At 67.7% G+C, this 51,623-nt stretch carries 45 protein-coding genes, 1 tRNA gene and 2 pseudogenes; 10 read left to right on the top strand and 38 right to left on the bottom strand.

Annotated elements, in window-relative coordinates:
• The 7 genes from U9978_RS03705 to U9978_RS03675 all read right to left on the bottom strand — a co-directional run.
• The coding region (locus U9978_RS03705; protein WP_322759594.1) for a DNRLRE domain-containing protein at nucleotides 1-2,384 on the bottom strand (2,384 nt) is incomplete at its 3' end.
• 544 nt (nucleotides 2,385-2,928) lie between these two features.
• The gene (nucS, locus tag U9978_RS03700) at nucleotides 2,929-3,591 is read right to left on the bottom strand and encodes an endonuclease NucS (protein WP_322759593.1); all 663 of its coding nucleotides are present in this window, start codon (nucleotides 3,589-3,591) and stop codon (nucleotides 2,929-2,931) included.
• A 70-nt stretch (nucleotides 3,592-3,661) separates the two neighbouring features.
• On the bottom strand, nucleotides 3,662-4,186 hold the full coding sequence (locus U9978_RS03695) for a DUF6328 family protein (protein WP_322759592.1): 525 nt from the start codon (nucleotides 4,184-4,186) through the stop codon (nucleotides 3,662-3,664).
• 56 nt (nucleotides 4,187-4,242) lie between these two features.
• Nucleotides 4,243-4,821, bottom strand: coding sequence for an HD domain-containing protein (locus tag U9978_RS03690; RefSeq protein WP_322759591.1), 579 nt, complete (start codon nucleotides 4,819-4,821; stop codon nucleotides 4,243-4,245).
• A gap of 101 nt (nucleotides 4,822-4,922) precedes the next feature.
• On the bottom strand, nucleotides 4,923-6,938 hold the full coding sequence (locus tag U9978_RS03685; RefSeq protein WP_322759590.1) for a protein meaA: 2,016 nt from the start codon (nucleotides 6,936-6,938) through the stop codon (nucleotides 4,923-4,925).
• A gap of 55 nt (nucleotides 6,939-6,993) precedes the next feature.
• Complete coding sequence (locus U9978_RS03680; RefSeq protein ID WP_322759589.1) at nucleotides 6,994-7,617, bottom strand: hypothetical protein; 624 nt, start codon at nucleotides 7,615-7,617, stop codon at nucleotides 6,994-6,996.
• Nucleotides 7,618-7,776: 159 nt separating this feature from the next.
• Complete coding sequence (locus tag U9978_RS03675) at nucleotides 7,777-8,121, bottom strand: STAS domain-containing protein (RefSeq protein ID WP_322759588.1); 345 nt, start codon at nucleotides 8,119-8,121, stop codon at nucleotides 7,777-7,779.
• A 492-nt stretch (nucleotides 8,122-8,613) separates the two neighbouring features.
• Between U9978_RS03675 and U9978_RS03670 the strand changes: the two genes are divergently transcribed.
• Nucleotides 8,614-8,997 carry a hypothetical protein gene (locus U9978_RS03670; RefSeq protein WP_322759587.1) on the top strand — a complete coding sequence of 128 codons (384 nt, stop codon included), beginning with the start codon at nucleotides 8,614-8,616 and terminating at the stop codon, nucleotides 8,995-8,997.
• A gap of 61 nt (nucleotides 8,998-9,058) precedes the next feature.
• Here U9978_RS03670 and murA read toward each other — a convergent pair whose 3' ends face one another.
• A complete protein-coding gene (gene murA, locus U9978_RS03665; protein ID WP_322759586.1) occupies nucleotides 9,059-10,345 on the bottom strand; it encodes a UDP-N-acetylglucosamine 1-carboxyvinyltransferase in 1,287 nt (428 codons plus the stop codon).
• 104 nt (nucleotides 10,346-10,449) lie between these two features.
• Between murA and U9978_RS03660 the strand changes: the two genes are divergently transcribed.
• Nucleotides 10,450-11,022, top strand: a complete 573-nt coding sequence (locus U9978_RS03660; protein WP_322759585.1) for a cob(I)yrinic acid a,c-diamide adenosyltransferase — start codon at nucleotides 10,450-10,452, stop codon at nucleotides 11,020-11,022.
• Nucleotides 11,023-11,084: 62 nt separating this feature from the next.
• On the opposite strand, the gene U9978_RS03655 is transcribed toward U9978_RS03660, so the two are convergent.
• From U9978_RS03655 to U9978_RS03545, 23 genes are all read right to left on the bottom strand, one after another.
• Nucleotides 11,085-11,351 carry a F0F1 ATP synthase subunit epsilon gene (locus U9978_RS03655; RefSeq protein ID WP_322759584.1) on the bottom strand — a complete coding sequence of 89 codons (267 nt, stop codon included), beginning with the start codon at nucleotides 11,349-11,351 and terminating at the stop codon, nucleotides 11,085-11,087.
• A gap of 83 nt (nucleotides 11,352-11,434) precedes the next feature.
• Nucleotides 11,435-12,874, bottom strand: a complete 1,440-nt coding sequence (atpD, locus tag U9978_RS03650) for a F0F1 ATP synthase subunit beta (RefSeq protein WP_322759583.1) — start codon at nucleotides 12,872-12,874, stop codon at nucleotides 11,435-11,437.
• A 165-nt stretch (nucleotides 12,875-13,039) separates the two neighbouring features.
• The gene (locus U9978_RS03645; RefSeq protein ID WP_322759582.1) at nucleotides 13,040-13,936 is read right to left on the bottom strand and encodes a F0F1 ATP synthase subunit gamma; all 897 of its coding nucleotides are present in this window, start codon (nucleotides 13,934-13,936) and stop codon (nucleotides 13,040-13,042) included.
• A 4-nt stretch (nucleotides 13,937-13,940) separates the two neighbouring features.
• On the bottom strand, nucleotides 13,941-15,593 hold the full coding sequence (gene atpA / locus U9978_RS03640; RefSeq protein ID WP_322759581.1) for a F0F1 ATP synthase subunit alpha: 1,653 nt from the start codon (nucleotides 15,591-15,593) through the stop codon (nucleotides 13,941-13,943).
• Nucleotides 15,594-15,667: 74 nt separating this feature from the next.
• Entirely contained in the window at nucleotides 15,668-16,513 is an 846-nt protein-coding gene (locus U9978_RS03635) for a F0F1 ATP synthase subunit delta (RefSeq protein WP_322759580.1), read from the bottom strand.
• A 3-nt stretch (nucleotides 16,514-16,516) separates the two neighbouring features.
• The gene (locus U9978_RS03630) at nucleotides 16,517-17,101 is read right to left on the bottom strand and encodes a F0F1 ATP synthase subunit B (RefSeq protein ID WP_322759579.1); all 585 of its coding nucleotides are present in this window, start codon (nucleotides 17,099-17,101) and stop codon (nucleotides 16,517-16,519) included.
• Nucleotides 17,102-17,116: 15 nt separating this feature from the next.
• Entirely contained in the window at nucleotides 17,117-17,362 is a 246-nt protein-coding gene (locus U9978_RS03625; RefSeq protein WP_013875004.1) for an ATP synthase subunit C, read from the bottom strand.
• Between the two features lie 78 nt (nucleotides 17,363-17,440).
• Nucleotides 17,441-18,346, bottom strand: coding sequence for a F0F1 ATP synthase subunit A (gene atpB / locus U9978_RS03620; RefSeq protein ID WP_322759578.1), 906 nt, complete (start codon nucleotides 18,344-18,346; stop codon nucleotides 17,441-17,443).
• A gap of 393 nt (nucleotides 18,347-18,739) precedes the next feature.
• Nucleotides 18,740-19,072, bottom strand: coding sequence for a hypothetical protein (locus tag U9978_RS03615; protein ID WP_322759577.1), 333 nt, complete (start codon nucleotides 19,070-19,072; stop codon nucleotides 18,740-18,742).
• Nucleotides 19,069-19,509 carry a hypothetical protein gene (locus U9978_RS03610; RefSeq protein WP_322759576.1) on the bottom strand — a complete coding sequence of 147 codons (441 nt, stop codon included), beginning with the start codon at nucleotides 19,507-19,509 and terminating at the stop codon, nucleotides 19,069-19,071. Before U9978_RS03610 ends, U9978_RS03615 begins: the two co-directional genes overlap by 4 nt.
• Entirely contained in the window at nucleotides 19,506-20,615 is a 1,110-nt protein-coding gene (locus U9978_RS03605; protein WP_322759575.1) for an MraY family glycosyltransferase, read from the bottom strand. The genes U9978_RS03610 and U9978_RS03605 overlap by 4 nt, the downstream gene beginning before the upstream one ends.
• A 37-nt stretch (nucleotides 20,616-20,652) precedes the next feature.
• On the bottom strand, nucleotides 20,653-21,909 hold the full coding sequence (gene glyA / locus U9978_RS03600; protein WP_322759574.1) for a serine hydroxymethyltransferase: 1,257 nt from the start codon (nucleotides 21,907-21,909) through the stop codon (nucleotides 20,653-20,655).
• A gap of 174 nt (nucleotides 21,910-22,083) precedes the next feature.
• Entirely contained in the window at nucleotides 22,084-22,740 is a 657-nt protein-coding gene (locus U9978_RS03595; protein WP_322759573.1) for an L-threonylcarbamoyladenylate synthase, read from the bottom strand.
• 48 nt (nucleotides 22,741-22,788) lie between these two features.
• Nucleotides 22,789-23,844 carry a peptide chain release factor N(5)-glutamine methyltransferase gene (gene prmC / locus U9978_RS03590; RefSeq protein WP_416210836.1) on the bottom strand — a complete coding sequence of 352 codons (1,056 nt, stop codon included), beginning with the start codon at nucleotides 23,842-23,844 and terminating at the stop codon, nucleotides 22,789-22,791.
• Nucleotides 23,845-23,885: 41 nt separating this feature from the next.
• The gene (gene prfA, locus U9978_RS03585; protein ID WP_322759571.1) at nucleotides 23,886-24,956 is read right to left on the bottom strand and encodes a peptide chain release factor 1; all 1,071 of its coding nucleotides are present in this window, start codon (nucleotides 24,954-24,956) and stop codon (nucleotides 23,886-23,888) included.
• Nucleotides 24,957-25,170: 214 nt separating this feature from the next.
• The gene (gene rpmE / locus U9978_RS03580; RefSeq protein WP_322759570.1) at nucleotides 25,171-25,410 is read right to left on the bottom strand and encodes a 50S ribosomal protein L31; all 240 of its coding nucleotides are present in this window, start codon (nucleotides 25,408-25,410) and stop codon (nucleotides 25,171-25,173) included.
• Nucleotides 25,411-25,723: 313 nt separating this feature from the next.
• Nucleotides 25,724-28,033 (bottom strand): transcription termination factor Rho, encoded by a 2,310-nt coding sequence (gene rho, locus U9978_RS03575; protein ID WP_322759569.1) that lies wholly within the window; start codon nucleotides 28,031-28,033, stop codon nucleotides 25,724-25,726.
• 499 nt (nucleotides 28,034-28,532) lie between these two features.
• A complete protein-coding gene (locus U9978_RS03570) occupies nucleotides 28,533-29,600 on the bottom strand; it encodes a homoserine kinase (RefSeq protein ID WP_322759568.1) in 1,068 nt (355 codons plus the stop codon).
• Complete coding sequence (thrC, locus tag U9978_RS03565; RefSeq protein ID WP_322759567.1) at nucleotides 29,597-30,760, bottom strand: threonine synthase; 1,164 nt, start codon at nucleotides 30,758-30,760, stop codon at nucleotides 29,597-29,599. Before thrC ends, U9978_RS03570 begins: the two co-directional genes overlap by 4 nt.
• A complete protein-coding gene (locus U9978_RS03560) occupies nucleotides 30,757-32,040 on the bottom strand; it encodes a homoserine dehydrogenase (protein ID WP_322759566.1) in 1,284 nt (427 codons plus the stop codon). Before U9978_RS03560 ends, thrC begins: the two co-directional genes overlap by 4 nt.
• A complete protein-coding gene (gene lysA, locus U9978_RS03555) occupies nucleotides 32,037-33,425 on the bottom strand; it encodes a diaminopimelate decarboxylase (RefSeq protein ID WP_416210835.1) in 1,389 nt (462 codons plus the stop codon). Before lysA ends, U9978_RS03560 begins: the two co-directional genes overlap by 4 nt.
• 44 nt (nucleotides 33,426-33,469) lie before the next feature.
• Nucleotides 33,470-34,546 carry a DALR anticodon-binding domain-containing protein gene (locus tag U9978_RS03550; protein ID WP_322759564.1) on the bottom strand — a complete coding sequence of 359 codons (1,077 nt, stop codon included), beginning with the start codon at nucleotides 34,544-34,546 and terminating at the stop codon, nucleotides 33,470-33,472.
• 92 nt (nucleotides 34,547-34,638) lie between these two features.
• Nucleotides 34,639-35,028 carry a response regulator transcription factor gene (locus tag U9978_RS03545; protein ID WP_322759563.1) on the bottom strand — a complete coding sequence of 130 codons (390 nt, stop codon included), beginning with the start codon at nucleotides 35,026-35,028 and terminating at the stop codon, nucleotides 34,639-34,641.
• A 73-nt stretch (nucleotides 35,029-35,101) separates the two neighbouring features.
• Between U9978_RS03545 and U9978_RS03540 the strand changes: the two genes are divergently transcribed.
• Nucleotides 35,102-35,173, top strand: a tRNA-Arg gene (locus U9978_RS03540).
• Between the two features lie 208 nt (nucleotides 35,174-35,381).
• On the opposite strand, the gene U9978_RS03535 is transcribed toward U9978_RS03540, so the two are convergent.
• Nucleotides 35,382-35,990 carry a Panacea domain-containing protein gene (locus tag U9978_RS03535; protein WP_322759562.1) on the bottom strand — a complete coding sequence of 203 codons (609 nt, stop codon included), beginning with the start codon at nucleotides 35,988-35,990 and terminating at the stop codon, nucleotides 35,382-35,384.
• A 368-nt stretch (nucleotides 35,991-36,358) separates the two neighbouring features.
• Between U9978_RS03535 and U9978_RS03530 the strand changes: the two genes are divergently transcribed.
• The 4 genes and pseudogenes from U9978_RS03530 to U9978_RS23965 form a co-directional block, all read left to right on the top strand.
• Nucleotides 36,359-36,946 (top strand): helix-turn-helix domain-containing protein, encoded by a 588-nt coding sequence (locus U9978_RS03530; protein ID WP_322759561.1) that lies wholly within the window; start codon nucleotides 36,359-36,361, stop codon nucleotides 36,944-36,946.
• An 851-nt stretch (nucleotides 36,947-37,797) separates the two neighbouring features.
• Nucleotides 37,798-38,151: pseudogene (locus U9978_RS03525) on the top strand (tetratricopeptide repeat protein); the annotation flags it as partial.
• A 13-nt stretch (nucleotides 38,152-38,164) separates the two neighbouring features.
• The gene (locus U9978_RS03520) at nucleotides 38,165-38,641 is read left to right on the top strand and encodes an NUDIX domain-containing protein (RefSeq protein WP_322759559.1); all 477 of its coding nucleotides are present in this window, start codon (nucleotides 38,165-38,167) and stop codon (nucleotides 38,639-38,641) included.
• 267 nt (nucleotides 38,642-38,908) lie between these two features.
• Nucleotides 38,909-39,013: pseudogene (locus U9978_RS23965) on the top strand (hypothetical protein); the annotation flags it as partial.
• Nucleotides 39,014-39,263: 250 nt separating this feature from the next.
• On the opposite strand, the gene fxlM reads toward U9978_RS23965, so the two are convergent.
• Together fxlM and U9978_RS03505 are read right to left on the bottom strand one after the other, a co-directional pair.
• Nucleotides 39,264-40,490 (bottom strand): methyltransferase, FxLD system, encoded by a 1,227-nt coding sequence (gene fxlM / locus U9978_RS03510; RefSeq protein ID WP_322759557.1) that lies wholly within the window; start codon nucleotides 40,488-40,490, stop codon nucleotides 39,264-39,266.
• Between the two features lie 17 nt (nucleotides 40,491-40,507).
• Nucleotides 40,508-40,876, bottom strand: a complete 369-nt coding sequence (locus U9978_RS03505) for a GNAT family N-acetyltransferase (protein ID WP_322759556.1) — start codon at nucleotides 40,874-40,876, stop codon at nucleotides 40,508-40,510.
• Between U9978_RS03505 and U9978_RS03500 the strand changes: the two genes are divergently transcribed.
• Nucleotides 40,764-41,519 (top strand): hypothetical protein, encoded by a 756-nt coding sequence (locus tag U9978_RS03500; RefSeq protein WP_322759605.1) that lies wholly within the window; start codon nucleotides 40,764-40,766, stop codon nucleotides 41,517-41,519. The two genes, U9978_RS03505 and U9978_RS03500, sit on opposite strands and share 113 nt — an antisense overlap.
• Nucleotides 41,516-42,040 (top strand): NUDIX hydrolase, encoded by a 525-nt coding sequence (locus U9978_RS03495; RefSeq protein ID WP_322759555.1) that lies wholly within the window; start codon nucleotides 41,516-41,518, stop codon nucleotides 42,038-42,040. The genes U9978_RS03500 and U9978_RS03495 overlap by 4 nt, the downstream gene beginning before the upstream one ends.
• A gap of 239 nt (nucleotides 42,041-42,279) precedes the next feature.
• Here U9978_RS03495 and U9978_RS03490 read toward each other — a convergent pair whose 3' ends face one another.
• Nucleotides 42,280-43,242 carry a CAP domain-containing protein gene (locus U9978_RS03490; protein WP_322759554.1) on the bottom strand — a complete coding sequence of 321 codons (963 nt, stop codon included), beginning with the start codon at nucleotides 43,240-43,242 and terminating at the stop codon, nucleotides 42,280-42,282.
• A 135-nt stretch (nucleotides 43,243-43,377) separates the two neighbouring features.
• On the opposite strand from U9978_RS03490, the gene U9978_RS03485 reads away from it, so the two are divergent.
• Entirely contained in the window at nucleotides 43,378-44,241 is an 864-nt protein-coding gene (locus U9978_RS03485) for a class I SAM-dependent methyltransferase (protein WP_322759553.1), read from the top strand.
• 3 nt (nucleotides 44,242-44,244) lie between these two features.
• On the opposite strand, the gene U9978_RS03480 is transcribed toward U9978_RS03485, so the two are convergent.
• From U9978_RS03480 to U9978_RS03470, 3 genes are all read right to left on the bottom strand, one after another.
• Complete coding sequence (locus U9978_RS03480) at nucleotides 44,245-46,896, bottom strand: LamG-like jellyroll fold domain-containing protein (protein ID WP_322759552.1); 2,652 nt, start codon at nucleotides 46,894-46,896, stop codon at nucleotides 44,245-44,247.
• 249 nt (nucleotides 46,897-47,145) lie between these two features.
• Entirely contained in the window at nucleotides 47,146-50,514 is a 3,369-nt protein-coding gene (locus U9978_RS03475; RefSeq protein WP_322759604.1) for a UvrD-helicase domain-containing protein, read from the bottom strand.
• Between the two features lie 155 nt (nucleotides 50,515-50,669).
• Nucleotides 50,670-51,224, bottom strand: coding sequence for a DUF4143 domain-containing protein (locus tag U9978_RS03470; RefSeq protein ID WP_322759551.1), 555 nt, complete (start codon nucleotides 51,222-51,224; stop codon nucleotides 50,670-50,672).
• Between the last annotated feature and the right edge of the window lie 399 nt (nucleotides 51,225-51,623).

Raw genomic sequence — 51,623 nt, 5'->3', positions numbered from 1 at the left:
ACCCCCGCCACCACCGCATCCGTCGTCGCCGTCGTGTAGTTACTCACCACCGGGGTCACGCTCGCCACCGCCGGCGCATACGGATCCCCACCCAGATGTGCCCCGGGATCCGAGGTGGGAACCCGCGTGAAAATACGCAGCGGTGTCGTCGCCGCACTGGGCAGCTGAAAATCACCCACCCAACCCCGCCAGTAATACGTCTGATTCCACGCCAGGACACCCTTCGGCGGACTCCACGTGTTCACACTGATCCACCCCGACGACCAGCAGCTCTCCGAATTCGCATCCGACCCGGTACACAACTGGAAGCTGTAATTCACCCCCGGCCCCGGATAGTTATCCGGATCGTAACCCGTCAACGTCAACGTCGGCGTCAGACTCGACACGCTCGAACCGTTGATCGGAGTAGCCCCGGTCACCACCGGTGGCACATTCGGGACCGTAATCGTTATCGGCCAGGGGACAACTCCCTGCTCAGAGAACCAGGAAACCCCCCACTCGATCATGTCCCAGCGAAACACATAGCTGCCCGGCGCAAGAGGGTTCACCGTCGCCAACAAGTCGGTCGTCTGACCCGGATTCACCGTCGTCGGAAACTGCGTCGCATACCCCTGATGCACCAGCTCGGTCGTGTTCGCCGCGTCATACACGTGATACGACAGCATGTAGCTGCTGTTCGCCGGCCACGGATCCCGACCCCGGTTCGTCAACCGGATCCGGATCTTGCCCTGTTGCGTGTTCGTCAGCGGAAAGCCCGGCTCCCAGACCAGCCCACCCGGCGGCGCCGCGTACTCCACATCGTACGGCGTCCAGCTGACCTGCAACACCGGATCAATATCCGCGCCGCTCTGCGTGGTCGCGAACTTCCGCCATCCCCGGTTATCCCCGTTATCCACCGACCGGATCGTGAAACCCTCGTTCGACCGAATCCCCCGCGACCAGTCCTGCACCCATTCCGTCAACGCCGGACTGTTCCAGTTCGCCCAGTTCGCCGGACACGCCGAACCATCCCGATAGGCGAAACTACTCCGCGCCAGCTCCGGACCATACGCCGCACCCGGCCAGTCCTTCATCGTCATACCATTCCATGCCTGGGTCACCCCATATACAGCGACCGGCACCGACGTGTCACACGCCTGCCACGAATAAAAATTCCACACCGACAGCTGCACCCCGACCACGTTCACATTCTGCAACTCACCCACCCCGGTGAAATGCACATAACTGGCGTTCGGATGCACCCCGGCGTCATATGTACCGGCACGCATCTCCACATCCGACCCATGGGTCGCCGAGTAGTTCTGCGCCACATACGTGTCATCGGTCTCCGGGTTCAACCAGGTCACCGACGGATCCACCCGCACCGGGAACTGCCGCGCCGGATCCGACAACCACCCCTTGTCCAGATCAACCTGAAGCGCCTGCCCACCGCCATCCACCGTCACCAGGGAATAGCCGACGCCCTCCGAATACGCGCCGTCTCCCACATGCGGGTCGACCGCGGAATCCTCCATCCACCCCGCCGGAATCACCGCCCGCAGCACACCCGAACTGTCCGTCAGATGCACACCCCGCGTCTGCGAATCAACCACCGCGGTCAACCCCTGCAACGCCAACGGAAAAACCCACCGCGTCGGCGCGTCCACCGACCGCAACACCAACGTCTCCTTCAACCCCGACTTCGTCGCGGTCAACTCCACATCCGAAAACGGCCGCACACCCGCATACCACGCCGTGCTCCCCGCCACAACCGCCTTCGCCCCGGCGGCTCCGGTCAACCCGAACGACACCGAGGCCCCCGCCGCCACGTCAATCTTCCCGAGCTGAGCGTCACTGGCCGTGTCCGCAACCTCGGTGTTCCGCGCCGCAACCTTCACCCGATGCCGCCCGCCCGACACCGGCACCAGATCTGTGTCAACATCGGCCCAAGAACCGTCCCCACCCCGCACCCGCTGCTGCTGCGCGGAGAACTCCGACGTGAAACTCCCATCCGGATTCTGAAAAACCTTCGCGTTCTCCGTCCGGCGGGCGGTCACCTCCACCCGGCCCGGCACCGGACCCGGCTCCCGCACCGCCGGCATCGACGTCGCCGGACCGATGATCGCCGCCGCGCTGGACGGCGTCGGCTTCGGAAACTCCACCGGACGATCCACCGTCGTCGGCACCGCACCGGCCACCGCCGGCACCGCCGCACCCACCGCCACCGCCGACGGCGCCCGCCCCGACTGGGACTGCCCCGTGGACACCTGCGCCGCACGGCCCGCCGCACTCCCGGACGAGCTCTGCGGCAACGCCGCATTCCGGAACGGATTCACCAACGGCGCCGGCCCGCCCGCACCGCCCCCGGCCATCCGCAGCACCGTCAGCGCAGTCACCACCAACACGGGCACCAACCCGAACGAGATGACCGCCAACCCCCGCCGTGACGCCCGCCGGAACACCCGACGAGAAGCACGCAGGAACCGAGCAGCAGAAAGCCGGCCACGCATGAAGACACTCCAGAAGTCCGCAAGACAAGGACCCGCATCCACGCCCGGAACGCACGCGAACACGACAACACAAAACGAAAAGCCAGCAGACCCGCGCAGCAGCCAACCAGACCGCACCGGACAACAGCGCAGCCCGAAAGAAAGGCACGGTGACCTACACGTTCAGATGAACGCGCAGCAAAGAACAACACGAACAGAACACCGACGACAGATCACCGCGGGCACATCGAGGTACCCGCCGGTGAGATCAGAAGACGAACAGGCCGCTACCCGGACACGAGATCAGCACCTAATTGCCCGGTACAGGTGGATTCACGTTGCGCAGCATTGCACACGAAACGTCGCAGAGTCGAGCCATTCGGCATCCACCGCAACTATAGTTCATCTGTTGTCACTGATGAGTGACGCAACCAGGGCGCAAGCTGGCGAACCTGAACGGTCAGAACAGGGTCGGGATCGCGGGCGCCAGTCCGCGCAGGAAGTCGTAGTCGACCGTGACGCAGCCCAGACCGCGGTCCGCGGCAAGCAACCGCGCCTGCGGCGTGATCGACTGCGCGACCAGGATCCCACGCACCGGATGCGGCAGGAACGGGTCCGCCTCCAACCGGGCCAGATAACGGGTCAGCTGCTCGACCCCGTCGATCTCGCCCTTGCGCTTCACCTCGACGGCGACACTCCCACCGTCGGTGTCGCGACAGAGCAGATCAACCGGTCCGATGCCGGTCTCGTACTCCCGGCGGACGAGCGTCAGGCCGTCGCGGATGGCATCCGGCCGCTTGGCGAGCAGCACCTGCAGATGCGCCTCCACGCCGTCCTTCTGCAGGCCCGGGTCCACACCGAGATCGTGCGACGAGTCATGCATGATCTCTTCGAGGGTGATGACGAGCTGTTCGTCCGCGCGGTTCGTCACCCGCCAGACGCCGTCCGCCTCAGCGATCACGCACGGCGGACTCATCCAGTTCAGCGGCTTGTAGGCCCGCCCGTCCGCATGGATGGACACCGACCCGTCGGCCTTCACCAGCAGCAGTCGGACCGCGCTGGGCAGATGAGCCGTCAGCCGGCCCACGTAGTCGACACTGCACCTGGCAATCACAAGACGCACAGCCCCGGACGCTACCGTGCCGCGACTTCGCTACCTACACCCGCTGGTCTGTGTGCACCCGCTCGCCTTCCTACACCCGTTCGCCATCAGCCGATCCGGCGACTCCGCCCATCTCGTGGTCGGGACCCCGACCCGACCCGCCGCCGTCGCGTCGATCCGGTCGGGTGAGCCGGGGCAGAACCCACCACAACACGACAAAGAACGCCACGCTCGCCGAGCTGATGAGTGCGGTCGCCAGCACCCCCATGACCACGTCGACGATGAGCAGGACGGCACCGTTGATTCCCACTCCCAGCATGACCAGCCCGGCCAGCGCCATGGTGTTGGCAGCGGTGACCAGCTGGGCGCGCGCGCCCCGGCGGAACACCATCCGGTGGTAGGCCACCGGGCCGATCAGCAGCGCGGACGCGGCGGCGACCGTCAACAGCGTGATCAGGTAGAGCGCCCGCTGGAAGTCGGTCACCTGGGTCCAGCGCTGGGTGAACGGAAGAGTGAGCAGAAAGGCGAAGAGGATCTGCACCCCGGCCTGCGCCACCCGGATCTCCTGGAGCAGTTCGTTCCAGTTTCGGTTGAGGCGCTCGGCAGGCACATCCACGGAAGGGCCACGCAGAGTGTCGCGGTGACCGCCCGTCTCCACGTACTGCCGCGTCTCTAACCCGTCCGCATCCGGTCCACGACAAGGTCATCGAGTAGCCGGACGCGATCGGAATAACGCCGTGCGTAGCGGTTCGCCTGCTCCAACGGCAGCCTGGCCAGCCGAGCCGGGTCGCTGTTGTCGGCCATGTCCGCCCGTTTCACCACAACCGACAGGGGATTGCCGGCTACCCGGGCGAGGTACTGCTCCACCGACTCTCCATCACGGTGGCTCAGTGCGTCGATCGCCGCGACGACATCGGACGGATAACCGAGGGAGGTCAGCTTCGCCAGGCTGACATCGGTGTCCTCGACGACATCGTGCAGCACCGCGACCATCCGGGCCTGGTCGGGGTCGACCCCGGCCCGCTGCGCGGCGTCACCGACCGCTTCCATCACCCGTAGCGGATGGCCGATGTAGTCGTCGCCGGCCTTGTCGAGCTGGCCGGTATGCGCGCGGGTGGCCAGTGCGACAGCATCCCGAAGCGATACGGGCTGCTCGGCCGGACCAGTGTCGTTCTGCGACCCGGTGTCATCTCGGGCCCGCCCGGCGCCCGGTGCCCCCGAGGCTCCCCCACCGGTGGGCGTGTCAGCCATCACCCTTCGGACGCTACGCGGCCCTCGGCCGCCCCGCACCACCACGCTCGCACCCCAGGCGATCAGCTCAAACGATCAGCTCAAACGATCAGCTCAAGCGATCAGCTCAAGCCGTTCGCGGCCCGGACGACGGCCACGATTCCGCCCATGATCTCCGTGAGACCGTAGTCCTTCGGTGTGTAGACCGCCGCCACCCCCAGCGCCTTCAGTCGTTCTGCGTCCACCGCCGGGATGATGCCGCCGACGATGACAGGCACATCACCGACACCGGCCGCCCGCATCCCGTCGAGGACCTGCGGTACCAGCTCCATGTGCGAACCCGAGAGCACCGACAGCCCCACGACGTGCACGTCCTCCTCCACCGCGGCGGCGACGATCTGCGCCGGGGTCAGCCGGATGCCCTGGTACACGACCTCGAATCCGGCGTCGCGGGCGCGCACGGCAATCTGTTCGGCGCCGTTGGAATGCCCGTCCAGGCCGGGCTTGCCGACGAGGAACTTCAGCCGGCGCCCCAGCTCCCGCCCGGTTTCAACGACCCTGTCCCGGACGCCGGCGAGCTCAGCGCCACCAGCATGCACCGAAGCGCCGGACACCCCGGTCGGCGCCCGGTATTCACCGAAGGTGTCCCGCAGGACCCCGGCCCACTCCCCCGTGGTCACCCCGACACGGGCACAGGCCAACGTCGCGGCCATCAGGTTCGTGTCGGTCTTGGCCGCGTCCCGCAGATCCCGCAGGGCCTCGTCCACGGCACGCGCGTCGCGGCCGGCCCGCCAGGCGTCGAGATCGACACGGGCGGCGGCCTCCACCGCCGGGTCGACGGTCTGGATCGCCGTGCTCAGGTCAGCCAGCAGCGGGTTCGGCTCGGTGGCGGTGAAGGTGTTCACGCCGACCACCACGTCCTCGCCGGACTCGATGCGCATCCGACGGTTCGCCTGCGAGCCGACGAGCTGGGACTTCATATAACCGCTTTCGACCGCGGCGACCGCACCGCCCATCGCCTGTACCCGGTCGATCTCGCCCTGAGCCGCTTCGACCAGTTCGGCCACCCGCCGCTCGACGACAACCGAGCCTTCGAAGATGTCGGGGTACTCCAGCAGGTCGGTCTCGTAGGCGAGAATCTGCTGGATGCGCAGGGACCACTGCTGGTCCCAGGGCCGGGGCAGGCCGAGTGCCTCGTTCCAGGCCGGCAGCTGCAGTGCCCGACAGCGGGCATCCTTCGACAGCGTCACCCCAAGGGCCTCCAGCACGATCCGGATGACGTTGTTCTCCGGTTGCGCCTCGGTCAGGCCGAGGGAGTTGACCTGGACGCCGTAGCGGAACCGCCGGTGCCGGGGATCGGTGACCCCGTACCGGGTCCGCAGCAGAGTGCCCCACAAGGCCACAAACGCTCGCATCTTGCACATTTCCTCGACGAAGCGAACGCCGGCGTTGACGAAGAACGACATCCGCGCGCACACCTCGCCGACGCGTTCGGTCGGCACCTGCCCCGAGGCGACCACCGCATCGAGCACGGCGATGGCCGTGCACATCGAGTAGGCGATCTCCTGGACGGGTGTGGCACCGGCCTCCTGCAGGTGGTAGCTGCAGATGTTGATCGGGTTCCACGTCGGGATCTCGGTCACCGTGTAGGCGACCACATCCGTGATCAGCCGCAGCGACGGCACCGGCGGGAACACGTACGTCCCCCGGGAGAGGTACTCCTTGATGATGTCGTTCTGAGTCGTGCCGGCCAGCGTCGCCGTGTCCGCACCCTGTTCCTCGGCGACAACCTGATACAGCGCGAGCAGCCACATGGCCGTCGCATTGATCGTCATCGAGGTGTTCATCCGGCCCAGCGGGATGTCGTGGAACAGCGCGCGCATGTCGCCGATATGCGCGATCGGCACGCCGACCTTGCCGACCTCACCACGGGCGAGCTCGTGGTCGGGGTCATAGCCGGTCTGGGTCGGCAGGTCGAACGCGACCGAGAGCCCGGTCTGCCCCTTGGCCAGATTCCGCCGGTACAGTGCGTTGGTTTCCACCGGGTTGGAATGACCCGCATAGGTCCGGATGATCCACGGCCGGTCCCGCTGAGGACGAACCTGCTCCGGCTGGTCCCGCCTCGCCGCGTCGACCATCGCCACACCCTCCCGAGGGGTCATCTGATGGCCAGGAGCCTACCGACAGGTAACGTCACACGCCCGAACAGAGACCCGGACGCCCCTGCCACACGGTGAACAGGACAGCCGGCAGCCGGTCGCAGGCACCCGGCCCCGACACGAGCTGCGTCCAGGGGCCGTTTGCGATCCGCTGCCACACGTGCGGGTTGGGCGGGGCCGGGGTCACGCCGGCCACCTGCGCGAGACCGACAGCCCAGTACTCGTCCACGGTGCTGTCGCGACCTTCCACAGCACCGTAGAAGAGCTTTCCCTGCGGGATGACGACGTCCGCCGTGGTCATGGTGCCCGCGCCGCTTTCCCGCAAGGCGTACGCGAGGCTCGCGCTGAAGGCACGGCGATCGGACTCCCGCACCCGCATCTGGTGTGCCGTCCCCGGATGGCGGTTGTTCTCCCACGTGGACGGGTCCAGCGCCGGTTGCAGCTCGGCCGACGGTGGCGCGGCGGTCGTCGGCGCTGCCGCCGGGGTGGTTGCGGCGCCCGGCGCGGTTACCAGACCGATGACCACACCCACCACGATCGCCAGTGCGAACGCGCCCGCGATGAGCACGGTGCGCCGCTGGTCACCGGACTGGTCGCCACCTCGTCGGTAAGCCGGACCGTCCGTTGGACTCAACCGCTGCGCATCAACGTCGAGCATGTCCCTCCCCGGCCGGCACCATCATCCCACGACCGATCGCAACGTCGTGGAGCCGGGGGACCACAAGCGACCGGCGGGCCGTCAGCGCACAGCGCGAGCCTGTGACCTGCCGGTCAGCCGCATCCGGGATCTATCGGTCGGCCGCATCGGGTAACCGCATCAGGCGTGGCCGACATGCAGCAGGTCCGCATCGTCGGACCGCAGGATGCGCCCGAGGCGGTTGGCCGCCAGCAGCTTCCCCAGCGCCGCGGGAACCTCGACCAGGACCATCGACCGCCCGGACCGCCGAGCCCGCCGAGCCCCACCGAGCAGGACACCGAGGCCCGCATGGTCGACCAGCTCCAAGCCGAGCACATTGACCCGTAGCTGCCCGGTGCCGCCGTCGATGGCGGCATGCAGCCGCATGCGCATATCACCGACAGTGCGTACATCGACCCGACCAGTCAGCCGTACCGTCTGGATCTCCATACATCCGTCGTCAAGAAGCATTACGTTCTCACCCATCAGGCCTCCCGTCCCCCCTGATTCAGGCCCTGACCGATCGGGTCTACCCGGCGATCAGAGGTTGTCGGACACGGCCGGATCCCACTCCGGACGCAAGGTTCCCCTGGGGCCTCCCGCCGCGCGAAAAAACCATGATCACGCAACTTCGGCCAACTGGTTGTCCAGACCTCCGTTCCTACCGCTGCCACATCGGGAACCACAGGTACAGCGGCTCGCCCACAGCGTCAGTGTCCATAGTCGTCAGTGTCCATAGTCGCAGAGTGGCGACGCAGACGCGTCGGGCGCAGGGTCGGTCCGCCCGGGCATGACGACCGGGCCGGGAACACGGGCGGAAGCAATCTCGACGGCACGGCGATCGAGAACTGCGACGAGCCGGAACTGCGACGATCGAGAACTGCGACGCGAGCCACGCATGAACGCCTGCGCGGAACCGGCCGCGCTGAGACGATGAAGGCCGACCGGCCCGCCGGCTCGGACAGCAGGGAGGTGACGGTGCCACTGAACAGCCTGCACTACACGATCGGTCCGGCCATTGCCGTCGCCGCCACCGCCGTACTCGTGGCGGTGTGCCGGTGGGTGTTCGCACCGAACCGGACGCGTGGTAACCATAGTACTGCCACCAGTCATGGCGACTTCGGAATGCTGGTGCCGGTGGCGACGCTCCGCACGTCAACCGAAGCCGCCCGGCTACGCCAGCTTCTCGGTCAGCATGGGATACGGTCGACGTCAGGCGCGGCGCCACCTGGCCCGATTCAGGTGAACGCCGACGGGAATACCCGCCGCCACCACTTCTCCGGCTGGCACGTCATGGTGTTCCCCGAAGACTCCATGCGGGCGCGTGCCGTGGTCGCAGGCACGGAGCGGGACTGGGCCTGACGCTGCCCCGGGAACGCCGTACATAGCGTGGGCCAGCGCCGCATGGTGTCATGCGCGCCGGTCAGCCTGTGCGCCGTGCCGTGGCCGTAGCAGGCTCCCGATGGATGTCCGCGCCCAGCGCCCGCAACTGCTCGACGAAGCCACCGTAGCCGCGGTCGATGTGGTGGACCTCAGTGACGCCTGTGATCCCGTCAGCCACCAGGCCAGCCAGCACCAGTCCGGCCCCGGCCCGAACGTCCGAGGCCACGACGTGGGTGCCGACCAGACGGTCGGCAGGGCGCACGATGACGTGGTGGCCATCGGTGCGTAGCTCCGCGCCGAGCTTCAGCAGCTCCCGACAGAAAACGAACCGGCTTTCGAAAACATTCTCGGTGATGAGGGACACCCCTTCGCTGACTGCTTCCAGAGCGATCGTCTGCGGCAGCAGATCGGTCGGAAAACCCGGATACGGCAGGGTGACCACGTCGATCGACCGCGGCGGCCGGTCTGCGACGACGCGGAAGCCCTCGGGCCCGACATCCACTACGGCACCAGCCGTGGTCAGCTTGTCGAGCACGATGTCGAGATGATCGGCACGCCCGCCCCGGACCAGCACGTCCCCGCCGGTCATCAGCGCGCCGATGGCGAAGGTACCGGCCACGATCCGGTCCGCGACCGTGCAGTGCGTGGCGGGCCGCAATTCGTCGACGCCGTCGATCACCAACGTGGAGGTGCCCGCGCCGTCAAGCTCCGCGCCCATCGCCGTCAGCATCGCGCAGAGGTCGGCGATCTCGGGCTCGCGGGCGGCATTATCGATCACGGTCGTACCCTTGGCGAGCACACCAGCCATCATCAGGTTCTCGGTGGCGCCCACGCTCGGGAAGTCCAGCCAGATGGACGCTCCCTGCAGGCGGCCGGCCGACCGGGCCACAAGGATGCCCGCCTCGACATCCACCATGGCTCCGAGCTTGGTCAGACCGCTGACATGCATGTCCAGAGCGCGGCTGCCGATCGCGTCCCCGCCGGGCAGGGCCACCCGAGCTTCGCCGCAGCGGGCGACCAGCGGGCCCAGCACGACGACGGACGCCCGGATCCGGCGGACCACATCGCTGTCGGCCGCCGCACCGGGCCGTACCGGCACGTCGATCGACAACGAGCCGCCCGGGAGATCCCGCTCGACGGTCACTCCGAGCGCTCGCAGCACATCGGCCATGACCGCGACATCAAGAATGTCGGGCACAGCACGAAGAGTCGTCCGACCATGGGCCAACAGGCTCGCGGCCATCAGCTTGAGCACGGAGTTCTTCGCCCCCGGGACATCGACCTCGCCGACAAGCCGAGACCCGCCCCTGACCACGAAGCGTTCCACGGGACTCGATGCTATGGCCTGGGCACCCGGCCGTCAGCGTGGGCCGGCCGATGCGTCGAGTCGGGCCGCGCGCGATGGGGCGAGCGCGGCATAGTGTGACCGCCATGGCCATCCACCTGACCCGGATCTACACCCGCACCGGGGACGACGGGACCACCGCGCTCGGCGACATGTCCCGGGTCCACAAGACCGACCCGCGCCTGGCGGCATATGCGGACGTGGACGAGGCCAATGCCGCCATCGGCATGGCGCTGGCCCTCGGCGGTCTCGCCGAGGACATCCGGGCGCTGCTCGCCCGGGTGCAGAATGACCTGTTCGACGTCGGCGCGGATCTGTGCACGCCCATCGTGGAAGACCCGGGCTTCCCGCCGCTGCGGGTCACCGCCGCCTATGTGGAACGGCTTGAGGAAGCCTGCGACCGGTTCAACGAGAACCTCCCGAAGCTGGCCTCGTTCATCCTGCCCGGAGGCACCGCCGGTGCCGCGCTGCTACACGTTGCGCGGACGGTCACCCGCCGCGCGGAACGGTCCGTCTGGGCGCTGCGCGAAGCCGACCCGGACCGCACCGGCGCGCTTCCCGCCCGCTACCTCAACCGGCTCTCCGACCTGCTGTTCATCCTCTCCCGGGTCGCCAATCCCGGCGGGGACGTGCTGTGGGAGCCGGGCGCCAACAGCTGACGACGGCCCGGCCGGGTTGCGGCGCGAAGATGATTTTTCGCGCCGCTCACGCCATCAGGGGATTACGCGGTTCCGGCCAGGACCGCATGTTCGGCCAGGATGCTGACCCCCTGCCGGGTCACCGACAGGAATCCACCATCGACCTCGACGGTCAGGGTACGGTCGCCTGTCGTGACCCGCACCTGACCGCCGGCGACAAGGACCCCGAGCAGCGGCACATGCCCGGTCAAGACACCGATCTCACCTTCCGTGGTCCGTGCGACGACCATGTCGGCGTCCCCCGACCACACTTCCTTCTCCGGCGAGACGATCGCCACCTGCATCGGCATCGCGCTGCCGTCCTTCCTGCTGTCGTCGACCCTGGACCGCACCGATCCCGAATGCCCTGCAGTTGGTGAATGCGCCAGCCTGGCTACAGTTCCTTCGCCTTCTTCTCCGCGTCCTCGATCCCACCGCACATGAAGAAAGCCTGTTCCGGGAGATGATCGTAGTCGCCTTCGGTCAGCTTCTTGAAGGACTTGATCGTCTCTTCGAGCGGGACGAACTTACCGGGGATTCCGGTGAACTGCTCGGCCACGAAGAACGGCTGCGACAGGAACCGCTGAATGCGCCGCGCCCGGTTGACCAGGATCTTGTCCTCTTCGGACAACTCGTCGATACCGAGAATGGCGATGATGTCCTGAAGGTCCTTGTAACGCTGCAGGATGCGCTGCACCTCACGCGCCACATCGTAGTGATCCTGCCCCAGATAGCGGGCGTCGAGGATGCGCGACGTCGAGTCGAGCGGGTCGACCGCCGGGTAGATCCCCAGGTCGGAGATGGCCCGGGAAAGCACCGTGGTCGCATCGAGATGGGTGAACGTGGTGTGCGGGGCCGGGTCGGTGATGTCGTCCGCGGGAACGTAGATCGCCTGGAGTGAGGTGATCGAATGACCGCGGGTGGATGTGATGCGCTCCTGAAGCACACCCATCTCGTCGGCCAGGGTCGGCTGATAACCCACCGCACTGGGCATACGTCCGAGCAGGGTCGAGACCTCCGCGCCGGCCTGGGTGAACCGGAAGATGTTGTCGATGAACAGCAGCACGTCCTGCTTCTGGACGTCCCGGAAGTACTCCGCCATGGTCAGCGCGGCGAGCGCGATCCGCAGCCGGGTGCCGGGGGGTTCGTCCATCTGCCCGAAGACCAGCGCGGTGTCCTTGATGACGCCGGCTTCGGTCATCTCCAGGAAGAGGTCGTTTCCCTCCCGGGTGCGCTCGCCGACACCGGCGAACACCGACACACCTTCGAACTGCGTGGCGACCCGGTTGATCATTTCCTGGATGACGACGGTCTTGCCGACACCGGCGCCACCGAACAGGCCGATTTTCCCACCACGCACATAGGGCGCCAGCAGGTCGATGACCTTGATACCGGTCGTGAACATCTCCGTCTTCGACTCAAGCTGGTCGAATGGCGGTGCTGGTGCGTGAATGGACCTACGCACATCGGTATCGACGCTTTCGACGTCGAGCGGATCGCCGAGCACATTGAACAGGTGCCCCTTGGTGGCGTTGCCAACGGGAACCGTGATAGGTGAACCGGTATCCTGAACCGGCGCTCCACGCACCAGACCGTCGGTCTGTTGCATGGAAATCGCCCGAACCGTGTTGTCACCGATGTGCTGCGCGACCTCGAGCGTCAGCGTTGCGGTCTGCCCGTCGATGGTGCGATCGACGCGCAGCGCACGGTAGATCTCGGGGATCTCGTCGGGCGCGAACTCCACATCGACGACCGGGCCGATAACACGGGCGACCCGGCCGATCCCAGGGGCCTTGCCCTCCACCGCGGCGGGCGAGGTAGTGGTAACGGTCATGGCGTCCTCTGCTTCATCAAGGTGCCCTCCGCGGCTGAGCACTCCACCAGGAGACCAGCGGCTTCAAGCGGTTCATCTGCATGTCATACCCCGAAGTCGCCGGCGGCTCCTCCCGCGGCCGGCGACATCGAGGGTTCTTCGGTATAACGGTCGTCGCTCTACGCGCTACGAAGCCTGGGCGAGAGCGTTGGCCCCGCCCACGATTTCCGATATCTCCTGAGTGATCGCATCCTGGCGGGCGGCGTTCGCCCGACGGGTGTAGGTCTTGATCAGATCACCGGCATTGTCCGTCGCGGACTTCATCGCCCGCTGGCGGGCCGCCGACTCCGATGCCGCGGACTCCAGCATCGCCGCGTACAGCCGGCTCTCGACGTAACGAGGGAGCAGCGCGTCGAGTACTCCCTCGGCGGACGGTTCGAACTCGTACTGCGGGAGCGGGCCGCCGGGCGGGGGCTCGGCGGTCGTCTCCAGCGCAAGCGGAAGAATGCGATGCGCAACCGGTCGCTGGGTCAGGGTGTTGACGTACTCGGTGTAGACCGCGTGGATCTCGTCCACTCCGCCGGCCTCACCGGACTCCACGAACCGCGCGATCAGCGCATCGGCGACTTCCTTGGCGTTGTCGTAGCTCGGCTGCTCGGAGAACCCGGTGAACTCCCCGGCCAGCTCCCGACTGCGGAAGCGGTAGTACGTGACAGCCTTGCGCCCGACCGCGTACAGGAACGGCTCCTTGCCCTCCGACCGCAGCAGCTCCAGCAACTCGCCCGTCCGGCGCAGCACGTTGGCGTTGTAACCACCAGCAAGCCCACGGTCACTGGTGACCACCAGAACCGCCACTCGCCGCGGATCTGCATGCTCTGTCGTCAGCGGGTGACGAACGGTGGTCTGCGATGCCACCGCGGAGATCACTCGAGTGATCTCGTCCGCGTACGGCCGGGATGCGGCAACCCGCGCCTTGGCCTTCACGATCCTGGACGCGGCAATGAGTTCCATCGCCCGAGTGATCTTCTTGGTTGACTGGATCGAGCGGATGCGGCGCCGGTACTCACGGAGCTGGCCGGCCATGTCCTCAGCCCTCGTCCTTCGGCTTCGGCTCGTGTACCTTGATCGCCTCGCGTTCCAACTCCGACGGGTCCAGGCTCTCCGGCAACGGTTCGTTGACCAGCAGCTGCCCGTCCGACAGCGTGAACTCGGCCTTGAACTTCGCGATCAGCTGCTCCAGCGCGGTGATGGTGTCATCGTCCAGCTTGCCCGTCTCGCGGATCGTCTTGAAGACCCCCGGCTGGCTCCGCTCGATGAACTCGAGGAACTCACGCTCGAACCGGCGGATGTCCGCGACCGGCACATCGTCAAGCTGCCCGGACGTACCCGCCCAGATCGACACGACCTGCCGCTCTACCGGGAAGGGCTGGTACTGCGGCTGCTTGAGCAGTTCGACCATGCGTGCGCCCCGGTCGAGCTGGGCGCGGGATGCCTTGTCCAGGTCCGAGCCGAACGCCGAGAACGCCTCCAGCTCGCGGTACTGCGCAAGATCCAGGCGCAGCCGCCCCGCAACCGCCTTCATCGCCTTGATCTGGGCGCTACCACCGACCCGGGAGACCGAGGTACCGACGTTGATCGCCGGTCGGACGCCCTGGTTGAACAGGTCGGTCTCCAGGAAGATCTGCCCGTCGGTGATGGAGATGACGTTCGTCGGGATATAGGCCGAGATGTCGTTGCCCTTGGTCTCGATGATCGGCAGACCGGTCAGGGACCCGGCGCCGAGCTCGTCGGAGAGCTTCGCGCATCGCTCCAGGAGCCGGGAGTGCAAGTAGAAGACGTCACCGGGGTATGCCTCACGACCCGGCGGGCGGCGCAGCAGCAGCGAGATCGCCCGGTATGCCTCGGCCTGCTTCGACAGGTCGTCAAAAACGATCAGTCCGTGCTGGCCGTTGTACATCCAGTGCTGGCCGATGGCCGAACCGGTGTAGGGCGCGAGGTACTTGAGGCCGGCCGGTTCGTCGGCGGGCGCCGCCACGATGGTGGTGTAAGCCAGCGCGCCGGTCTCCTCCAGGGTGTTGAGGACAGCCCGGATCGTCGACTTCTTCTGCCCGACCGCCACGTACACGCACTTGACCTGGAGCTTCGGATCCCCCGTCGCCCAGTTCTCCCGCTGGTTGATGATCGCGTCCAGCGCGACGGCGCTCTTGCCGGTCTGCCGGTCGCCGATGATCAGCTGACGCTGACCACGGCCGATGGCGGTCATCGCGTCCACCGCCTTGATACCGGTCTGGAGCGGCTCCTTGACCGGCTGGCGCTGGACGACCGTGGGCGCCTGCAGCTCCAGAGCACGGGTCTGGGTGGAGACGATCTCGCCGAGCCCGTCGATCGGGCGGCCCAGCGGATCGACCACCCGGCCGAGGAAGCCGTCGCCGACCGGGACCGAGAGGATCTGGCCGGTGCGGCGGACCTCCTGGCCTTCCTCGATATGTTCGGACTCGCCGAGGATGACACAGCCGATCTCGGCGATGTCAAGGTTCAACGCCAAGCCCAGCACGCCGCCGTGGAACTCCAGCAGCTCATTGGTCATGACGTGCGGAAGGCCCTCGACCCGCGCGATGCCGTCGCCGGCGACGACGACCCGGCCGACCTCCTCCCGCTCCCCGACGGATGCCTGGTAGGAGTCGACGTAGTCCCGGAGGGCGGCGCGGATTTCCTCCGGTCGAATGGAGAGTTCAGTCATCGCTTCGGTCCTTCAATAAATGGTGAGGGCACGTCCCGCAGGTCATGCGAGGTCTGGGTGTCCACGAGAGCGCTCTATCGGTACAGCCGCCGGCGCGCGTCGGTGAGGCGGCGGAGGACGCTGCCGTCGACCACCTCGTCACCGATCCGCACGACAACGCCGCCCAGAACGGCGGGGTCGACATCCATCTGGAGCTGGACATCACGACCAAAATACCGGCTGATCGCTGTCCGCAACCGAAAGATCTGGTCCCCCGCGAGAGGTACAGCCGTGCGCACCACGGCGACGAGCCGGTTTCGGCGTGCGGCTGCGATCACGGTCAGTTGCTCGAGACGACGTTCGAGATCACCGTGGTAACGCTCGGCGACTGCACGCTGAACAAGACGTATCGTTACGGCGTTGGCCTTGCCGTCCAGAAGCCTGGCCAGGAGTTCCTGCTTCGCGGGCCACGGGGCCGCCGGGTCGCTGAGGGCCAAGGACAGTTCAGGTGTCCGGTTGAGGATGCGACCGAACCGGAACAGCTCGTCCTCCACGTCGTCGAGGACGCCCTCGCGCTGTGCCCGGGCGAGCAGGACCTCGACCCCGAGCTCGGACAACGCGTGTTGGATGTCGAGCGGCCGGGCCCAGCGGCCGGTAGCCGCGACCGCCACGACGTCGAGAGCCTCCGCCGAGATCTTGTCGCCGAACAAACGGGCGGCAAGGCCGGCGCGAGCCGATCCGGGCACTCCCGGATCGGCCAGCGCCCGGCGGATCGCCAGCTCCCGGCTGAGAAGGTCCACCACCGCTTCAAGGTCGTCCGCGAGACGGCCGAGGTCAACCGGATGACGGGACCGCGTCCCGGTACCGGGCGGCCCGGTCGCGGTCAGCTCGTCCAGGCGAGCTCGCGCCGAGGCCAGGGAATGTCGGCTGGATCCCTCCATGCCTCAGCCCCCCGGACCAGCCGGAGCCGGAATCGCAGACTCGTCCGGGTGCTCCAGACCCGCGATGAAGTCGTCGACCAGCTGGCGCTGGCGGTCGTCGCGCTCCAGCTCATGACCGACGATCTTCGTCGCGAGCTCGAGGGCGATGTCACCGACCTCGCGCCGGAGTTGAGCGACGATCTGCGTCCGTTCCGCGGCGAGTTGTGCCTCGCCCCGCGCCTTGATCTCAGCGACCTCGGTATCTGCCTGCGCACGCAGTTCCGCGAGGATCTGGCTTCCCTGCTCGCGGGCGTCCTCACGGATGCGGGCAGCCTCGGTCTGCGCGTCGGCGAGCTGCGCGCGGTAGGAGGTGAGAAGCTCCTGAGCCTCCTGCTGGGCGTGCGCGGCACGGGCGAGGCTGCCCTCGATTCCCTCGGTCCGCTCGGCGTATGTCCGCTTGATCTGCGGGTAGACCTTCCAGAAGAAGAAGGCCACCAGCAGACCGAACGCCAAGGCACCGATCAGCAGTTCGCCGAGCGGTGGGACAAGGACGTTCTCATCCGAGTGTGCGCTGTCCCCGGCGGCCAGCAACAGTGTTGCGGTAACCACGGTGTCTCCCCCGGCTTAGGGGAAGACGAACGGGACGACGAAGCCGATCAGGGCCAGTGCTTCCGCCAGGGCGAAGCCGATAATCATGTACCGGAAGGCGACCTGCTCCGCTTCGGGCTGGCGGGCGATGGCCTGCACACCGAGACCGAAGATAAGGCCGATGCCGATACCCGGCCCGATGGCCGCCAAGCCGTATGCCACCGCGCCGAGGGAGCCGCTCACCTGGTCGGCAGCAGCAAGCACCAAGGAGGTGTCTGCCATGTCATATTCCTTTTCCAGTCGGGCACCGGGACCTGCCACGGTGCTGATCGAAGTGCTGATCGGGGTGTCCGAACTTTTTTATGCGTGCGCCCCGGCTGGCGCGCCGCTCATCGCGGGCGCCCCACTCGCGGCAGGAGCATGGTCAGTCGCCGGAGAACTTTCATGGCCACCGCCGGCTTCGATCGCACCGGAGATGAAGGCGGCCGTGAGGATCGTGATGATGTAAGCCTGCAAGCCGTCGATGACGAGTTCGAAGCCGGTCAGCACGATCGTCATGAGCAGCGAGGCGAACCCGAAGACAAAAGGCGGCTTGGGTAGCAGGTACTCCGCGCCGAGCGAGAAGACCAGGAGCAGGATGTGGCCGGCGAACATGTTCGCGAACAACCGGACCGCGAGCGTGAACGGCCGCACGAGCATGGTCGACATGACCTCGATCGGCCCAAGCAGAACCTTGACAAAGACAGGCGCGGTCGGCGCCGGGTTGATCATATGCCCGAAGTACGCTCGTGCGCCGTTGGCCTTGATGCCGGCGTGGTTGAACAGCACATAGGTCACAGCGGAGAGGACGATCGGAATGGCTATTCGCGAGGTCGGCGGGAACTGGGCGCCGGGAACAATCGCGAGCACATTACAGATGAACACGAAGCTGAAGAGCACGACCAGGTACGGGGTGTACTTCCGCCCCTTCTCGCCGATGACGTCCCGGGCGATCGACGTGTCGATGAAGTCGTAGATCGACTCACAGACGTTCTGCAGTCCGCGGGGCACGACCGTGGCCCGCCGGAAGCCGAGCCAGAAGACCACACCGACGAAAAGCGCGGCGAAGATCCCCAGCGCAGTCGCCTTGTTCAAGTAGAAATGAACCGGTCCGAGATCGACGTCGAACCAGTGCGGCGGCTGGAAGACCTCCTTGGTCGGGCCCTTGAAGCCCTCATCAGCGAGGACCAGGGGTCCCGCGGGGACCGGCACGACGGACACCTCCATGATCGAAATACACTCTCACCAGCTAAGGAAGAGACGCAGCCGTACCGGCGGCGGTGTGGACTCACCCTATCTGGTTCAGGCGGGACAGCCCCGCCAGGCGCGGGCCGGCTCCCGCTCGGATACGGCGCCGCACCACGCATGACCATCCATCGACACGGCATGATCATGAGTCCGGCAGGACCGACGGGAGACACGACTCACACCGGATGTCCGCAAGTGGACACCCAGCACTGGCGATACTATCCACACCCTGTGGCGATCGGCATCAACTCCATGCCGCCCAGAGCTGGTTCACTCCCTTGTTCACCTGAAAGTAGCCGGCAGGTTCATTTTTACGACGTGCTTCTCACGCTGAGAAGTCAAAGCAAGACCGCGGGCAACTGTCGAGCTCGATCAGAAACGCCGCGTAGCCCTGCTGATCACAAGATAGAGCGACGCTGCCATGCCGAGGAGGACACCGATCGGCAGGAAGACCGTGCCGAGTCCGGTGAGCCGGTCAATCCCGTAGCCGACCAGCCCCCAGAACCCGATGCCGGCCAGCAGGGTGCCGACCGCCGTCCAGGCTTCATCGGAGACCAGGCCGGGCCGGTACGGGCGACGCGGCGGTCCGTCGTCTGGGTGCCTTGCAGGGCCGCCGGCCGCGCGCGAAGAACCATCCTCGCGCGGCCTTTGGCCGGTCGGCTCCGCAGGGCCGCCGGCCGGCGGCGTCGGTTCGACTTCGCTCACCCGTTCAGGGTGTCACGCCGGGAGTCCTGCCGCGCCTGGAAGACCGTGGGGTCGTAGAACGGGACCCGGGTATGGGTGGCGACCCACAGCTCGGCGCCGAGCCATCCGAAGACTCCCACGAAGATGGCCCAGGCGAAGGCTGCGAGATCGATGCTGGTCGACCCTTCGAGGTTCACGAGAAGAGCACCGAGAATTATGATCTTCATAAGGTAGGTACCCAGCGCAGCTGGCAGCACCATCGCTCGCGCGCGCTGGGCGACAACGCTCACCGCCACCTTGCTGGCCGCAAAGAAGAACCCGACCAGGCACAGACCGATTACGACGGCGACGATTCCGGCCCCGCCCCGGGTGAAACCCGCGACCACGAGGCTGGGAACGGCGAGGGCGGCGAGCACGCCCAGACCGAGTCTGATCGTCCGCCCGGTAGCCACGATCATGCGCGTCGCACCGATCGCTGACCGGTCAGCAACAGGACTAGGAGCCCGATCAGTCCGAGGCCGACCACGGCGGCAAGAATGGGCAGCGGTTGCCGCGAGAAGGATGCGGCCACCCCGCCGAAGCCGAGCAGAGCCGCCCAGAAGTACATGATGAGAACCGCGCGGACGTGGGATTTTCCGATCTCCAGCATCCGGTGGTGCAGATGCATCTTGTCCGCGGCGAACGGCGACCGGCCGGCGCGGGTCCGGCGGATCACGGCTAGTCCGAGGTCGATGAACGGCACCGCCAGCACGGCCAGCGGAATGGCCAACGGAATCAGCGACGGCAGGGATCGGGACGGCCCGGCGTATCCGCCATAGGCGACCTGTCCGGTCACCGAGATCATGGACGCCGCCGACAGTAGACCGACCAGCATCGAGCCGGAATCCCCCATGAACAGACTGGCCGGGTTGAAGTTGTGCGGCAGGAAGCCCAGGCATACCCCGGCGGTGACCGCGGCCAGCAAGGCCCCCGGCGCCGCCCGGGAAAAGTGATTGATCACAGCGACCTCATAGGCAAAGTAGAACGTGGCCCCCGCGGCAATCGCCGCAACCCCCGCGGCAAGGCCATCCAGCCCGTCGATGAAGTTCATGGCGTTAACGAGAATGACCGTGGCAAAGATCGACAGTGGCACGGCTGTCTCGGGTCCGAAGCTGAAGGTGGTGTCGCTGTCCGGATTGACGGCGAACGACCACTGGACTCCCAGCAGCACCATCACACCGGCGGCGGCGACCTGACCCGCGAGCTTCGTGATCGCGTCCAGCGGCCATCGATCGTCCACCACCCCGAGCAGGCAGATCACTACACTCGCGACACCCACCGCATGCGGCTCGGCCCAGTCCCGCGAGACCGAGGACAGGAACGGCAGCTCATCGGCGACCTCCAGACCGGCGACGACGCCCGCGAGCATGGCCAGTCCGCCGAGTCGCGGAGTCGGCACGGCGTGCACATCACGATCACGGACAGTGGCGACGGCGCCGATCCAGATGGCAAAGCCCCGCGCGACCGGCGTGCACAGAAAGGTGACCGCCGCCGACACCGCGAATACGAGTAGATACTCCCGCAATAGCCTGACGCCTTCGCTGACTTACCGCACCACCGCGCTAGCGCCGGTAAGCCGGATGCCGGCCGACCAGGACGGATACGGCTCTGGCTACATCAGAGCCCGCCGACGGGTCACGGACCGCCCGACCGATCAGCGCCGCGATCTCCTTCATCTCGCCTTCCCGCATGCCCTGAGTGGTCACCGCCGGGGTACCGACGCGGATACCAGAAGCGACCGCAGGCGGTTGCGGGTCGTACGGGATGGCGTTCTTGTTCAGCGTGATCCGCGCCGCGTCGCACCGGGCTTCGGCATCCTTGCCGGTTACCCCAAGATCGCGTAGGTCGAGCAGGGCGAGGTGGGTGTCGGTACCGCCGGCGACCGGCCGCACGCCTTCGGCCGCGAGCCCGTCCGCGAGGGCCTGGGCGTTGACGATGACCTGACGGGCGTACTCGGCGTAGGCCGGGGTCGCGGCCTCCCGCAACGCCACCGCTTTGGCGGCGACCGCGTGCATGAGCGGGCCGCCCTGGCTGAACGGGAACACCGCCTTGTCGATCCGCTGGGCAAGTTCTTCCCGGCATATGATCATCCCACCTCGAGGCCCTCGCAGGACCTTGTGGGTGGTGAAACTGACCACGTCGGCGTACGGCACCGGGCTGGGGATGGCTCCGCCCGCGACTAGGCCGATGAAGTGCGCGGCATCGACCATCAGCCACGCCCCGACCTCGTCCGCGATCGAGCGGAAGGCAGCGAAGTCGATCAGCCTGGGATACGCGGTGGCGCCACAGATCATCATTTTGGGCCGGTGCTGCCGCGCGAGGTCCCGAACCTCATCGTAGTCGATCAATTCGGTGTCCGCGCGCACTCCGTAGGCGACGACATCGAACCACTTCCCACTGAAGTTCACTCGGCTGCCATGAGTGAGATGACCACCGTGCGGGAGTGACATCGCCAACACGGTGTCGCCAGGGGCGAGCAGCGCGGCGTAGACCGCGAAGTTGGCCTGAGCCCCGGAATGCGGCTGCAGGTTCGCGTGCTCGGCACCGAACAGCGCCTTTGCCCGGGCGATGCCGATCTCCTCCGCACGATCGACAACCTGGCACCCGCCGTAGTAGCGACGGCCCGGATAGCCCTCGGCGTACTTGTTCGACAACGTCGACCCGAGGGCCGCCAGCACCGCCGGCGAGGTGAAGTTCTCACTCGCGATGAGCTGGAGACCCCCACGGAGCCGGTCCAGTTCGTCCAGGACCACATCCGCGATCTCTTCGTCCTCGGCACGGAGCTGATCGAAGTCCGGGCCCCAGAACGGGGTGCTCATAAGCTGCCTCTCCTCCTGCGCGACTGGCCCCTGGCTGCGCGACTGGCCCTGGCCGCGTGAAGGCGGCCGGGCCAGGAGCGACCGAGCTCGGGATCGTCCCGATCGCGACGCCCCGTCTTCGACTGCGTCAATCCCAGACAGCTTACGGCGCAGAGCCGCAGCGGGCCGGGAGCGTCACACGGTTACCGCGGGTTCCTGGACTGACGGCAGAACCTCGCGCAACGCCGTCATGGTGACCGCACCCGCCCGCAGTACCCGAGGGACCTCACCGGTGCAGTCGACGATCGTCGATGCGATGCCGGCCGAGCACGGCCCGCCGTCGAGGTACACCTCGGCTGAGTCACGCAGCTGCGCCATGGCGTCTTCCACCGTGGTCGCAGGTGCCTGACCGCTGATGTTCGCGCTGGACACGGCCATCGGCCCGGTACGGCCGAGCAGTTCGATGGCGACCGGATGCAGTGGCATCCGCACCGCGACAGTGCCCCGGGCGTCCCCGAGATCCCAGCTCAACGACGGCGCATATGGCACGACCAGAGTCAGCCCACCCGGCCAGAATGCCCGGATCAGATCCCGCATCGGCTCGGTGACCTGCTCGACGAGCCCGTCGAGGGTGCGCCATGCACCAACCAGTACCGGGACGGGCATGTCCGGTCCGCGGCCTTTGGCCGCCAGCAACGCGCGCACAGCGACCTGGTCGAAAGCGTCCGCACCAATGCCGTACAGCGTGTCAGTGGGCAACACGACGAGCCTGCCATGGCGCACCGCGCGCGTCGCCGCCTCAAGACCGGCCGCACGCCGTTCGGAGTCCGCGCAGTCGTACCGTTCGCTCACTGACTCCCTTGGCCTCACTGGCTCCCCCATTATTTCAGTGGTGCTCCGTCACTTCGGCAGTGCGTCACTTCGGCAGTGCCTCATTTCGGCAGTATGTCGTGACAGCGCCGGCACCTCGGCCCTGCCCGGCTCCCTGCCGGGTCCGTACCGACCGGTCCCGGTGCCCGTGCGAGGCCTGCGCGAGGCCGAGACGAACCGGGCCCGCCCCGCCAGGTCGGGATGGTCCCGAACATCGTCCCAGTAGCCGGATGCATGCAGCAGCGCAGGGGCGTCCAAGCCGTGCCGGTCGGAGTGTTCGATCACCAACTGCCCGCCGTCGCGCAACAGGTCGCCTGCCACCTGGGCAACGGCGCGCACCCCCGCCAGACCGTCTGGTCCGGCCCACAGCGCGGCAGGAGGATCATGCTTACCGACCTCGGGTTCGACCAGGTCCCGTTCGTCATCCCACAGGTAGGGCGGGTTACTCACCACCAGATCGACCCGGCCGAACAGATCCGCAAGCTCTCGGGCAACCGTGGCAACCGTGGCAACCGGCTCGCGAACGTCGTCGATGCCGCATCCGGCCGGCTCGATCCCGACGTCGGCGTGATGCAGGGTCACCCGGCCGTCGGCGTCGGTGAAGCCACGGGCCGCGATGTTGCGTGCCGCCCAGGCCAGCGCTCCCGGATCACGTTCGACAGCGTGTACCCGCGCGCCGGGTAGTTCCTCGGCCAGGGCGAGAGCGATCGCGCCGGAGCCGGTGCAGAGGTCCACACAGACCGGTCGTGTCCACCCGGCCGCCCGAACCGCGTCGAGTGCCCAGCCGACCACGGTTTCGGTCTCCGGTCGGGGTATGAACACGCCCGGGCCCACGGCAAGAGTGAGATAACGGAAACCGACGGTGCCCACCAGGTGCTGAAGGGGCACCCGCGCAACCCGCCGGGCCACGAGCTCGGCAAACCGCTCCAGGTCCGCCGGGGTCATGGATGCCGTCAGCGGCAGGCGGCGGCGAGGCTCACCGGTCACGTAGGCCGCGAGCTCTTCGGCGTCTGACCGGGGACTTGCGACCCCGGCCGCGGCGAGAGCGGCGACTGCTGCACGCACGGACGAAACCACCGGACCCATGGGAACGGGCGTCGTCGGCAGAAGGTGGTGCCCGACGGAGGTCACGACGACGCTCCGGCCGAGAGCCTCGCCTGCAGGTCCGCGGCAACCAGCGCGTCCAGTACGTCGTCGAGTTCACCGTCGAGTACCTGATCGAGGTTGTGTGCTTTGAATCCGACCCGGTGATCGCTGATCCGGTTCTCCGCGAAATTGTAGGTACGAATCCGCTCGGAGCGGTCCACTGTACGAACCTGACTGGCCCGTGCCGCCGACGCCTCGGCCTGTGCCCGCTCGCGGGCGACGACCAGCAGTCGGGCCCGCAGAATGCGCAACGCCGACTCCTTGTTCTGCAGCTGACTCTTCTCATTCTGGCAGGAGACCACGAGGCCGCTGGGAAGATGGGTGATACGTACCGCCGAGTCCGTCGTGTTGACGCTCTGCCCACCGGGGCCCGAGGAGCGATACACATCGATGCGCAGCTCATTGGGGTCGATCTCGACTTCGACCGCCTCGGCTTCGGGTAGCACCAGGACCCCGGCCGCCGAGGTGTGAATACGACCGGCCGACTCGGTGACCGGAACCCGCTGCACCCGGTGCACACCGCCCTCGAACCGCAGCCGCCCGAACACGCCGCCGGTGGTCATCCGGCCGGCCTTCACCGCCACACTCACATCCCGATAGCCGCCGAGGTCGCTGGGATTCGCGTCCAGGATCTCAGCCCGCCAGCCGCGCCGCTCGGCGTACCGCAGGTACATCCGGAGCAGGTCGCCGGCGAAGAGCGCAGACTCCTCACCGCCCGCGCCCGCCTTGATCTCCAGGATCGCGTCCCGGGCGTCGTCAGGGTCGGTGGGTACCAGATGGGCGTGGAGGCGGTCCCGCAACACCGCGTGCGCGGCCTCGAGCTCCGCGACCTCGGCGCGAAACGAGACGTCCTCGGCGGCGAACTCGCGGGCGGTCGCGAGGTCCGCATCGACCCGATCCAACTCGCGCGCGGTCTCCACGACCGGGATCAGTTCCGCGTACCTGCGCCCGAGGCTGCGTGCCAGCGCCGGATCGGCGTGCACTGTCGGATCGGCGAGACGGCCCTCCAGCTCGGCGTGCTCGGCAAGCAGACCGTCGAGTGGAGTGGTCATTTCGGGCATCTCCTGGTCTATTGGCCGAAGGCGGTGCGACGATGTTCTTGCGCGCCGCCGGAGGCCCGCTGAACGTCACCAGCCAAAGGCGACGCGACGATGCTCTTCCGCGTCGCCGGCGGCCCGCTGAACGTCACCAGCCGAAGGCGGCGCGACACGAACGCCAAACAGCGCCCGCGCCGCTGTCGGACAGGGCACGGGCGCTGTAAACGCGCTATTTCGTCCCAGGTCCGGGCTTGTCACCGGGACGACGGCGACCGAAGCGCCGCTCGAATTTCTCGACCCGACCGCCGACATCCAGAATCTTCTGCTTGCCGGTGTAGAACGGGTGGCACTGTGAGCACACCTCAGCATTGATCACGCCGTCCGCCTTGGTGCTACGGGTCGTGAACGTGGAGCCGCAGGTGCAGACGACCGTGGTCCCATGGTACGTCGGATGAATGTCAGCCTTCATGATCCTTCTTCCCGAAGTGGCCGCCGGGTCGCCCTACCATGACGGCGAGAGCGTGAACCGGTGCCGGGTTCCAGTCTGCCAGAAGCTTCTAGGAGGCCCCGGGACAGCACCGCAGGCGCTGTCCCGGGGCGGTCTCACGACAACAGACTCTTAGTGGTCGGCAATAGGGGACGCGGCGTCGCGGGGTTGGGGCACGCACCTCGCCTCGTTGTCGTCGGTCGGCACCCGACACCTCCGGTGCCTCCCTCCGCCGCCTCGCGATGCACGCACCCCAACCCCGCTCCTTGATCCACGCCCCTACTGCCGGGCGCTCTTAGTCCTGCCCTGGAGTCGTCTTCGCGATCTGCATCAGGAACTCGTAGTTCGTCCGCGTTTGCTTCAACCTCTCCAGAAGAAGATCGAGTGCTTGCTGGGACTCCAGAGTATGCAGGACCCGGCGCAGCTTATGCATGATCACAAGCTCGTCCGGCGCAAGCAGGATGTCCTCCTTGCGGGTTCCGGACGGGTCGACGTCGATCGCCGGGAAGATCCGCTTGTCGGCGATCTTCCGATCAAGCTTGAGCTCGGCGTTGCCCGTTCCCTTGAACTCCTCGAAGATCACAGTGTCCATCGTGGAGCCCGTCTCCACCAGCGCCGTGGCGATAATCGTCAATGACCCGCCGTTCTCGATGTTCCTGGCAGCACCGAGGAACCGTTTCGGCGGGTAGAGCGCGGTGGAGTCCACACCACCGGACAGGATCCGGCCGGATGCGGGAGCAGCCAGGTTGTAGGCCCGCCCGAGTCGGGTGATCGAGTCGAGCAGCACGACGACGTCCTCGCCCAGTTCCACCAACCGCTTGGCCCGCTCGATGGAGAGCTCGGCGACACTGGTGTGGTCGGACGGGGGCCGGTCGAAGGTTGACGCGATGACCTCACCCTTGACCGACCGCTGCATGTCGGTCACCTCTTCTGGGCGTTCGTCGACGAGAACGACCATGAGGTGGCATTCCGGGTTGTTCGTCGTGATCGCGTTCGCGATGGCCTGCAGCACCATCGTCTTTCCCGCCTTCGGTGGGCTGACGATCAACGCCCGCTGGCCCTTTCCGAGCGGCATCACCAGGTCGATCACCCGGGTTGTCAGCAACTGCGGCTCGGTCTCCAGGCGCAGCCGCTCCTGCGGGTAAAGCGGGGTCAGCTTGGTGAACTCGGGCCGGTTACGCGCCTCATCCGGTTCCAGGCCGTTGACCGTGTCGAGCCGGACCAAGGCGTTGTACTTGTCCCGCCGCTGCTCGCCCTCCTGCGGCGCCCGGACGACGCCGGTGATCGCGTCGCCGCGGCGCAGCCCATGGCGACGGACCTGGGCCAAGCTGACGTAGACGTCGGTCGGGCCGGTCAGGTAACCGCTGGTTCGCACAAATGCGTAGTTGTCAAGAACGTCGAGGATGCCCGCGACCGGGACCAGCACGTCGTCCTCGCGGACCACCGGCTCCGACTCGCTGAAACCGCCACCCTGGCGGCCGCGGTTGCGGCCACGCTCACGGAACCTGCCGCGGTTGCGCCGGTTCCCGCTGGCGAAGTCGTCATCGCGCTCAACCTGACCCCGGTCACCCGAACCCCGCTCGACCTGACCCCGGTCACCCGAACCCCGCTCGACCTGACCCCGGTCACCCGAACCCCGCTCGACCTGACCCCGGTCACCCGAACCCCGCTCGACCTGACCCCGGTCACCCGAACCCCGCTCGACCTGACCCCGGTCACCCGAACTCCGGTCACTCTGACCTCGGCCCTGCCGGTCGCCTTGTGACCGCCCTTGCCGCTCGCTGGCGACGGGACGGTCAACCGACGCACGGTCTCCGTCGGCCTGCTGACGATCACGCCGGTCATCCCGACCACGCACGTTGCCGTTGTCCGACACGCGGGGAGCAGTGGCCGGTGCTGCCACGGACAGCTCCGCTGGGGCGGTGGAGACAGGCGCGCCGGGCGCGCTGACTGCGACAGGCGCGGCGGCTGGGCTGGCCGGCGCGGCCCCGACCACCGCGGCGTCCTCCGTGCCGACGGCTTGCACGCTCTCGGATCCGTTCACCGGACCAGACGAGGCCGCGCCACCATGGGTATCCCCGGGGCCGGGCAACGCCTCGGTCAGCGTCGTCTGCTCGCCGAGTGCGGTGGACGGACTTCCCGATGCCCGGGAAGCCCCACGACGGGTCCGGACCCGGGTGGCGCCCTCGACCGGCGCGGTCGCCTCAGCGGCGGATGACGCCACCGTGGGCTCCGCCGCGTCCGCGGCCTTTGTGTTCGTGTTCGTGTTCGTGGACGGACCTCGTGTGCTTCGGGCCGGTTGCGCATCGGCGGCGTCGGCGCCAGCCATGGCCGATTGCGGGGCTGGCGCATCTGCGCCCCCAGCGACGCCGGCGGGAGTCTGAACGTTCTGGATGGCCGCGATGAGCTGCCCCTTTCGCAGGCGTCCCACGCCCTGGATACCCAACGAAGTTGCCATGGCCTGCAGCTCCGGCAGGAGCATGGCTGAAAGGCCGGTGCCTGACCGCCGGCGCCGCGGAGAACCAGCGTCCACGGACGACGTCGGTGTCTGAGACTCCGCGGACTCACGTGCGCTGTCAGGCAGCACGTCGGTGGTGTCGCTCAAGATGTTCCTTCCCTGAAGGGACCGGCTCAAGGGAGCCGGGTGACGCTTGTTGACCTTCTTCGCCTGGGCATCCCAGATGGAAACGATGTTCAGCGCCAGGTGGGCAAGCAGAGCGCCCGTGGACGGCGCCAACGGCCGAACGCCGCGTGCGAACTCGTCAATCCCGCTGAGGACTTGTCGGTGCTGGCCGAGGCTTCGATGACGAGGCTGAGGCACCAAGTTCCGGTACCAGGATCCGGCTACGATGAACCGGTAGCACCGGCGGGCGAGCACGCGCCGCGGCGGCAGCGAGTGCAGTCATCAGACTATCCAGACGGAGTCACCTGGGCAACAACCTTCGAGCGGCTTTGCTTCCCGGTCCTCCGTTTCCAGCCCGAGGCGCGACCATTTCGGCTGAATGTCAGCCTCAGGCGCAACCGTCCGGCCGGGCCCATGAGAGGTTCGGACGGGAAACCGGGTCACATGGGAGACCTGACGTGGACCGCAGCCTCTGCAGACGTCAACCTGCGGCGAGCTCGACCTGTGCCCCGTGCCTGTCCACAGGCAGGTCGAGCACTGTGAAACCGTCCCAGCCACATGCGCGGGCGGCATCAGCCTGCTCCGCACCGACTGCCAGGACCAGCACTGTTGGTCCGGAACCCGACAGAACGGCCGCCAGGCCCGCCGCTCGCAGACGGCTGAGAAGGTCACGGGTTTCAGGCATGGACGACAGGCGGTAGGGCTGGTGCAGCCGGTCGTCGGTGGCCGCCAGCAGTGCATCCACCCATGGCACCGGACCCAACCGGTTGTTACCGAGCCGAGTACCGGAAAAGTGGCTGTTATCGGGCTGAACTGTCTGCTCCTGCCTATCGCCGGGCTCGGTCCCCACCCTCTCCGGGTGCACCGTCTCCGTCGGGTGCACCGTCTGCCGGTGCAGTGCCCCTGACATCGCCATGGCCAACAGCGCCGCGCGTCCCGCGTTCGCCGCCGCATCGCCATGCGACACATTCAAAGGCAGCGCAGCCCGAGCCGCAGATGTCGCCTGGCGGCGAGCGGGAACAAACGCTACTGGCCGCAAATCATCCGGTGGATTGGTGCGGACCACCTGTGGGCAACCGGCGTCATCGTACCACGCCACGGTGAAGCCGCCGTAGAGTGCGGGCGCGACGTTGTCCGGATGGCCCTCGATCTGGCAGGCCAGAGCGAACACGTCCGTGGTACTCAGGCGACCTTCGCCCAGCGCGCTCGCGGCCAGGATGCCTGCCACGATGGCCGCGGCCGACGAACCAAGCCCACGGCCGTGCGGGATGCGGTTGACACAGGTCAACCTGAGCCCAAGCGGTGCGAGGCCGAGCGCGTCAAGCCCGGCCCGCAACGCACGCACGATCAGATGGGTCTCGTCCCGGCAACCGTCATCCTCACCGGTCACGTCAATCGACAGGCCCGAGTCGGTGGTGACCACCGTCAGATCGTCATACAGGCCGAGCGCGAGACCACAGGCGTCAAAACCCGGGCCGAGATTCGCGCTGGTCGCCGGCACCCGCACGCTGACCCCGGCCGCCCCCGGACCCCGGGCCGCGCGGCTCACGACCGCTGCAGATCAAGGGCCGCGGCCGCGGCGGCAGCCGTAGCCGGTATGGTCACCGGCTTGGCCGCCCCGCTGATCGCCCACTCGGGGTCCTTGAGGCCGTTGCCCGTCACCGTGCACACGACCTTCTCACCCGCCTGGATGAGGCCTGCGGCACGCGCCTGGAGAAGTCCCGCCACACTGGCCGCGCTGGACGGCTCGACGAACACTCCTTCTTTGCGCGCGAGCAGTCGGTAGGCCGAGAGGATCTGACGGTCGTTGACCGCGTCGATCGTGCCGCCGGATGCGTCCCGGGCAGCAAGCGCGAAAGCCCACGACGCGGGGTTGCCGATCCGGATCGCGGTGGCGATCGTCTGCGGCGCTGTGACCACGCTGCCACGCACAATGGGTGCGGCACCCGCCGCCTGGAAACCGTGCATGCGGGGCCGGCCGGAACCGTGGAGTGCGTCCTCCTCCACGTAGCCACGCCAGTAGGCGGTGATGTTCCCCGCGTTCCCGACCGGCAGGCAGTGCGCGTCGGGTGCAGCGCCCAGATCCTCGACGATCTCGAAGGCAGCGGTCTTCTGCCCTTCCAGACGGAACGGGTTGACCGAGTTGACCAGGGTGACCGGGCAGGTTTCGGCAAGCTCTCTGGCGACCCGCAGACAGTCGTCGAAGGAGCCGTCAAGCTGCAGCAGCCGCGCCCCGTGCACCAGCGCCTGAGCCAGCTTCCCCAACGCGATCTTTCCGCTGGGTACGAGCACGGCACAGGTCAACCCGGCCCGGGCCGCGTACGCGGCGGCGCTCGCGCTGGTGTTACCGGTGGACGCGCAGATCACCGCCTGTGAACCCGCCTCGACCGCGCGGCTGATCGCCATGGTCATCCCACGGTCCTTGAACGAACCGGTCGGGTTGGAGCCCTCAATCTTAAGATGAACATCACATTCGGTCACCGCCGAGAGGTGCACGGCGGGAAGCAGAGGCGTGCCACCTTCCCGGAGGGTCACGACCGGCGTGTTCGAGGAGACCGGCAGACGGTCCCGGTACTCCTCGATCACGCCGCGCCACACCCGCCGGGTGCGGCTATCCGGACCCGGTGCCCGTCCGCTCGTCGCGGCCGTGTCCGTCGTCCGCGCCTGCGATGTTGCTGCTGGCGATGTTGCTACTGGCGATGTCGTCACAGCTCACCTCCCTCTACCCGCATCACGCCCGCGACCGCCCGCACGACGTCCAGCTCCCGCAGTTCCTCGACTGTCGCGGACAGAGCCGCGTCGCTGGCGGTATGCGTGATCAGAACAAGACTGGCGTCGTCACCGTGGCCGTCCTGGCGGACACTCTGGATGGAAACGTCCTGACGGGCGAACGCGGCAGCGACCGAGGCGAGCACCCCGGTCTTGTCCGTCACGTCCAAGTTGATGTAATAGCGCGTCACGGTGGCGCCCATCGGCAGGACGGGCAGATCGGCATAGGCGGACTCGCCCGGACCGCGGCGTCCGGCCAGCCGGTTGCGTGCCACCGCCACCAGGTCACCCAACACCGCGGACGCGGTAGGAGAACCACCCGCCCCGCGACCGTAGAACATCAGCTGCCCGGCCGCCTCCGCCTCAATGAACACGGCGTTGAACGCCTCCCGGACCCCGGCCAGCGGATGGGAACGGGGAATCATCGCAGGATGCACCCGCACACTCACACCCGGTGCATCGGGTGACCGTTCGGCGATAGCCAGCGCCTTGACCGTGCATCCCATGGCGCGGGCCGTGGCGATGTCCGCGGCGGTGACGCTGCCGATGCCCTCCCGGTGGACATCGGCAAGGGTGACCCGGGTGTGGAACGCAAGCTGCGCGATGATCGCGGCCTTGGCGGCGGCGTCGAATCCGTCGATGTCCGCGCTCGGGTCGGCCTCGGCGTAGCCGAGCGTGGTCGCCTCGTCGAGGGCCTCGGCGAACCCGGCGCCGGTCTCATCCATCCGGGTGAGGATGAAGTTGGTCGTGCCGTTGACGATGCCGAGTACGCGTCGGACCCGATCACCGGCGAGACTCTCCCGCAGCGGGCGCAGCAGCGGGATCGCACCGGCGACCGCCGCCTCGTAGTAAAGATCCACACCGCGGTCGGCTGCCGCGCCGTACAGCGCGGCACCGTGGGTGGCAAGGAGCGCCTTGTTCGCGGTCACCACCGATTTCCCCGCGCCCAACGCCGCGTGCAGCCAGGTGCGGGCCGGCTCGATGCCGCCCACCACCTCCACGACGATGTCGACGTCGTCCCGGGTCGCGAGACCTTCCGCATCCGTGGTGAACAGCGCCGGATCGACCGGCAGGTCACGGACGACCGACAGGCGACGGATCGCGATGCCGGCGAGTTCCAGGGGTGCGCCCACCCGGGCGGCGAGGTCCTCGGAGTGGGTGTGCAGGAGCCGGACGACCTCGCCGCCGACCACCCCGCACCCCAGCAGCGCAATCCTCATCCCGCGTTCCTCACCATGGTGTCCTCGTCGCGTCCAGCGTCAGGGACGCCCGGCCCGGGGACGTCCGCCTCGGGAACGTCCGCCTCGTCGATGTCAAGACGCAGCAGGTCCGCTTCCGTCTCCCTGCGGACGATCACATGGGCCCGTCCGGCGCGGACCGCGACGACGGGTGGCCGCGGAACATGGTTGTAGTTGCTGGCCATGGACCGGTGGTATGCCCCGCTCGCCGGTACTGCGACAAGGTCTCCGGGCCGGACGTCGGCCGGCAGCGCCACGTCATGGGCAATCACGTCACCGGACTCGCAGTGCTTGCCGACCAGCGTGACCACGTGCGGCACGGCCGTGCTGTGCCGGGAAACCAGGCGCACAGCGTAACGCGCATCATACAGTGCGGTGCGAATGTTGTCGCTCATACCACCGTCAACGCTGACATAGGTGCGCAACCCGGGCAGTTCCTTGACCGTCCCGACCTCATACAGCGTGATCGCACTCGGACCGCTGATGGCCCGACCCGGTTCGACCGCCAGCCTCGGGACGGCGAGCCCGGCCGCGGCACACTCCTTGCCGACGATCGTGCGGAGCCGGTCGGCGACGTCCGCGACATCGAGTGGCGCGTCCTCGCCGGTGTAGGCGATCCCCAGGCCGCCGCCGAGATCGAGCTCGGGCAGTTCGACACCGTGGGCATCGCGCACAGCGGCCAGCAGCCCCACCATACGATGGGCGGCAAGCCCGAAACCGGCGGTGTCGAATATCTGCGAACCGATGTGCGCATGCGTCCCGACGAGCTCAAGATGGTCGGACACAGCCAGCACCCGTCGGATCGCCTCGGCCGCCGCGCCGCTGGCCAGCGAGAAGCCGAACTTCTGGTCCTCCTGCCCGGTGGCCACATAGTGGTGGGTGTGGGCCTCCACTCCTGGAGTGACCCGGACGAACACCCGCTGACGCACGCCGGCCTGCGCGGCCACCGCGGCCAGCCGGGAGATCTCGACGAACGAGTCGACGACGATCCGCCCGACGCCGTAGGCGACCGCCCGCCGCAGCTCGGCTGTGGACTTGTTGTTGCCGTGGAAGAGCAGCCGCTCGGGCGGAAAACCCACCGCCTCCGCAACGCCAAGCTCACCGCCCGTGCAGACGTCCAGCGAAAGCCCTTCGGCGGCGACCCATCGGGCTATCGCACGCGACAGCAGCGCCTTGCCGGCGTAGTAGACGTCGCCGTCTGCGAAGGCCGACCGCCATGCCCGGCAGCGTGCCCGAAAGTCGTCGGCGTCCAGGATGTAGGCGGGCGTGGCGAACTCGGCCGCGAGCGCGTCAACCCGCAGGCCGCCGACCCGCAGCACGCCGTCGGCGTCCACGGCGGCGGACGCCGGCCACAGCCCGTCCTCCAGCTGATGCTGGCCATGGGCGGGAGAAACCTCGTCACGCACAACAGTCACATCCTCGTCGGAGCTGACACGCCCAGCAGCCACAGGCCATTCGCGAGGACAATCCTGGTCGCGTCGGCGAGGAGTAGCCGTGCTCCGCTGCGCGCGCCCGCGTGCTCGTCCCCCTGTGGCAGTACCCGGCAGACGTCGTGGAAACGGTGCCAGGTGGCGGCGACTTCCTCGAGGTAACGCGCCACCCGGTACGGCGCCCTGCGTTCGGCCGCGGTCTGCACGATCCTGGGCAGTTCGCCGAGCGCCAGCAGCAGATCACCCTCGCGCGGATGGGTCAGCAACGACACCTCGGCGCCCTCGACATCCAAGGAGAGGCCCAGCTCCCCGGCGTTGCGCAGCAGGGCGCAGATCCGGGCATGGGCGTAGCGGACGTGGAAGACCGGGTTGTCGGTCGTCTGCCTGGCAAGGAGGTCCAGGTCGAGGGCGAGGGCGCGGTTGAGGGGAACACGAAGGAGCGAGTAGCGGGCGGCGTCCGCGCCGACGGCGTCCACCAGATCACCGATCGTGAGAAAAGCCCCGACCTGCATCGGGGTCGCCACCGGCTCACCGCCGCGGGTGAGCGACACCGACGCCCCGACCATCGCCTCGTCGCAACGGTCAGGCGGCTGCGGATGGCGAACCGCGGCGAGCAGCGTGGCCGATACGTCCGCCACCGCCGCCCGGCGCGCCGACGCAAGATTCGCCGTTGCAGGAGTCGCCGTTGCAAGGGCTGCCCGGCCATTCGCAGCCGATGCACGGCCATAGTCACCACCCGTCCGCACGATGGTGCGGGCGATCTCCCCGACAGCCCCGCCGGCCAATCGGATGTTGAGGAAGCCGGACCCGGCCACGTCCACACCGGCCACGGCCCGCTCCAGGCGCAGCCGACCCGCGACCGCCTCGGCGACCTCGCGCGGTGGGCGCCGCGCCGAGCCGGCAAGGCGCAGCGCGATCGGCGTGGCATAGTCACCATGATCGAAAAATCTGGACCGCTCGACGGTCACCGCCGCGGGAATCACCACGTCAAGCTCACCGTCCGCGATCAGCTGCCCGACGATACCCCGCAGGGTTTCCGCGAGGTCGTCGGGGGTCATGGCGCGATGCTATCGGTGTGGGGCGAGCGAACCGTCGCCACCGATCACCGCAGTGTCGACAACGGACGGCCGGTAGCACAACGGCTGACATCTCAGACGGTCTGACCATGACCGGCCAGGCGACGCACAACCCCGATCAACTCGTCCGGGTCGAACGGCTTGGTGAGGTAGTAGTCGACGCCGAGGCGGTCCCCACGCCTAAGATCGGCGGCCTGCGCGCGGGCCGACAACAGAATCACCCGGATATCCGCGGTCTCCGGGTCGTCACGCAGGCGGGCGACCACGTCCCAGCCGTCGAGGTGGGGCATCATGACGTCCAATGTGATCACATGCGGTGCGACGTCCCGCACCCGCTCGAGGCAGTCCAACCCGTCGATCGCGGTATGCACCTCGAAGCCCTCCAGCTCCAGGTTGACCACCACGAGCTGACGGATCACCGCGTCGTCGTCGACGACGAGGACGCGTGGGGGGTCGCAGTACACATCGGGAGCTTACGGCGAGCCGGCCGCATGACCACCGCCACGGCCCTGGTACGGTATGACTGCTTGCCCTGAAGCCCCCGTAGCTCAGGGGATAGAGCACCGCCCTCCGGAGGCGGGTGCGCAGGTTCGAATCCTGCCGGGGGCACGTTGCTTGACCAACGGGAAGAAGTTCCAGACCAGGACAAACCGGTTGGAACCCCTTCGCCAGAGGTTCGGTGGGCTTCGGCTGGCACCGGCCCGTCACGGCGGTCCACGCCAAATCGGCGCCCAAGCCCTCGCCCGATGATCAACACTCGCCGGCCAGAGGGACCGACAGGTGAGGAAGTCGGCCCCGTAGGTGACCGCGTACCTGGTCACCGGGCAAGGCGTCCCTGCCGGGAGTAGTCCTCGCCGATCTGCCGCAGCCTGTCCATCATCCGAGCCGACGGCTGTGGCTGACTCTGCGGCAGAAGAGCTGCCACGTAAGGGATGTCCTCGCCCTCGTTCACGAGCTGCCATCCGGGCTCGCGGTGGGACCGTTCGCTGGCATCCGTGTTGGTGTGGCCGCGAAGCAGGTTGATCGCATCCTGAACGGCCTTCAGTTCGGTAGCACTGAACAGCTCACGGCGGGCGGGCCGGGTCGGGCGAAGGCGGTGCTGCTCGTGGCCCAGGACCCGCTCCATAATCAGCACCGCGTCGCCGGTGTCGATCAGATGGTCTCGGATCGCCTTGAGGCGCCGCGGCGCCGGGCCTCGCTCAAGCTTGCGGTAGCGGACTCCCGTGATCGGACGGCCCGTCTCGCGGACGTGCGCGAACTCGGCGAAGTACAGGACCTTGTTGGCCTTGGTGGCACCCCCGTAGGGGTCGTCCGCCAGCTCTTCGGCGACCAGTAGTAGCAACTCGGTGAACTTGGCCTCGTTCGGCTGTACGTCGAGGTCGTCGCGTTGGAGGCTGTCCTTGACACTGCGCTCGTGCGCGTCCATGGCGCAGCCCTCCCTCTTCGTGATCTTGCCACCGTACGGGCCGGCGCAAGCATTGCGTAACGGCGTGCCCGTCGGAAGATCCGGGACAGCTCGAATTCTAGTCGAACTTCTGTTCGATTTCAAACCGTGGGCCTGGGTCCAGCGTGGACTCTTCGCGCTCACCATTACCACACTGGACGATCACCGCTTGCCCAATGATTGCGACAGGTAACCAACTGGATCGAATGGGCCTTGGCGCTCCCAGCCGCGGCAGCCCCACGTGGAGTGCCCTGCGCGGGACGTCGGTCCGCACCAAGGCCCTCGTGCCAACTTTCCCTACTTGTTTTTTTCGACGTTGCGTTTCTTTCGAATTGTGGAATGGTAGAGGCATGGCAGGCTCCATGGTCGAACCACTTCGAAGCCAGACGTTCCTTCCTCCGGACGACGTCGGCGAGGTCCGCCGTGTCGTCGCCGCGCTGGACCCAGCCGCGCGGGGACCGGTCTGCGGAAGTCTGGCCCTCAGCAGCCGTGACCACCGAGCCCACGACGTCGATGTCACAGGGACGGCAGACAAACACCCGGCCCGGCTCGTCGCACCGGACGGCCAGGCGGTGGACCTACCGCCCGCCATATTCGCCGTCCTCGGCGCGGTGGCCCGCGCCATGCTTGCCGGACGCGCCGTCACCATCAGCCCGACCTCCCGCCGTCTGACCACCCAGGAAGCCGCCGACCTACTCGGCGTAAGCCGACCCACGCTCGTCAAGATCCTCGACGAAGGCGAGATCCCCTACGAACGGCCCGGACGGCACCGTCGTATCCGCCTCGACGACGTCCTGCGCTACCAGCAGGAACGACAAGCCGGACGCCGAACCACACTGCGCGCACTGACCCGCACTGCACAGGAGCTCGGTCTCTACGACACGCCCGCCACCGACTACAATGACGTGCTGCAGCGAGCACGCCATGGCCGCGACTGACCACACGTGTACGTCGCCCTCCTCGACGCGGCCTGCCTCGTCCCCGCCGTCCTCGTAGCGGAGCGCGAGAGCAGCGACCTCGGTGGGGTGGGCCGCACCCCGGACCGGGCCGGCCTTTTCTCCAGCTGGCACAGGCGCGGCCCGGTCATAGGGGCCCGGCCGTCCTCGTCGTAGCCGGTTCGCGCGGCGACGTCGTTGACCTGTCGCGCGGCTTGATTCAGCGTCCAGCCATGGACGTGCCGCCACGCCGTACGAGGCCGAAACCGGTAACGCCTCGTGAACTCAGCGGCGATCTCACCGTGCCCCATCCCCAGAGCCCGCATACGGGAACGCAGATCGTCCTGTTCCTCCCGCAGGCTCATCCGTGCCGTCGCCATCTCCACCCATCAGTTCTTGGTCCGCAGCGCACCGCTATCGGCGCAGACTAGGACTCCTGGTGACGCTGTCTATGCGTGTTGCGTATGCCTGCTATGCGATCTCTGGCATGGCCACCTCCCCCGTGTAGGACCGACGCTCGAGGTGCTTCAGACCTGTGCCTGTCGTCCCGGACGGCTTCCTGACCGCCGCCCGGGTCCAGTAGCCGCAAGCGCCGGATTGGCCAACCGGTGTGACTTCTGGCAGTCCGTCCGCGACCCACGCGAGGTCGTGCTCCACCAGCACGGGTGCCCGCGCGGGCACCTGATTCGTGGCTCCAGGACCGCGGCGGACCGTGAGCGGCGCGCCAGCGGCCGGAGCACCTCCGGGGGGACATCCAGTTCGGCCCACATCAGGGTCCCGCCGGCTCGTCGCGGGTGCAGGTGTCCCCAGCGGACCTGGATGTCATGGCCAGCAAGCTCTCCGGCCCGCTGATGGGACCAGCCGCTGGAACTGTCGACTCTCACACCGCCCGGACCCTCACCGAGCTCGGCGACCATCCCGGCACCGAGCTGAGGCACCGGGCCGCGTTCACCTCTTGGGACCAGAAGGCGTTCCCGCGTGTCCACCTGCTCACCCACATGGATCTTGGCGACTGCCTGGCCGCCCAAGCACGCGCCGACGAGGCCATCGCGGCCTGGAGCAATGCACTGGACCTGGCCGAAGGCATGGCCTCGGCGCGCACCCGATCAGCGCTCACCTCCATCGGCCCCACGCTCGCCCTGTACCAGCGCCGCAAGGTCCCGGGCGCCGCCCGGCTCGCGCAGCGGATCCGGCACGCGCCCATCTGAATAGGATCGTGCCGTGAACGACACCGCCCTACCGCCGGCGCTGGACTCCCATACGCTGCTCGTTGCTGCCGTCATCGTCCACGATCAGACAACCGACCGGGTCCTGCTCCTTCAGCGCGCACCCCACGCCAAATTTGCCGCAGGGCACTGGGACCTGCCCGTCGGGAAAGCCGACAAAGGCGAACTCATCACCACCACCGCCACCCGGGAATTGAAAGAGGAAACCCACCTGATCGTCGAGGCCGCCGATCTCACCGTCGCGGGCATCATCCACAGTTCCTGGGGCGTCGAAGGCCCCAACGGGTTCCTCACCGTCGTCTTCGCCACCCACACCTGGACCGGCGAAGCAACCAACGCCGAACCCTACAAGCATTCCCAAATCGCCTGGACTCCCGCCGACCGCATCCCCGCCCAGTTCGTGTCCACGACCCGCGCAGCCCTGGTCAACTACCTTACGAAAGGACCCATGGTTTCCAGCGACGGCTTCTGAGCCAGGGGCGAAAAGTCCTAGCTCTCGTCGCCGCGAATGGCTCCTACCGCCGCGCAGGGCTTGAATTCCGAATTCCGCAAAAAAGCGCTGGAGCAGCGCGCGACCCCGTCGCCAAGGGCGGCCCGCTCGGCGGCAGATCTCTCCCGATCACATCCACACCTATTCCCAGCGCGTCAGCGGGCCCTTCGTCCTGCTCCACTCTCATCTGAGTGGCGATCAGGCAGGTCCCTGCGGCTGCTGCCCACCTGGGACCAGGCCGCCGATGCCGTGATCACACCCGCCCCTCGCGGTGAAGCCGCCGGACGACTCTGGGACGGCCTGGTCATGGTCGCCGGGACGGACGGCTTCTTCGGTGCCATCGCGGGCCGATAGCCGGACCGCGATGAACTTGTCCGATACGCGACGGCTGGCACGCACGGCATTTGTCACCAGCTCGGCGATCTCGACGGCCTGCGTGTCTACCGACCACGCGCGTAGGGACCTTACGGCTTCCGCGCGTATGTCGGAGACAGCCGCGACGGTGGGCGTCACCCAAGCCACGGCGGCGCGACCGATCGCGGACTGGCCGGGTGTCGCGCGGAAGCCCGTGTTCGATTGTCTTGAACGCCGCCCGACCAAGCGATCAAACCGCGGCGGGTACCTGTTCAGCCACCCGGACGAGAACCCGACTGTCGCGCTTGTCGACCGCAAGCAGCACGCCCGACACCTCCGGACGTCCGGCGTCAGCCGGGTATGCCTCGATCCACAACTGGACACCCTGCCCGCCATCACGGTCCCAGTCGCGGACCCGCTCGGCGAGCCGGGCCGCCAGATCGGCGCCCCGCGGGCCGTAGCCGCAGGCACCGACCTCGTAGCTCGGCATCGCGGCGTCGTCGGTCGGACTCGGCCGCGTCGTGAGATACGCCAGCGACTCGCCCTCGACGACACCCATGCTTCCCCACGGACCCTTCGCCGCCATCAGCCGGCCGTCCTCGACCGCGGCCCGCGAAACCAGGAGCCGGCAGAAGCCGTCCAGCGTGGCCAGCCAGAAATCGAGATGCTCTGTCCAGCCCCACGGGACCGCGACTCCGGTCCAGCACACAGCCACAGGATGATCCAACGCGCCTCGCAGCGCCGACGCATCCACCTGGCGATCGTCATCCAGCCGGACCACCAGGTCCGGGCCCGCGCCGACCCGGATATTCTGCTCGCGAACCGCGCCGACGCCACGCATCGGCATGAACCCGTCCTCCACGACCGACCGGCTACGCAGAACCGCTCCGGCGCGCTCGAAGACAACCGTCCGGGTCAGCCCGAGTATCCGCAGCGGCACCACCAAACGTCCGTCCTCGGCCAACTGTTCCCACCAAGCCTGCGGGATATCCCAGGCACCCGCGGTGACCACGATCCGGTCGAACGTCGGCCGTCCAGGCGCGCCGATCATGCCGTCTCCGTGCACCACCGTCACGGCCGCACCCAAGCTGCTCAGCGCGGCGCGCGCCGCGGACGCCACGGCCTCGTCGTACTCGATCGTCGTCACGGAACCAGCCGGGCCAACCAGCTGGGCGAGCAACGCCGCGTTGTACCCCGTCCCAGCACCGATCTCAAGCACCCGATGCCCCGGATGAACGTCGAGATCCTCCAGCATCCCGGCGACCGTGCCAGGCGCGGACGCGGAACTGACCGGAACCCCATCACCGTCGCGATGGGTCACCACCGGGTCCGGCCCATAAGCACGCTCCAGCGAGACTTCGGGCACGAACACATGCCTCGGCACCGCCCGCATCGCCGCGTCCACCCGGCCACTCAGCGCCGCGCCCGACGGCCGCACGCCGTCGACCATCGCGTTCCTGAGCTCATCCGCTGTCACGGTCCCCGCCTCCAGACTCACCACTTCAGTGTAGTTCGACCGTCGCTGACCGCTCCGGTCGCCTCGCCCGCGCACGCACCCGGTGCCGGCGTCGTGGCGGGTTCGCCGAGACCAGCTACGAGCGGTGGAATCGGTGTCCGGTAGAACACCTTGCCGTCATGTCTTTGCGCACCCAAAGCGTCGTAAAAGCTCTGAGCTTCGGTGTTCTCCTGATCCGTGGTCCACTCCAGGCGGCTACAACCTTGCTCTTCGGCGATGGTCCGCAGGTGCTCCATGAGCATCCGCCCGACCCCGCGCCGCCGGGCGGCAGCGGAGACATACAGCTCCTTGAGAAACCGCGGCGACCTCGCGGCCCAGCACTTCGTCCAGGCATTCGGCCTGGCCACCGCGGCCGGCGACCAGGCGCTGACCGCGCAAGCGCTCGTCAGCCAGAGTCAACTAGCCTTGGAAAATGACCATCCTCACGACGCCGTCCGGCTCGCATTGGCGGGCCTCGCGCTGGTGCCGGACGACCCACAGTACGGGGCACTGCGTAGCCGGCTGCATGCCATGACGGCCCGAGGGACCGCTCTGGCTGGTGCATCGGCCACGTGTCTGGCCGCGCTGCGGGACGCCGAACGAGAACTGGCTCACGCGGTGCCCACCGGCAACGAATGGCTCAGCCCGTTCGACGAAGCATCGCTCGCCGCCGAAGCCTCCATCTGCTTGCGCGACCTGCACGACTGGAGCGCGGCCGAACGCCAGGCGCTGCGGGTCCTGGAGCTGCGCACACCAGACCGGACCCGAAGCCGAGCGTTCACCAACCTCACCCTCGCGACTGTGCACCTCGGGCGCGGCGATCTCGACGCGACCTGCGAGGCCGGCACCCGGGTGCTCGACGCCGCCAGTCAGCTGGACTCCGACCGTGTCGTCGGCCAGCTACGGGCACTCGGCCGCCGACTCGAACCGCACCTCGGCCTACCAGTCGTCAACGAGTTCCTCGGTCGCGTCGCCACCACCCTGCCCGCCCGAACCGCCGAGGCGTCATGAGCACCGAACAGGAGTGGGAGGCCAGCTACCGCGACCGGGACGCCGGCGAGTTTGCCCACCCCGCCGATGGCAACGCCCGGCAAGCCCGCAAACGAGTCTCGGCCGACGCCGTCATCCGCGATGAAACCGGACGTCTCCTGCTGGTCGACCCGACCTACAAGCCTGACTGGGACCTACCCGGCGGCATGGCCGAAGCGAACGAACCACCCCGCGATGCCCTCCGCCGCGAGCTGAAAGAAGAACTAAACCTCGGCATACCCGTCGGCGAGCTGCTGTGCGTGGACTGGGTCTCCCCACACGGCCCCTGGGACGATCTGCTGGCCTTCGTCTTCGACGGCGGCACACTGCCAGCCGACCGAGCCCGTGCGCTGCATTCCGTCGACCCAGAGCTAGCCGCCGTCCGCTTCTGGCCACCGACCGAGGCCGCGCGGCTGCTGCGCCCCTACGTGTGGCGCCGAACCCAAGCCGCCCTCACCGCACTCGAACGCGGCACAGCCAGGTACCTCCAAGACGGCCGCTAGCACGCTCCCTCACCAGGGACCGGACCCCCAGGGAAGGATGAGCCGCTCCATGCCCCAGCTCGACGACGGCCACGACCGCTATGACGGCAAGGGTGGCTCCCATCCATGAAGCGGCGAGCCGTCTGACCTGAGCGGACGCACCGGAGAAAGATCGTCACCAAACATGTGTACGGTTTTCAAGGTCGACCACCTCGGATGTCCGGCCGGTCTCGGCGGATAAGAGCGCCCGGCAATAGGGGTCACCAGTCGGCGGGGGTGCCGAAGACCTGCGTCCAGTAGATGCCGTAGCTGCCACCACGGGCAAAGCCGACGCCGATCTGGGTGAACTCCCCGTTGAGGATGTTCTTGCGGTGGCCGGGGCTGTGCATCCAGCCGTCCATCACCTCAGCCGGGCTCTGCTGGCCCGCGGCGACGTTCTCACCCAACGCGCGGTAGCGGTAGCCGGCGGCGGTACCGCGGTCGGACATCGTCCGCCCATCCAGGCTGACGTGGTCCATGTAGCTGTTCGCCGCCATGTCCTCGCTGTGCCGTTGCGCGGCCAGGGTCAGGCGCGATTCGAGGGTCAACGGCCCGGCACCGACCCTGGCCCGTTCGGCGTTCACCAATGCGACCACCTCTGTGACCATGGCCGGGACCACCATGGCGGAGACAGCCTCGGCCGGTCTCGCCGGTCCCCGCGGACCCCCGGGGCGCTGGCCCGGCACCGAGACCGGCGCTGCGCCGTCGTCAGCCACGTCCACACCGAAGTCACGAGCGATCCCGGCGAGGCCGTCGGCATAGCCCTGCCCGAGCGCGCGGACCTTCCAGTCGCTGCCACGCCGGTAGATCTCGGCAAGCAGGAGCACGGTCTCGGTGCGTGGCGCAGGCGGGGTGAAGCGCACGAGCGGAGCCCCGTCGCGGCTACGGATGTCCATCACCGGCGGTGGCAGCTGGCCGAGCGCCAACGCGGTGTCGGCGGGGCTGACGACAACCACCACCCGGCTCGCCCCCGGCCGCAGCCGGCCCGGGTCGATGTCCACGGTGTCACCGTTCAGCCTCGCACCGGGCGCGGACGGCTGGTTGTAGAAGACGAAGTCCTGGTCGGTTGTGACCTTCCCGTCGGCACCCGTGATGAGGACCGAAAGATCGAAGGGACCGGGCACCCGTACCGACAGGACACCACCGGGCAACGACCGGTTGGCACCGGCGACCAGCTCGATCATCATGACTCCGGGGCGTGTCGTCGGGCGTCGTTGTGTGCCACCTGTGCGTGGCGTCACCAGATCTCGGGTGCACGTGTCGGGACCGGGACGTAAAGTTACATTCTGGCCACGCCATCGGATGTTATTGTGCCCGGCATGGCCGAGACGGTGTCCCTCCCACAGGGATCTTCCTCCTCCCCCGATACTCCCACCGCACTCGACGGGACACCGTCCAAAGCCTCGCGCCCGGTGCGGGTACCGCCCGCACCGCAGCTGCCAGCTGCCCCACCTGCGCCGGTGGCCGGCACCTCGATCGGCCGATCGATCAGACTGTTCCAGGCCTGCCGCCGCGAGCAGGTCGACCCCGCGGGCTTCTACTCGCTGCTCGCCGCGGACTCGGTGCACCAGCTCAGCCAGTTCACGTCGCTGGCCGGGTCGGTGGTACTGGACGTCGGCGGCGGCCCCGGCTATTTCCGCGCCGCCTTCCAGCGGGCGGGTGCCCGGTACTTCTGGGTCGAACCGGATATTTCAGAGATGAGCGCGGGGGGCATCGTCAAGCCGGGACGGGTACTGGGCAGCGCGCTGGACATGCCGTTCGCCACCGCATCGGTGGACATCTGCTATTCCTCGAACGTCCTTGAACACGTCCCCGACCCATGGCGGATGTGTGCGGAAATGGTGCGGGTGACCCGTCCCGGCGGTGTGGTCTTCCTGAGCTTCACCAACTGGCTGTCGCCGTGGGGTGGACACGAGACCTCGCCCTGGCACTACCTGGGTGGCCACCGGGCGGCGCTGCGGTACGAGCGCCGCACCGGTGTCGCACCCAAGAACCTCTACGGCACCAGTCTGTTCCCGGTATCGGTCGCGGACGCCCTGGCGTGGGCGAACGGCCGGTCCGACATCCAGGTCGTCGAGGCCATGCCGAGATACCTGCCGAGCTGGGCAAAGCCGATCCTTCGGATTCCCGGCGTACGGGAGGTTCTCACCTGGAACCTGGCGATGGTCTTCCGCAAGCGTTGATAATCAGCGCTGGACTGCTTGAGACGGCCCTCCGCTGCCGGCGCTGTACAGCTGTCCGACCTCGGCCACGGATAGGGCACGGTCGAAGATGTGGACCTCATCAATGGTTCCCGGCCAGAAGTCGACCGGTCCGCCGTTGTACATCGCCCTGCCGATGACCGTGTGACCGGCGGCTTTCTCCCCCAGACACACCGATGTGACCCCCGCCTTCGCCCCGTCGACGTAGAGCGTCATCGTTCCGTTCGCCGCGTCCCGCACACCCGTGAGGTGATACCACTGGCCGACCGCAGGCGTGGGGCCAAGTGCCCGGACGCCGGCGTCACCGAAGGCGAACCGGTTGTCAACCGCGGAATACTGAAGATAGAACGCGCTGTGCGGGTCACCGTCCTGGCTGACCGCCGTGGCGAACGAACCGAGCCGGTCGATCTTCACCCACGCTGACACGCTGTAGTTGCCCGTCGTATCGACGATCGAGGTACCGGTGTCGACGAACTGGTTCGAACCGTTGAACACCGGCGCCGGCCCGGCATGCCCACCCGTCCACGCCGGGCCGCCCACCAGGGTCGCCTCATGGCCACCCACCGCGTCCCTGGTAACCGTGCCGTTGCCCTCGTCGAACCGGTAGAAGCTCACACCGTCGAGCCCGGCCGTGCCCGGCGGATAGCTGATCGGCTCGTCCTCCACCGAAACCGACGCGTCGATCAGTGCGCGGTTGGCTTTCCGTACCGATGCCGCATCCGCTTTGAGAACCGCGCGATCATAGGTGTAAAGCCCGTTGATTTCGTTCTCCACATCACTGATCTGTGTATACACAGAGCCGGACAGACCACACCGTTTCTCCGTCGCCAGGAGTCTGTCGGACAACTCCACGTAACGTCGGGTGAAGGTGGCCGCATCGGGTTCGAGCTCGTTGGCAAAGGCCTTCGCCGGGTCGTAGAGATGGCCGTCGACCGTCAACCCGAGCCCACCGAACTCGCCGTCCACGCTCGCCCTTTTTCCCTGCTGGACCGGCCCGCCCGGGCCGACGTAGGTGTGGTTGTCATATACGTCGCCCTCGCCGTCATCGGGGATGGACGCGCAGCAGTTCACCCCGCTGTCCACATTGACCAGCCGGCTCGGATCCCAGGACTTGACCAGATCGGCGACGCGTTTCGGTTCGTACTCGCCCCAGCCCTCGTTGAACGGCACCCACATGACGATCGAGGGATACCCGCGGTGGGCGTCGACCAGCGCACGCAGTTCGGACTCGAACTGATATCGAGCTCCATCGGCCGGGGTTTGGCCGCCGAACATCGCGGGCATGTCCTGCCAGACGAGCAGACCAAGTCTGTCGGCCCAGTAGTACCAACGGTCGGGTTCGACCTTGGCATGCTTGCGGACCATGTTGAAGCCGAGCTGCTTGTGCGCCTCGAGGTCGGACCGAAGCGCCTCGTCGGTGGGAGCGGTATAAAGGCCATCCGGCCAGAACCCCTGGTCGAGAGTGCCGACCTGCATCACGAACCTACCGTTGAGCAGCATCCGGGTCTTGCCGTCGCGGCCGTCACCCAGAGATATCGAACGCATGCCGAAGTACGAGCCGACCTCGTCAATGGCCTTGCTTCCAACGACATCACCGCCGGCGACACCGTTACCGACGGAATCGTGACCTGCGCCGTCACCTCCACCGCTGTCATCTCCGGCGCTATGTGTTCCGGAACCGTCACCGCCGACGCTGTTACCCGGGTCGCTCAGGCGTACCTTGAGGGTGTAAAGGTATGGATCGTCGGGGGTCCACAGGTGCGGGTTGGGGACGGGCAGCCGCAGTTCGGTGCCCGGCGCGCCGGTGACCCGGCCGATCTCCTGCTCGCCGGCGTAGGCGATCGCCTCGGCGATGTAGCCCGTGGCGCCGGCGGCCACAACGGTCAACCGCAGGGCATTCTCGGGCAGATCCGGGGTGGCGTCGAGCCGGTCGACGTGCGCGGGGGCCACCGGCTCCATCCACACCGTCTGCCAGATGCCGGACGACGACGTGTAGAAGATGCCGCCGGGATCAGGGCGCTGCTTGCCGACGGCCTGGCTGGCCGCGTCGGTCTGGTCATGCACACCGACCACCAGCTCCTGCGGACCGGAGCCGGTCAGCGCGTCCGTGACGTCGATACTGAAAGCGTCGAAGCCACCCTTGTGGGTCGCGGTCAGCCGACCGTTCACATACACGGTCGCCTCGTAGTCCACGGCCTGAAAATGGAGCAGCAGACGCGCTCCCCGACCAACCTGCCAGCCATCTGGAACGGTGAAGGTACGGCGGTACCACATCCGACCGACGGGACGTTTGATTCCCGACAGGGCGGACTCCACCGGATACGGCACCAGGATCCGCTCGGCCAGATCCCGACCCACCGGCGGTGCTTCGCCCGCCGCATCGGGGCCGGCACCGGCGGCGAACTGCCACACTCCGTTGAGGTTCTGCCAGCGGGCACGGGTGAGCGCTGGTCGCGGATACTCGGGCAACGGATTGTCCGCCGACACTTTATTCGTCCACGCAGTGGTCAGCGGTGGTGTCTTGGGTGCCCAACCTGCGACCGGGCCGGGCTGGGCCGTTGCCGGCTCGGCGCTGGCCGGTGGGCTCGTTGCCTGGGCTGTCACCAACACGACGAACGCCACCACAGCGGCGACCATTCCGACCCGTCCGCGAGCATCACGTTCACGGCAATCCTGTTCGCGGACCCGCACAGTGCCCCGATCCGCCCGTCATGGGCATACGTCAATGCGGGCGGTGGTGTCACCACACCGCCCACTGCCATCAGTAGTCTTATTCGGCCGGTTATCAGGCTTTTCCCTGATAAGGACTATCGGCAAATCGGACTAATAGTACTGACGGCTACCGCGAAGATCGGCGAATGTGACGGAATCGCGGATGGTCACGGCTCAGACGAGCCGTAGCTGGTGGCCCTGATTCACCCGTTGCGGACGGGTACCCACCGGACCTGAGCGACGCTGGAGCAGGGGTTCACCGAGGACGTCCAGAAAGGGTGACGGCCGTGTCTGCGCGGCCGCCCCGCCCCGGCGACGGTGGGCCGAATGCGTGAGCACGAGCTGGCCCCGCGCCCGGGTCATGCCGACGAACAGCAGTCGGCGCTCCTCACCGTCCCCGCCGTCGTCCCCGGCACCGGGATCTTTTTCATCGGTGACTGTTGGCGATGAGGAACCTGCCCAGCGCAACGGCAGCAGGCCATCCTCACATCCGATTATGATCACAAGGCCGAATTCCAGGCCCTTGGACGCGTGCAACGTCAGCAGCGATATCCGGTCCGCGCGCGGATCAAGAGTGTCAACCTCCGCGCCGAGCGCGATCTCCGACCGGAACCGCTCCAGATCGTCCCCGCACTCGGTGGCCAGAGCCGTCAGGATGTCGAGCGCGTAGCGGATCTCAATCTCATCGTCGATCATCGACTGAGCTGCGGTCCGCAACCGTGCGAGGACGGATCGGCGCTCCGAGGAGTCACCGGTGTGCTCATCGACGAGCGCGAGCAGACGCCCGACACCCGGGGCGGCGGCAAGCCGGTTGTGGGACCGTTGCTGGAAGGGAAAGCCGTACCGGTCCAGCGCATCCATCACGGGCCGGGCCTGGCGGGCCGTGCGGTAGAGCACCGCGATGTCAGCGAAGGACAATCTGGCCTCGCCGGTTGCGTCCACACCGAGGTCGAGCGCGTGGAAGGACGTGCCTCCCAGCGCCTGTTCGATGGTGCTCACCACGACCGCGGCCTCCTCGGCCTCGCTCGCGGCCCGGTGCAGCAGCGGTCGGGGGCTCTGCGGGTGCTGCCCGACCGCTGTGAGCGTTCGGCCGGGGACGAGGGTCGCCGATTCGATCAGGCAGACGGCGGCGTCCACGATGGCCGCCGTGGAGCGGTAGTTGCGGGTGAGCGAAACCACCTGAGCGTCGGGGAAGTCGTCCCGAAAACGCAGGAAGAAGCCCACGTCGGCGCCGCGGAAGGAGTAAATGGCCTGGTCCGGGTCGCCGATCGCACACAGGTTCGCGGCGGCCCCGTCAGTCGGTTCGCCAACCCGCTCGTCAGCCATGCTCGCACCCGCCCGGCCTGTCAACATCGTCAGTAGGACGTACTGCAGCTCGTCGACATCCTGGTACTCGTCGACCCAGACGTGGCGCCACCGCGCCCGGTAGGTCTCGGCCAGGTCCGGATGTTCCCGCATGGCGATCACCGGAAGCCCGAGGAGGTCGTCGAGGTCGACCAGACCCCGTGCGCGCAGTGCCTCGTCGTACCGCTGGGCCGGACCGGCCAGCTCGTGACCGGCCGTCGCACCGCCGAGCGCGTGCGTGCGGCGGAAGCCGGCCAGCTCGCGCCGGACCCGTTCCAGGTTGCGCGCACCCGTGACCGTCCCGGCCAACGCGTCCCGCAGGATGTCGGCACGGATCGCCTCATCCGCGATCCGGACGTCCGCGCCGAGGCCGAACAGATCGTGACAGTCCCGAACGATCCGCAGGCCCAGACCGTGGAAGGTCGTGGCGAGGATACGGGGCGCCGCCGCACCAACGAGAGCGTCGAGTCGCTCCCGCAGCTCGGTCGCGGCCCGCCGGGTGAAGGTCACGGCCAGGCATTGTTCGGCCGGCACCCCCTGCTCCCGGACCCGGTGCGCGACCGAGTGGACCAAGGTCCGGGTCTTGCCGGTGCCGGGTCCGGCAATGATCAATAGCGGCCCCTGGGTGACCGCCGCCGCCGCACGCTGTTCGGCGTCGAGTCCGGCCAGAATAGACGGGCTGACAGGGCTGACAGGGTCGGTCATCGCTGCGCCCGTGTCGAGCGGGCCACAAACCGCCGCCGCCGCGGGTGCAACCGTGTCTGCCGCTGCTGCGACCGAGAATGCCAGCGCGCTGCGCCCACGGCGGGCGCCTCCCCGCCCGGTCCGGGTGCCGGCGGCCGACCCCCCGGCCGACCCCCCGACGGCTTGGCCCGGCGCGGACCTGCCCGCCCCGGTGGCGCCCGCTGCGGGAGCCAGGTCGAACAGCGTCCCCGCATCCGAGGTCAGTTCCTTCGGGTCGAACAGGCGGATGACCCCGTATTCGCCGTCATAGCCGGCGTCACGGATCACCTCCTCCCGCCGCAACCGTCGGATCGCCTCGACCAGAGCGGACGAACCGACCTCGCCGATCGCGTCGAGCGGGACCTCGCCGAGGATCGCGAGCTCCGGGCCGAGCCGAGCGGTGAGCGTTGTGACCTGCGCGGCCACCGCCTTGCTCTTCGGCCCGACCCCGAGGATCTCGCCGACGACCGCGGGCAAGGCGACCAGTGAACGCACCTCGCCCGCGGTCGACGGGCGGTGTCCCTCCTCGCGGTCGGCGAGCGCGTCCACGCGGTGCAGCACGCCGACCGTCAGTGGGCGCCCGCACTCGGGGCAGCGACCGTCGGCCTCCCGGGTCTGGCTCGGCTCGTATCGGACCCCGCATTTGCGGTGACCGTCAAGGTGGTACTTGCCCTCTTCGGGAAAGAACTCGATGGTGCCGGCGAAGCCGTCCCCATTGCGCAGCGCCGCACGCATCGCAAAGTAATCGACGTCGCAGGTGAACGCGGTCGCCTCCCGGCCGAGCATGGGCGGGGAATGCGCATCGGAATTGCTGACCAGACGGAACCGGTCGAGTCCGGACAACCGCCAGAACATCGGCGGATCCGCTGACAGGCCGGTTTCCAACGCAAAGATGTTGTCCGCGAGGTCGAGATAGCAGTCCTCGATCGCGTCGAAACCGGATTTCGATCCGAGGACGGCGAACCAGGGAGTCCACACGTGGGCCGGCACGAGGTAGCAGCCCTCCCCGGCGCCGAGGGTGATCTCCAGCAGATCACGGGAGTCCAACCCCAGGATGGGACGCCCGTCCGCAGCGAGGTTACCGATCTTCCCAAGACTCGTGGTGATCCGGCCGGCGGCGTCGGTGTCCGGAGCGTAGAGGAGATGGTGAACCTTGCGGGTCTTCTCCCCCCGCTTGTAGATCGTGGAGATCTCCGTGGACAACATGAATCGGGTTGCCGTCCGGCACGACGCAGGCAACGTCCGCAGGACGTCAGCCTCAAGGTCGGGACGCAGCCGGAACAGACCCGGCTCGGCCGGCACGAGCTTGGTGGCGATCTCCTGCGACCAGGCCGGGTGGGTGAAGTCACCGGTGCCGACCACTGCGATGCCCTTGCGCGCCGCCCACCAGGCCAGATGCTCCAGGTCGCAGTCCCGGCTGCAGGCTCTGGAGTACTTGGAGTGGATGTGCAGGTCCGCAAGAAAGCGTGAGTTCACAGACACGTATGTTGTCGTACCCCTGCGCCCGCACCCGCGGGTACCCCCACCCCACGTCGCCGACGATGGGGTCCCAGGCTCCCTGTGCTCACGGCCTCCGGGCGCGCGAGAACAACCGCGATCGCGCGCCCTTCGGCCGGGCAGGCTCCCTGCGGTCAGCCCCAGATCGCGCAGATGGGCACCGCCAGGATCTTCGAGTCAAGGGGGTAGACCGCGGGACCCGTGTGCAGGACCGCGCCGGCCACGAACCGGTCGCCGAGTTCGTCGCGCAACCAGCACAGGTGCGCGGCGTCGTGACGGCTGGGAGCCGAGTTGGCTTTGATCTCGATCGCGAGAACCTTGCCGGCGTCCAACTCCACGAGGAGGTCCACTTCCTGGCGTCCGCCCTGGGTTCGCAGGTGATAGAAGCGGTGGCGCCGCGCGGAAAGAGCAGCCTCCGGACGTAGTTGCGCGAGGACGAAAATATCGATCATGCGACCGAGAAGGTCTCCGTCGGACAGGACCGCCCGCGTCGAAAGACCGATCGAACTTCCGACGAGGCCAGTCTCGACAATGTATATTTTGGGCGTTTTAACAAGCCGGGAAATCCTGTTGGTACTCCACGCCGGAACCCGCTCTAGAATAAAGAGGCTCGTCAACAGGTTGTCGTAGGATGCCGCCGTTCTGGCGTTGACCCCGGCTGCTTCGTAAAGGCTCTTTCCAGAAGGCATTCCGGCCGTGTTGAGCGCATTCGCAACGCCGCGTCGGGATCCGCACGAAAAGCCACGGCATGTGCCGGCCGATCCAGGCTGACCATGTCCCGGCATATCTGGCGAGCGGTCGTCGTCTTTCCTGCTGCCCGCGGTCCGTTCACGAGCACGGCCGGAAAGTCCTGCACGAGTTCGCGCAACCTGCGGTCAGCGAGACGCGGATGGTAAGCCCGTTGATCAACCATACCGACCTCCGCACGCTGCTGGCGATCCGCCGGTGACACTGACCTCAAGATCGCCTGATGCAATCCTCAACCACCCGCTGGTACCAACTCTACGCACGTTCTAGTACCAATCCCAACCACAGCCGACGTGTGATGCGGGACGTGGGGCGCGCCGGGGGCGGGTGTGCCGAGGCCC

This window comes from Protofrankia sp. Cr2 (assembly GCF_963555885.1).
GTDB lineage: Bacteria > Actinomycetota > Actinomycetes > Frankiales > Frankiaceae > Protofrankia.
The sequence above is the reverse complement of the archived record's forward strand: the minus strand, read 5'-3'. Positions and strand labels throughout refer to the sequence as shown.

Coding starts and splice junctions, on each gene's coding strand:
- U9978_RS03690 (WP_322759591.1), bottom strand. CDS start 4,821: ATGGCTGACACGCCCACCGGTGGGGGAGCCTCGGGGGCACCGGGCGCC.
- U9978_RS03685 (WP_322759590.1), bottom strand. CDS start 6,938: ATGGTCGACGCGGCGAGGCGGGACCAGCCGGAGCAGGTTCGTCCTCAG.
- U9978_RS03680 (WP_322759589.1), bottom strand. CDS start 7,617: ATGCTCGACGTTGATGCGCAGCGGTTGAGTCCAACGGACGGTCCGGCT.
- U9978_RS03675 (WP_322759588.1), bottom strand. CDS start 8,121: ATGGGTGAGAACGTAATGCTTCTTGACGACGGATGTATGGAGATCCAG.
- U9978_RS03660 (WP_322759585.1), top strand. CDS start 10,450: ATGGCCATCCACCTGACCCGGATCTACACCCGCACCGGGGACGACGGG.
- U9978_RS03655 (WP_322759584.1), bottom strand. CDS start 11,351: ATGCCGATGCAGGTGGCGATCGTCTCGCCGGAGAAGGAAGTGTGGTCG.
- atpD (WP_322759583.1), bottom strand. CDS start 12,874: ATGACCGTTACCACTACCTCGCCCGCCGCGGTGGAGGGCAAGGCCCCT.
- U9978_RS03645 (WP_322759582.1), bottom strand. CDS start 13,936: ATGGCCGGCCAGCTCCGTGAGTACCGGCGCCGCATCCGCTCGATCCAG.
- atpA (WP_322759581.1), bottom strand. CDS start 15,593: ATGACTGAACTCTCCATTCGACCGGAGGAAATCCGCGCCGCCCTCCGG.
- U9978_RS03635 (WP_322759580.1), bottom strand. CDS start 16,513: ATGGAGGGATCCAGCCGACATTCCCTGGCCTCGGCGCGAGCTCGCCTG.
- U9978_RS03625 (WP_013875004.1), bottom strand. CDS start 17,362: ATGGCAGACACCTCCTTGGTGCTTGCTGCTGCCGACCAGGTGAGCGGC.
- atpB (WP_322759578.1), bottom strand. CDS start 18,346: ATGGAGGTGTCCGTCGTGCCGGTCCCCGCGGGACCCCTGGTCCTCGCT.
- U9978_RS03610 (WP_322759576.1), bottom strand. CDS start 19,509: ATGATCGTGGCTACCGGGCGGACGATCAGACTCGGTCTGGGCGTGCTC.
- glyA (WP_322759574.1), bottom strand. CDS start 21,909: ATGAGCACCCCGTTCTGGGGCCCGGACTTCGATCAGCTCCGTGCCGAG.
- prmC (WP_416210836.1), bottom strand. CDS start 23,844: ATGGGTCCGGTGGTTTCGTCCGTGCGTGCAGCAGTCGCCGCTCTCGCC.
- prfA (WP_322759571.1), bottom strand. CDS start 24,956: ATGACCACTCCACTCGACGGTCTGCTTGCCGAGCACGCCGAGCTGGAG.
- rpmE (WP_322759570.1), bottom strand. CDS start 25,410: ATGAAGGCTGACATTCATCCGACGTACCATGGGACCACGGTCGTCTGC.
- U9978_RS03560 (WP_322759566.1), bottom strand. CDS start 32,040: ATGAGGATTGCGCTGCTGGGGTGCGGGGTGGTCGGCGGCGAGGTCGTC.
- U9978_RS03550 (WP_322759564.1), bottom strand. CDS start 34,546: ATGACCCCCGACGACCTCGCGGAAACCCTGCGGGGTATCGTCGGGCAG.
- U9978_RS03535 (WP_322759562.1), bottom strand. CDS start 35,990: ATGGACGCGCACGAGCGCAGTGTCAAGGACAGCCTCCAACGCGACGAC.
- U9978_RS03530 (WP_322759561.1), top strand. CDS start 36,359: ATGGCAGGCTCCATGGTCGAACCACTTCGAAGCCAGACGTTCCTTCCT.
- U9978_RS03500 (WP_322759605.1), top strand. CDS start 40,764: ATGAGCATCCGCCCGACCCCGCGCCGCCGGGCGGCAGCGGAGACATAC.
- U9978_RS03495 (WP_322759555.1), top strand. CDS start 41,516: ATGAGCACCGAACAGGAGTGGGAGGCCAGCTACCGCGACCGGGACGCC.
- U9978_RS03490 (WP_322759554.1), bottom strand. CDS start 43,242: ATGATCGAGCTGGTCGCCGGTGCCAACCGGTCGTTGCCCGGTGGTGTC.
- U9978_RS03485 (WP_322759553.1), top strand. CDS start 43,378: ATGGCCGAGACGGTGTCCCTCCCACAGGGATCTTCCTCCTCCCCCGAT.
- U9978_RS03480 (WP_322759552.1), bottom strand. CDS start 46,896: ATGGTCGCCGCTGTGGTGGCGTTCGTCGTGTTGGTGACAGCCCAGGCA.
- U9978_RS03470 (WP_322759551.1), bottom strand. CDS start 51,224: ATGCCTTCTGGAAAGAGCCTTTACGAAGCAGCCGGGGTCAACGCCAGA.